The sequence below is a fragment of the Brachybacterium sp. EE-P12 genome (genome assembly GCF_003711805.1).
Taxonomy (GTDB): Bacteria; Actinomycetota; Actinomycetes; order Actinomycetales; family Dermabacteraceae; genus Brachybacterium.
The window spans coordinates 1-56,282 of the sequence record NZ_QXCP01000002.1; the positions used below are offsets into that span (position 1 = coordinate 1).

Sequence of the window (56,282 nt, forward strand, 5' to 3'; positions counted from 1 at the left end):
CACCTAGTCAAAACAGCCTGACCAAACCAACCGACTGACTCCAACCAGCTTGACAGTCAACGTTCTGAACCACTTCGGGCACGAAAGTGGTTCAGAACGGCGCATTCTTCGCTGCGGGCGGGTGCGCGCGAGGCCCTCGCCGCGGGCGGGTGCGAGTGCGATGCGGGGCGGAGGAGTGCGGGGCGGGCCATGACGAGGCCAGCGGGATGATTAATGTGCGGACTTGTGTTCCGCACAGATCGACATCGCTCAGAGACTCCGCGCGTCGCCCGACGGCGGGGCGCGATGCGGCCGCACCGGAGAACGCCCAGGCCACAAGGCAATCCGGGAGAATCGCCGCCCACCTCTACCACGTGCTAGTAGCACGTGATAGTTTGTACGGACATCGCGACCCAGAGATATGCACAGCGTGGTCAGGGTCGTCGATGCCATCACGGACGAAGGAGTCACGATGTCGCACGGACCGCTCACGCCGGCACCTGCCGGCCCTGCTCACCTCCCGCCCCTCACCCCGGGGCCCTACCGCAGCCGGCTCGGGAAGGTGGCGCTCGTCGCCACCCTCGGCGGGCTGCTGTTCGGCTACGACACGAGCGTCATCAACGGCGCCGGCGGCTTCATGTCGGAGGACCTCGGCCTGGACGCCCTGGGGCTCGGCATCGCCGTCAGCTCGCTGCTGTTCGCCGCGGCCGTCGGCGCCCTCACCGGCGGCCGCGTCTCCGACGCCATCGGCCGCAAGCGCACCATCCTCGTGATGGCGCTGATGTTCCTGGTCGGCGTCGTGATCGTGGTCAGCGCGCCGGGCCTCGGCGCGGTGGTCGCGGGCCGCATCGTGCTCGGGCTCGCCGTCGGCACCGCCTCCGTCGCGGTGCCCGTCTACCTCGCCGAGCTCGCCCCTTACGAGATCCGCGGTTCCCTCGCGGGGCGCAACGAGATGATGATCGTGACGGGTCAGCTGGCCGCCATCGTCGTCAACGCGATCATCGGCAACCTGTGGGGCGAGCAGTTCGTCGGCATCTGGCGCGTGATGTTCGTGTTCGCCGGCATCCCGGCGGTGCTGCTGCTCCTGGGCATGGCGCGTCTGCCGGAGTCGCCGCGCTGGCTGGTCGCCAAGGGCCGTGCGGACGAGGCGCTCACGATCCTGGAGACCCTGCGCCCCGAGGGTCGGGCCGTCCCCGAGCTCGCCGACATCTCCTGCAGCCAGGAGGCCGAGGCCCGCCGCAGCACCATGAGCCTGGCCGAGATCCTCTCGAACCGGAACCTCGTGAAGATCGTGCTGATCGGCTGCGGCCTCGCGTTCTTCCAGCAGACCACCGGCATCAACTCGATCCTCTACTACGGCGAGAAGGTGCTGCACGAGTCCGGCTTCACCCACGGCGGCGCCCTGATCGCCAACATCGCCCCGGCCGCGATCTCCGTGCTCGCAGCGATCATCGCCCTGCAGATGATGGACCGCGTCAGCCGGCGCAAGACCTTCCTGTGGGGCTACGGCCTGGTGGCCGTCTTCCACCTGCTCATCGGCCTCGCCGCGGTGACGATCCCCGAGAACCCCGACAGCCTGCTGAAGCCCTTCGTGCTGCTGGCCCTGATCACCCTCTTCGTCGGCGCGATGCAGCTGTGCCTGAACGTCGCCACCTGGGTGACCCTCTCGGAGATCTTCCCGCAGCGGATGCGGGCGTTCGGCATGGGCGTCTCCGTGTTCGTGCTGTGGATGACGAACTCGTTCCTGGGCCTGTTCTTCCCGAAGATCATCGAGGTCCTGGGGCTGTCCGGCTCCTTCTTCGCCTTCGCGGTCCTGAACGTCATCGCCTTCGGCTTCGTGATGAAGTGGGTGCCCGAGACGCGCGGACGCACCCTCGAGCAGCTCGAGGAGGACGTCACGACCGGCGAGATCTACCTGCCGCAGAGCACGTCCTGACAGGCGGGCAGCGGTCCACGAGCAGCGGCCGACGGTCCCGGTGCACGGGGCCGTCGGCCGCTCTCTCGCGCCGGCCCCGTGGGACAATGCCCGGGTGACGAGCACCAGCACCCCGGACGGACGTGACAGCCCTGAGGGTGCGTCGGCTCCGGTCCGTCCTGCGCGGCGCCCGACGATGCAGGATGTCGCCGACCGGGTGGGCATGTCCCGTCCGCTGGTCTCGATCGTGCTGCGCGGGGCGCCCGGCGCCTCGGAGGAGTCCCGCCGACGGGTCCTCGCCGCGGCCCGCGAGATCGGCTACCACCCCGACGACTCCGCCCGCATGCTGCGCCGACGCCGCAGCCGGATGATCGGGCTGATGTTCACGATGCGCCAGCCCTTCGAGATCGACCTGGTCGACGCCCTCTACGCCGCAGCAGCGGAGCGCGGCTACCGGCTCGCGCTGAGCCACATCGGCCCCGGCCGCACCCAGCGCACCGCGATGGACGAGCTGCTCGGGCAGCGGATCGAGGCGCTCATCGCCACCGCCGCCGACGGCGGGGCCGGCACCATCTCGGACCTCCCCGGCACCGTGCCGGTCGTGCTCCTGGCCGGTCCCGGCGCGGCCGAGGGCGAGGACGCCGCGGTGCTGGACGAGGTGCGGGTCGAGAACGCGGCCGGGGTCAGCACGGCCGTGCGGCACCTGGTCGAGCTCGGCCACGAGGACATCGTCTTCGTCGGCCCCACGGGCGGACCGAACCCCACCGAGCGCCGCGCAGGCTACGAGACCGCGATGACGGCCGCAGGGCTCGGTGACCGGATCCGTTCCCTCGAGAGCCCCCTCGACGAGATCGGCGGGCATGCGGCCGCGAGCGCGCTGCTGGCCGAGCCGCAGCGCCCCACCGCGGTGCTGTGCGCGAACGACCGCTGCGCCTTCGGGCTCGCCGAGACCCTGCTGCGCGCCGGTCTCGACATCCCCGGGGACGTCTCCGTGGTCGGCTTCGACGACAGCGCGGTCGCGCGCCTGCCCTTCCTCGACCTCACCACGCTGCGCCCCGACCCCCTGCAGATGGCCCGGCTCGCGATCGAGGCGGCGGACCGGCGCATCGCAGAGCCCCGCCGTCCCGCGGAGCATCCGCGAGTTCCCGTCGAGCTCGTGGTGCGCTCGAGCACCGGGCCGGCGGCGGCGCGGGGCTGAGCGGGCCGACGCGATCGGTCACGGGACGGGGACGGCGCTCCAGGAGACGGGTTCGAGGTCGAGCGGGGTCGAGCGCCCGGGCAGCTGCACTCGGCGCGGACGGGCCGAGAGGTTCGCGAGCAGGACGGCGTCGCCGTCCCCGATCGCCCACAGCAGGCCGTCCTCGGAGCACCCTGTGACCAGGGCGTCCTCATGCTCGCGGGTCGGAGTGCCGGAGGCGGCGCCGCCCAGCCCCGCGAGCGGCTCGGGCGCCTGCTCGTAGGTCAGCGAGGCGATCCCCGGGACCGCGAGCGCCGCCGCGCTCGCGACCGTCCACGCCTCGTGCAGCGCGGTGCCGGCACGGGGATCGGCAGGCGGGGCCGGTGCGGGCACCGGCTGCGGGCGGGTCGCGACGTTCGCGAAGCGCGGGCGCAGGGTGATCGGGCCGACGTGCACCGGCAGCCCCGGAACACGCGCTGTGAGCTGTTCGGCGAGCAGGCGCTGCATGGCGACCGCCTCGATCAGCTGCTCAGTCTCCAGGGTGTGGAACAGCGGTGTGGTCGCGAAGGCGAGCGCCTCCGGCTCGGCGGCGAGCACCGTCTCCCACTCGCGGTTCAGTTCCGTGAAGTGCGAGCGGGCGCCGGCGACGACGGGGATCTCTTCGGGCGCGATCTCCCGCAGCGCCGCGGCGAGCTCGGGGGTGGTGACGTGCCGGGCCGCATCGGCGATGCCGAGGAAGCGGATCGAGGTGCCGTCGCGCACCGCCGCGGCCAGACGGCGTCTGAGCTGGGCGAGCACGGCCGGATCGGCAGGGGAGGGGGAGACGACCCAGAGCGCGAGCTCATCGCGAGCGGTGAGCGCAGCGTCGAGGCGCTGCGGCCAGTCAGGATCGGCGAGCTCGAGGTCCAGGTGGCCGGTGCCGATCGCGGGCATCGCGCCGCCGCGTCGCCAGGTCAGCTCCTCGGCCTCGGGATCGGTGCGTGCTTCCGCCTCGACGGTCGCGCCTGTCGGCATCGCAGCGTCCGCGGTCAGCACGAGCGACTGCCGCACGTGCTCCCCGGCGGCCACCGTGTACGGGAACGGCAGGTCGAGCGGCCGGGAGTATGTCTTGTAGGAGGCGTCGGTCCAGTTGCGCTGGTCCTCCATCTCGAACACCTCGCCGGCGAGGTCGAGCCGCAGCGGCACGCCGTCCGTCTCCCAGGCGAGGCTCGCGATGTCCTTCGCGGGCTGGTGCGGGCTGACCTGCTCGGGGAAGGACAGCTCCTCGACGGCGCCCTCGGAGTGCGTGACCTGCAGCGTCGTGCCCGCGAGCTGGGGCGGGTGGAGCGCCACGAGTCCGATGCGATTGGTGGGCGAATCGGTGAGCGCCTCGAGATCGAGGTCGACCACGAGGCGGTCCCCGTCGGCCGTGGCGTGCACGGCGCCCGCGAGGTCGAGGCCGAGGCCGTCGATCCGCAGACGCAGGGTGAGCGCCCCGTCGCCGGTCTCGACGACGGTCCTGCGAGGCCAGGCCGTCGCCCAGTCCTCATCGCGCGCCACCGCCCGGATCGCGCGCAGCACCAGGCGGCCATCGCAGCGGACGTCCGCGAGCTCGTCCCCGCGCACCTCGAGCGACCAGCGACCGGAGGACCAGCGGCCCTCGGCGGCAGAGCCGTCGCCGGCCGACGGGGCGGCGTGAACAGGGGTGTCGGGCGACACGGGGCCGCCTGCCGGGGTGTCGGCGGCGGGGTTCACAGCGAGGTCATGCCGCCGTCGACGCGGAACAGCGCGCCGGTGGCGAAGGCGGCATCGTCGCTCGCGAGGAACACCATGATCCCCTCGACGTCTGCCGGGGAGCCCGGGCGGCCCATCGGGATCCGTCCGACGATCGCGGCGCGCTCGGCCGGATCGTCCGAGATGGTCGTGACCAGCGGGGTCTCGGTGTAGCCGGGGACGACGGCGTTCACGCGGATCCCGTCGGCCGCATAGGCGGCGGCGACGGTGCGGGTGAGCCCGTGGATCCCGGCCTTCGTGGTCGCATACGAGGTGAAGTCGTTGCCCTCGCCGGTCAGGCCCGTGGGGGAGCCGGTGAGGATGATCGAGCCGCCGCCGGTGGTGAGCATCGAGCGGACGGCGTGCTTCACAGTGAGCATCGTGCCGGTGAGGTTCACGTCCACCGTGCGCTGCCAGACGGCGAGGTCGAGGTCCGCGATCTTCGCGTCCTGCCCGAACAGCTGGACGCCGGCGTTGGCGACCACCACGTCCGGGCTCCAGTCGGCCTCCGCGAGCTCCGCGAAACCGGCCTCGACGGCCGGCTCGGAGGAGATGTCGACGGTCAGGGGGCGGGCCTCGGCGCCGAGCTCGGCGACGATCCCGTCGGCCGCGCGGGCGGCGGCCTCGGCGTCGCGGTCGGCGATCACCACACGGGCGCCCTCACGGGCGAAGCGAGTGGCCACGGCCAGGCCGATGCCGGAGGCGGCGCCGGTGACGAGGGCGGTGCGGGAGATGAGACGAGACATCGTTGGATCATCCGTTCATGAGGAGTTGCCCGCAGTCTGCCGAACCGGTTGACCAGATGGCAAGTGGTGGGCGGGCGCTGGGGGTCGAGGGTGTCTCCCGCTCCGCAGCGGCCGTACGCTTCCCTCGAGTCCCCGCACCGACGCGGGACCGCCGTCGAGAGGAATCGTCATGACCGAGAACGCCGCACAGGACAGCACCGCGGGCGGGACCGACGGCGGCGACTCCGCCCAGCCCCAGGACTGGTCCACGGGCCGCCCCGTCCACTTCGAGATCCAGGCCGCCGACCCGCAGCGCGCCGTCGAGTTCTACACGGGCGTGTTCGGCTGGGGGACCGAGGACTGGTCCGAGTACGTCGGCGCGACCTACATCGGGCTCTCCACCGGCACCGGCCCCGGCATCGACGGCGCGATCCTCGGCCGCCCGGGCGGGGAGAACGCCGAGGTCGGAGGGCCCGTGATGGGTGCCGTGATCACGATGGGCGTGGCCGACTTCGACGCGGTCGCCGAGAGGATCCTCGCCGCAGGCGGCACGGTCGCGCTGCCGAAGTACGCGCTGCCGGGGATGGCCTGGCAGGGCTACTTCCACGACACCGAGAACAACGTCTTCGGCCTCCACCAGCCCGATCCCGAGGCGAAGTGAGCGCCGCGGCCCGGTGTCCGCGAGGGGTGCCGGGGCGCTGAGGGTGGCCGCTGCCGAGCACCCGGAGCGCTCAGCGCCCGAACAGGTCGCCCAGGCCGAGATCGGAGATCTGATCGCCGAAGCCGGTGAGCTGCTCGCCGAGGTCGGAGACGCCGCCGCCGAGCCCGTCGGCCGCGCCGTCGAGGCCCTCGACGCCGGCGAACTCGCCCATGCCCTCGAGCCCTTCCACGCCCTCGAAATCCTCGGTGAAGCCTGCGAGCTGCTCGGAGAGATCGGGGGCGAGGGCGTCGACGTCGATCCCGTCGCCGATCGCCGCCTCGAGCAGAGAGCCGCCGAGGGAGCTCAGCACCGCGCCGCTCGCGACCGCCGCGAGCAGGCCCGCCGCGCCGGCACCGGCCGCCCCGAGTCCGACGGCCCCGGTGCCGAGAGCGGCCTTCCCGATCCCACCGGAGCGGCCGCTCCCGGCGCTGCCGCCGACGCGGCCCAGCAGACGCGTGAGCCGCCGCGGATCCAGCACGCCGAGTCGGGTCGCGGAGCGGGCCAGGTCCTGCGGGTCCTCGGAGCGCGGCCGCTCGCCCTCGGGCAGCTCGCTGCGCATCGTCGTGCCCAGCTGCTCCCGCTGCGCCGGTGTGAGGCGCTCGAACGCCTCGCGGTGCACGCTCTCGAGCTGGTCCGGCTCCGCGGTGCGCACCAGGTAGTCGTAGCGGGCGATCGCCCGACGGTCCTCCGCGGTGAGCTCCGCCGCTCCGGCCGCGCTGGCGGCTCCGGCTGCGCCGGCGGGCCCGGTGGCACCCGTGTGCCCGCCGCCGGCGCCGCGGGCGGGCCGGTCACCGGCGAGCGACGGCATGGACGTCGTCGGGATGCCCACGCCCGCCCCGCGCGAGGAGTCCGCAGCCCGGGGGCTCCGGCGCGGGCCGTCGTCCCGGTGGGACGAGGGGCCGTGCGCCGTGCGCTGCGAGTCGCCGTCCCCGGTGAGGGCGTCGGCGGCACCGTGCACGAGGGAGCGCCAGTCCGAGCCCCCTCCCGTGCGGGAGCGGCCCGAGCTCTGCTGGCCCAGGACCTTCTGGGCGGTGCCGATCAGGCGGCGGAACGTGCTCATGAGGGTCCTTCCGGTAGGGCGCGCCCGGGGCTCCGGGCAGGGGACGAGGGTGACGGCACCGCCTCCGTGCCCGCGGGGATGTCCCTGGACCGCGCCTGGGAACTCAGCGTTCCCGCGCACCCCCGCCTGTCCGCACGTCCGCCGCGCTGGGCGCCGGGATCTCCGGGTCGAAGGGGATCATCGGCCGGTCGATCCGGGAGTGGCCGAGCCGCTGCAGGTCCTGGTCCACGCCGCCCGGGGTCAGCGCCAGCAGCCAGTCCGCCGCCGCCTCGTACTGCTCGGGCTCGAGATAGCCCATCTTCACGGTGACCACGTCGACGCCGGTCATCGACAGCCCCAGGCGCGCGAACATCGCGCGGGTCGCGAACTGGGAGCGCCGTGCGGTGACCACGACGGTGAGGCCGGTGGGCGCGGCGTGGACGAGCCCGGCCGACGGGGCCGTCCCGTCGCCGTCCTCCGGGGGAACGTCCAGCACCCGCAGCGCGGCCGCGCGACCCGTCGGCCCGGACTCGTCCAGCGCCGCGACCTCGACCGCGAGCGGCACGGGCCCCGGCTCCCGGGCGTCGATCCGCCCGCCCACCTGCACGGACAGACGCCCGCCGACACCCGCCTTCCAGGCCGCATCCGTCGTCACCGGGTCCACGAGCGAGACCATCAGCGCGCTCACCTCGCCCGCACGGATCTCGGGCCGCGCTGCGAGAGCGGCGAGGCAGTGCGTGGTGTCGTCGGCGCCGCCCGCGCCGGGGTTGTCGCCCGAGTCGGAGATCCAGAACGGCCGCGCCGAGGAGGCGATCGCCCGGTCCAGGCACGCCTCGAAGCTGCCGGTCGGGGCGACGAACTCGAAGTCGTGCCGCGCCTGCCAGACGGCGCCGGCCAGCTCGAGCGCCGCCTGCTGGACGGCCCCTGCCCCGTCCCCGAAGGCGACGATCGCGGCCTTGCAGCGAGGCTGGTCCGCCCAGGCGAAGCCGATCCAGTACGAGACGTCCGTGACGCCCTCGCGCTGCGTCAGCTCCGGGATCCGCGCGTACAGCGACTTCGCCGGCTCGATACGGGTGGAGGTCTTCTCCCCGGGCAGCAGGATCGGCACGTGCACGAGCGCCTTGTGGGGCCGCGCCCCGCCGTCCCGCACCCGCGCCGCGATCCGGGCCAGGTCCCGCAGCCCTCGTTCGCGGGTCTCCCAGGCGTCGATGTGCGGGGCGTGGCGGTAGCAGGTCATGAGGTCGCAGGCCTCGAACAGGGCCTCGGAGACGTTGCCGTGCAGATCCATCGCGGTGCCCACCACCACCTCGGGACCGATCGCGGCGCGGATCGCGGTGACCAGATCGCCCTCGGCGTCGTCCAGGCCCACCACGCTCATCGCCCCGTGGATGTCGAAGAAGAACCCGTCCAGCGGCGCTGCGGCATGGGCGGCGGCGAGGCCGCCGGTGATCTCCGCCTTCCAGCCCTCGTAGACCTCGCGCTCGAGCTGCCCGCCGGGCAGGGCGCGGGCGTGCAGCACGCCGACGTACTCCGCCTCCGGCACCTCGAAGGGGTAGCGGGCCAGGATCTCCTCCGTCCCGCGCCGCACCTCGAAGTCCGCCTCGCCGGAGCGGTAGGGGGTGAAGGTCGAGGACTCGATCGCGATGCCGGCGATCGCGAGGCGGGGCGGGGGAGTGGACTGCGTCGTCGCAGGCATGGGGGCTCCGAACGGCTTAAGCGGTTGATAGCGTGGTGGTCATCCTCGCACCCTGCGGTCCCGGTGACCAGCGAGGACCGCGACGAGGACGAGGACGCCCATGATCAGCTTCGAGCACCGCCACGGCCCCGACGGCGCCGCGCCCGCCTCCGCCTACCCGGACCTCGTCGTCCCCGACTGGTACCGCGACGCGAAGCTCGGGGTCTTCGTGCACTGGGGCCTGTACTCGGTCCCCGCCTGGGCCGACGTGCTCGACCGCGAGGGCGTCACCCCCGAGACCGCCTACGCCCGCCACCAGTACGCCGAGTGGTACGCGAACACCGTGCGCATCGAGGGCAGCCCCACCCGGGAGCGGCACGAGCGGCTGTACGGCCTCGGCCGCTCCTACGAGGACTTCGCCGAGGACTGGCACCCCGACGAGGACGCCATCGCCGGGATCATCGACCTCGCCGCCCGCGCCGGCGCCGGCTATGTCGTCCCCACCGCCAAGCACCACGACGGCTTCTGCCTCTGGGACAGCGCCACCACCCCCTTCACCGCCGCCCGCCGCGGCCCGGGCCGGGACCTCATCGCCGAGTTCGCGAGCTCGACCCGCGCGGCCGGGATGCGGCTGGGCCTCTACTACTCCGGCGCCCTGGACTGGCACGTCAGCGACTTCCCGCCGCTGACCTCGCACGACGACCTCTTCGCGCTGCGCCGCAACGATGCCGCCTTCGCCGGCCACGCCGCCGCGCAGCTGCGGGAGCTCATCGACCGCTTCGCCCCCGACATCCTGTGGAACGACATCGACTGGCCCGACGCCGGCAAGCACGAGGGCCCCGACTCGCTCGCCCAGCTCTTCCGTGAGCACCTCGCCGCGGTCCCCGACGGCCTGGTCGACGACCGCTGGGGCGTTCCCACGCACGGCGTGCTCACCCGCGAGTACCAGGACATCGACGCAGTCCAGGACGAGGTGTTCGAGGCGACGCGGGGGCTCGGCCTCTCCTTCGGGTACAACGCCGAGGAGTCCGCCGAGCACGCCCTCGACGGGCCCGCGCTGATCCGACTGCTCGTGGACGTGGTCTCCAAGAACGGGAACCTGCTGATCAACGTCGGCCCCCGCGCCGACGGGTCGATCCCCGAGCTGCAGGCCACCGCGCTCGAGGAGCTGGGGGAGTGGCTCGCCGTGCACGGGAGCGCGCTGCGCGGCACCCGGCCCTGGTTCCACCAGGCGGTGCGCGTCCCGCCCCCTGGAGTGAGGTTCACGCGCGGTCGCACGGCCGACGGGAGCGAGGTGCTGAACGTGCTGCTGCTGGACCCCGCCGCGGGCGAGGTGGTGCTGGATGCACAGGTCAGCCGGGCCGTTCGGGAGCTGGTCGCGGAGACGGTCGATGACGGATGGGGAGCGGACGACGATCCGGTCCGGCTCCGTCCAAGACCTTCCGACGAGGTGGTGTCGGTGGTGACCCTGCCGCTGCGCAGCGTCTCGGATCCGGTCTGACCTGCCCGACGGCGAGCCCGTCGGCCCTTCACCCCGTCAGCAGCCGCACCCCGGTCCCCAGCGACAGCAGCGCGCCGAGGAACCCCAGCACGATCACGAGCCGGTGGATCCCCAGTTCGCCGAGGCGACGCTGCAGCAGCTCGCCGAGCCCCACGGCGAGGACGAGCGAGGCGAGCATCGCCGCCCAGACCCAGACGGGCATGTCCGGCAGCTGCCCGTCGTCCCAGGCCAGCTTCGTGCCGAAGGAGACCAGCGAGACCAGGATCCACAGCGGCTGCAGCGTCGCCACCATCGGCAGCGCCGGCCACCTCGACAGGACCGCGTACACGGTCGCGGCAGGTCCGCCGACGCCGCCCAGCACGGTGCCCAGGCCGATCCCGATCCCGGTCCCGATCTGCACGGGGACACCGTCGACGGTGGTGGCCACGCGGGCCAGCAGCACGGAGATCACCAGGCTCAGCAGCACCAGCGTCGCGACCACCAGGTACAGCGGGGCAGGCGGGGAGATCGAGGAGAGCCAGGCCGCGAACGGCATCACCGCCACCGCCGGCAGGCCCAGGCGCAGCACCTTGCCCCATTCGATCTGCGACCAGATCCGCGGCAGCATCACCACCGGCACCAGCCCGCCCAGCAGGTTCGCGAGCATGATGCCCTCGTGCGCGCCGATCAGCACCACCGCGTAGGGGGCGAAGACGATCCCGAGCCCCATCCCGGCCACCCGCTGGATGATCGCGCAGACCAGCACCAGGGCGATCAGGGTGAGGGAGAGGGCGAGGGTCACCCGGTGACCGTATCGAGGCTCGGCTGTGCGAGCGCGGCGGGGAAGGGGGCGAGCGACAGAAAGGGGCGCGGAGCGGCACGCTGCGGAGCTCAGCTCCAGCGCGTGCCGCTCCGCGCCCTATTGTGCAGACGAGTCCCCGCGCAGGCCCGGCTCAGCCTCGTGCGAGCAGCTGCGCGATCTGCGGATGGCCCGCCTCGTAGCCCTCGAGCAGCGCCCGGCCCAGCGCCGGGGAGCTGACCAGGGGGTGCGTCGAGAAGCCGCGCCACGCGGCCTCGCGCGAGCCGGTCGTCGCGGCCTCGAGGATCGCCCGCTCGGAGGACCGCAGCGCGCTCATCATCCCCAGCCGGCCCAGCTCGATGGGCGCGATGGGCAGGGGGCGGACCCCGTCGCCGTCGACCTCGCACAGCACCTCGAGCACGCAGTCGGCAGGCAGCTCGGGCACGATCCGCTCGCTCGCCGGTGCGTCCTCGCGGCCGGCGGCGATGTTGCCGACGTCCAGGATCATCCGCTCCCGCCGGCCGGTCGCGATCGCGGTCATCAGCCGCATCGCGACCTCCTGGTAGCCGCCGCCGGCGACGTCCTCCTCGCGCCGCTCCTCGTCGCGGGACTCGGCCATGTAGGTCGCCTCCCGCTCGTGGAGCGTCGCGCGCCAGAGGTCCAGGGGCGAGGTGCAGCACGCCTCGCCGGGCCCGCGCCCGTCGGCCTCCGCGGCCGCGAGGTAGAAGTCGCCCTGCTGCTTGGCCAGGAACTCCCCGCGCGTGGTCGCGGCGGCGGTGATCCGCCGGATCGCCTCGTCGGTGTGCAGGTAGTAGAAGAGGTACTCGTTGGGCAGCGCCCCGTCGGACCGCACCCAGTCCTTGCCGATCAGGCGCGCCTCCTCGATCTCCTCGAGCGCCGCGTCGTCGGCGAGCAGTCCCGGGAGGCGGTCGGTCCCCTCGAGCCGCACCGAGCGCAGCCAGCCGAGGTGGTTCAGGCCCACGTAGTCGACCTCCGCGCCGCGCTCGCCAGCCACGAGATCCGCGCCGAGCAGGCGGCCGACGCGCCGCACCAGCCCGATCGGGGTGTCGCAGATGCCCACCACGCGGTCCCCGAGCACGGAGCGCATCGCCTCGGTGACGATCCCGGCGGGGTTGGTGAAGTTGATGGTCCAGGCCTGCGGGGCGACCTCGGCGATGGTCCGGGCGATCTCGAGCGCGACCGGGAGGGTGCGCAGCGCGTAGGCGAGTCCGCCCGGCCCGATCGTCTCCTGGCCCAGCAGGCCGAGACCGAGCGCGACCCGCTCGTCGACCGTGCGGGCCTCGGCGCCGCCCACCCGCACGGCGCTGAACACGAAGTCCGCGCCGGTCAGGGCCTCGCGCAGGTCCGTCGTCGCGAGCAGTCGCGGCAGGGCGACCGCCCGCCCCTCGGCCGTGAGGTGCTCGCCCTGCCCCTCGATGACCGCGCTGATGGTCGCCAGGCGCGAGGGGTTGACGTCGTGCAGCGCGATCTCGTCGACGGTGAGGCCGGTGGCGGCGGTCGCGACCGCCTCGTGGACCAGCGGGACGCGGAACCCGCCGCCTCCCAGGATGGTGAGCTTCATGGCAGCAGGACCTCCACGTCCTCCCCCTCGGGGAGGTCGATGTCGTCGGGCAGGGGGGAGCGGTCGGTGACCAGGGCGGTGAAGCGCGGCAGGCGGGCGACCTCGAGGAATCCGGTGCCGGGGAACTTCTCGTGGTCGGCGAGCAGGTAGGTGCAGGTGGCGACGTCGAGCAGGCCGCGCTTGACCGGGACCTCGCTGGGGGTCGAGTCGAGCACCGCGCCGTCGGGCCGGATCCCGGCGGTGCCGAGGAAGGCGCGGTCCACGCGCAGCTGGCGCAGCGCCGACTCGGTGAGGACGCCGACGAGGGAGTCGTAGTTCGGGCGCAGCAGCCCGCCGAGCACCACGATGTCGATCGCAGGCGCGCTGGCCAGCGCCCGCACCACGGCGAGGGAGGCGGTGACCACGGTGAGGGAGCGCTCCGCGAGCAGCGGGCACATCGCGGCGACCGTGGTGCCGATGTCCAGCGCGATCACCTCGCCGTCCTCGATCACGGCGCATGCCCGCTCGGCGATCGCGCGCTTCGCGGCCGGGGCCGAGGCGGCGACGTCGGCGAAGGAGCGTGGATCCGCCTCGGGCCGCACGGAGCCGCGCAGGTCGGTGGCGCCGCCGCGCACCCGGCGCAGCGCCCCGCGCTCGGCGAGCACGTCGAGGTCCCGACGGATCGTCGCCTCGGAGACGTGCAGGTCAGCGCTGAGCCGGCCGACGGTCGCCGCACCGCTGCGGCGGATCGCCGACACGATCGCCCGGTGGCGCTCCTCGCTCAGCATGGCGTCACCGTAGCACCGTGCACGCAAATTCACGCAGCTTCGAACAGCTCCGTGCATCTACGCGCATGTCATGGCATCATGGTGCCCTGCACCACACGGGTGCCGAGGCGGGCGGACGCGATGGAGCGGCCCCGCCGAACCCCTCAGGAGGACACCATGCGACGACGTCATTTCCTCGGGACCACCGCCGCGCTCGGCGGACTGGGGCTTCTGGCCGCCTGCGCCCCCGGCTCGGACAGCGACGGCGGCGATGCCTCCGCCCCCGCCGCCGAGGAGGTCGAGACCGACATCGCCTCCCTCGGCGAGGTCACCCTCACGGTCTGGGACCAGGAGGTCCGCGGCGCGCAGAACGACGCGATCGAGGCGCTCATCGAGGCCTTCGAGAAGGAGTACCCGAACGTCACCGTCGACCGCGTCAGCCAGTCCTTCGACGACCTCCAGCAGCAGACGGGCCTGGCCCTGTCCGGCAACGACGTACCCGACGTCCTCCAGGTCAACAACGCCCGCGGCGACATGGGCACCTACGTCGCCGACTCCCTGCTCACCGATCTCACCGGCTACGCCGAGGCCTACGGCTGGACGGACCGCTTCGCCCCCAGCGTGCTGAGCAAGATGATGTACTCCGCCGACGGCGTCACCTTCGGCGAGGGCTCGCTCTACGGCCTGCCCCAGACCGGCGAGATCTGCGGCATCTACTACTCCCAGAAGAAGCTCGACGACCTCGGCCTCGAGGCCCCCACCACCTGGGACGAGCTCTTCTCCCTGGTCGAGGCCGCGCAGGAGGCCGGCGAGCAGCCGATCATGCTCGGCAACCTCGACCAGTGGCCGGCCCTGCACGTCTTCGGCCCGCTGCAGGCGCACTTCGTCCCCGCCGAGGAGATCGTCACCCTCGGCATGGGCAACGCCGGCGCGGACTGGACCAGCCAGGAGAACGTCGACGCCCTCGCCCAGCTCGCCGAATGGGGCACCTCCGGCGCGATGGGCGACTCCCCCAACGGCCTCGCCTACGACGACGCCTGGCCGCTGTACGCCGAGGGCACCGGCGTGCTCCTGATCGGCGGGTCCTGGCTCGCCCCCGACATGGAGGCCGTGATGGGGGAGGACCTGCGGTTCATGGCCCCGCCGCCCGGGGCCGACGGGACGGTCGCCACCACCGGCGGCACCGGCATCCCCTTCTCGATCCCGGCCGCCGCCGAGAACAAGGACGTCGCCGCCGCCTACATCGACTTCCTCACCAGCGACGAGGCGATGCAGCTCATCGCCGACAACGGCGGCATGCCCGTGAACCGCACCGCCGAGCTCGCCCCGGACTCCGGCGTGAACAAGGACGTCTACGAGGCCTTCGACGCGGTCTCCACCGACGGCACGCTGCTGCCCTATCTCGACTACGCCACCCCGTCCTTCGCCGACACCGCCGGGGCGACCCTGCAGGAGGTGATCGGCGGCCAGACCGAGCCCGAGGCCGCCGCCGAGGCCCTCCAGGAGGACTACGGCGAATTCACCGAGGGGACCTGACCCGGTGACCGCGACCACCGCCTCCGGGCACCCGGCCCAGGGCTCCGCGGCCGACGGGCGCTCGTCCCGTGGGCGCGGGGCCGACGGGCACCCTCGTCGGCCCCGCCGCGCGGGCAGGCCCTCCGCCGTCGCCCGCTCGCGCGCCGCGCCGCTGCTGTTCCTGCTGCCGGCCTTCGCGGTCTACGCCGCGTTCGCGCTCTATCCGCTGGGCCGCGCCGCGCAGTTCTCCCTGTTCGAGTGGCGGGGCTTCGGGTCCTCGACCTTCGTGGGCCTCGACAACTACGCCGACCTCGCCGGGGACGCCGCCTTCCGCGCCGCGATCGGGAACGCGCTGGTGCTCATCCTGTTCTACGCGGTGATCCCGCTCGTCGTCGGCCTCGTGCTCGCCGCCGTGCTGCGCCGCGGGCAGGTGCGGGGGATGGGCGTCTTCCGCACCGTCATCTTCCTGCCCCAGGTGATCGCGCTGGTCGTCGTCGCGGTCGCGTGGCGGCAGATCTACTCGCCCGTCGGCCCGCTGAACCAGCTGCTGGACGCGGTGGGACTCGGAGCGCTCGCCCGCGGCTGGCTCGGCGACCCGAGCACCGCACTGATCGCCGTCGGCGTCATCGGCACGTGGATCGAGATGGGGCTGGTGATGCTGCTGATGCTCTCCGGGATGAGCCGCATCCCGCAGGAGCTGTTCGAGGCGGCGCGGCTGGACGGCGCCGGGCCCGTCAAGGAGTTCTTCGCGATCATCCTCCCGGCCGTGCGCGGCGAGATCACCGTCGCGCTGGTGCTGACGATCATCGCGGCGCTGAAGACCTTCGACCTCGTCTACATGACCACCTCCGGCGGGCCCGGCAACTCCACCACCGTGCCCAGCTACGAGGTGTACTTCCGCGCCTTCGACCTGCGCGAGGTGGGCTCCGCGAGCGCCGTCGCGATCGTGCTGACCGTGCTGATCTTCGCGATCAACGTGGGCGTCACCCGCATCGGGGAGCGTGAGTCATGAGGGTCTCCCGCGCCGAGACGACGCTGAACTACGTGATCCTGCTGGCCTTCGCCGCCTTCGCCCTCGCGCCGGTGCTGACGATCCTGGCCACCTCGGTCTCCGCCCCGCTGGGGGAGAGCGGCGGGCTGCACCTGGAGAACTTCGCCCGCGCCTGGACGGTGGGCGGCTTCGGCCGCTCGCTGGGGAACTCCGCGGTGGTCGCCGCGATCGTGGTGAGCCTGGCGACCGTGCTCTCGATCGGCTCCGGCTACGCGCTGGGCACGATGCGATTCCGCGGCGCGACGGTGCTGTTCTACCTGTTCCTGCTCGGGATGATGATCCCGGCCGAGGCGACCGTCATCCCGCTGTTCTTCGACCTGCGCACCCTGGGCCTGACCGACACCTATGCCGCGATCGCCCTGCCGCAGGTCGCGCAGTCCATCGCCTTCGGCACCTTCTGGCTGCGCGCCCAGTTCCGGGCCATGCCCTCCAGCCTGCTCGAGGCCGCCGCGCTCGACGGCGCCGGGCCCGTGCGGGCGCTGACGCGGATCCTCGTGCCCGCCTCCCGGCCCGCGATCGTGACGATGCTGGTGCTGGTGTTCATGTGGACGTGGAACGAGTTCCTCATCGCCCTGGTCATGACCCCGGGCGGCAGCCTGCGCACCGCCCCGCTGGGCCTGGCGACCTTCCAGGGCCAGTACACCTCCGAGACGGCGCTGCTCGCCGCCGGCGCCGTCATCATCGCCCTGCCCACCGTGATCCTGTTCCTGTTCCTCCAGCGCCACTTCATCCGCGGGATGCTCGAAGGAGTCGCCAAGTGATGACCGACCGCCCCCACCCGACCGACGCCGACACCGTCGACCGCCGCACGCCCGGCAGCGCCACCCCCGCGCCGCCCGAGGCCGCCGAATGCCAGGACTGGGACCCGCTGGCCGCGCTGCGCACCCCGTCGGACCCGCCGCTGGACGTGCTGCTGTCCGGCACGGTGTTCTTCGACATCGTCTTCACCGGCATGGACCGCCTACCGCAGCCCGGCGAGGAGCTGTGGTCCAAGGGCATGGGCTCGAGCCCCGGCGGGATCGCGAACCTCGCCACCGCCACCGCCCGGCTCGGGCTGCGCACGGGCCTCGTCGCCGGCTTCGGGGACGACGCCTACGGCGACTGGATGTGGCAGACGCTCTCCGAGGAGGAGGGCATCGACCTCAGCGCCTCGCGGCAGTTCGACGACTTCCACTCGGCGCTGACCACCTCGATCGCCGCGCACGGGGACCGCGCGATGGTCACCCACGGCCACGACCTGCCCGAGCCGCTCTCCTCCCTCATCGCGCGCGCCCCCGCGGCCCGTGCCGCCGTCGTGGACCTCGCCGGGGAGACCTCCTGGTGGGCCGAGCTCGCCCGGGGCGGCGCGCTGATCTTCGCCGACATCGGCTTCGACGCGACCGGGAGGTGGGACCCCGCCGACCTCGCTCCGCTCGCGCACTGCCACGCCTTCACCCCCAACGCCGTCGAGGCCACCGCCTACACCCGCACCGACAGCCCCGGGAAGGCGGTGCGGGCGCTGGCCGAGAAGGTGCCGCTCGCGGTGGTGACCGACGGGGTCGACGGCGCCTACGCGATCGACTCCTCCACCGGCGAGGAGGCGTTCTGCCCCGCCGTGCCGGTCCACGCCATCGACACCACCGGTGCCGGGGACGTGTTCGCCGCCGGGCTCGTGCTCGGCACCCTCGCGCAGTGGCCGCTCGAGCAGCGCCTCCGCTTCGCCTCCCTGTGCTCGGCGCTGGCCGTGCAGCAGTTCGGCGGGTCGCTCGCCGCCCCCGGCTGGGGCGACATCACCGACTGGTGGCGCCAGCTCAGCGACGCCTCCGCCGACGGGGACCTCCGCGCCGCCTACACCCGCGGCGGCTACGAGTTCCTCGACGCCGTGGTCCCCGACCACCCCGTGCTCGGCCGGCGCCGCGCCCAGGGCACCTTCGCGCTGCGCAGCGACGCCGGTCGGCACTGACCCCGTCCTCGCCCCTCCACGACCTGCATGCCCCGACCCATCCACCGGTGCATCGATGCGCCGCCGCACGAGAGAAGTCAGGAACCATGTCGCACCAGCCCGACACCGGCACCGGCGGCCGCGCCGGCTCCGCGCCGCGCGGGATCTCCCGTCGGCGCCTCCTGCAGGGCTCGGCCGTTCTGGGCCTCGCCGCCGGCGCCACGGCCCTCGACCTCAGCGGCCTCCCGCCGATGGAGCGCGCCCTCGCCGACGGCTCCGTCGACCTGGACATCCTGTACATCGGCGCGCACCCGGACGACGAGGCCTGGACCCTCGCCGCCTTCGGCCAGTGGAACGAGTTCGAGGACCAGACCGCCGGGGTCATCACCATCACCCGCGGCGAGGGCGGCGGGAACGCCGTCGGCCTCGAGGAGGGGCCTGAGCTGGGACTGATCCGCGAGGGGGAGGAGCGCACCGCCGTCGGCTACGCCGGGATCGAGCACGTGTTCAACCTCGACGCCGTCGACTTCTTCTACACCCTCTCCGCCCCGCTCAGCTACGACGTGTGGGGCGGGGCGGAGGTGCTCAGCCGCGTGATCCGGGTGGTCCGCGCGACCCGTCCCGACGTGATCGTGACGATGAACCCGTCGGCCGTGCAGGGCAATCACGGCAACCATCAGCAGGCCGCGATGTTCGCGGTCGAGGCGTATCTGCTCGCCGGCCGGGAGGACGTCTTCCCCGAGCACTTCGACGAGGGGCTGAAGCCCTTTGCCCCGAAGCGCCTGCTGCGCTCCGGCTCCGACGGCGAGGCGCCGACGGGCCCCGACGCTGTCGCGACCGGGTTCACCCCGCTGGTCGCGAGCGATGTGGTGTTCGGGGCGTGGAACGGCACCGAGTCGGAGCGGCACGGCAAGCGCTGGTCGGCTGTACGGGACGACTCCGTCCACGCCTACCGCACCCAGGGCTGGCACGTGAACCCGCCCACCACCAGCGATCCGGAGGAGATCCCCGCCGCCTGGTTCACCCTCATCGACTCCCGCACCCCGATCCCCGACCCGACCAGCGGCGACACCGCCGCGCTCGCCGGGGCGACCCTCCCGATCGACGGCGGCCTGCCGCTGGGCACCACCCTCGAGCTGCGCTGCGAGCAGTTCGCCGTGCAGACCGGTGGGAAGGTCGAGGTCGAGGTCGTGATCGGTGCCGCAGGCAGCGCACTGCCCGGCGTGCAGGTGGAGCTCGAGGCGCCGGAGGGCTGGGACGCCGGGCGCCGGCAGGTCCTCGGCACGATCCCCGCGAAGCAGTCCCGCAGCGTGACCTTCGCCGTCGAGGTGCCGGAGAGCGCGACCCCGGGTGAGCACGTGCTGCTGCGCGCCCGCGTCACCTCCCGCAAGGGCAGCGGCGAGAACGTGCTCCCGCTGCGCACCGCCGGCGTGGTCGAGGCCGGCATCGCCGACCGCGCCGAGATCGCCGCCTTCCTGGAATGGACCGAGGAGCTGGGGATGCAGCGTCTCGACGCGCTCGTGCCCACCCGTCGGTCGCTGGGCCAGGGGCGCGCCGAGGAGTTCGAGATCGTGGTGCGCAACCGCTCCGAGCAGGTCCAGGACGCGGAGGTCACCCTCGCCCTGCCCGACGGCTTCACCGCCGAGCCCGCCGAGCTGCTGGTCGAGGCCGTCCCCGCTCTCGGCGAGGCGACGGCCGCGGTGCGGATCGAGAACACCGATGCCTCGCTGCCGACGGCGAACCGCGCCTCCGACGGTGGGGTCTACGCCGTGACCGTCACCGCCGCAGCCGACGGGGTCGCCGCCGAGACCGCGCAGGGCCTCCACCTGGTGCCGCGCCTGGTCGCCTCCCGCAGCGAAGGGGTCGAGGTCGACGCGGTGCGCGGCAGCGAGGAGTACCCCGGCGAGCCGATCGACATCGGCACCCTCTGGGAGGGTGCGGAGGTCACGCCGGAGGATGCCTCGGGCGCCACCTGGGTGACCTACGACGACGAGGCGCTGCACGTGTTCGTGCAGGTCGTCGACGACACCCTCGGCGCCCTGCTGCCGCCGGAGGACAACAAGCAGCGCTTCCGCACCGACTCGATCGAGATCATGATCGACCCGCGCGGCACCTCCGACAACACCTCCACCACCTTCATCCTCGGGGTGCTGCCCGGCACCGACGACGGCGCCGGCCGGGTGGGCGACCCGGTCGGCGGTCGCGACCACGACAACCGCCAGGGGCCGATCGAGGAGGTCGCACCGACGGTGCGGATCGCCGCGAAGGTCTCCCAGCCCTACCAGGGCTACGTCATCGAGACGACGATCCCCTTCGCGGAACTGCCCGACGGCATCGACCCCACCCGGATGGGCTTCAACGTGGTCGTCTACGACTCCGACACCCAGGACCGCACCGGCCAGTCCCGCATCGGCTGGTCCACCTTCCCCGGCGTGCAGGCCGATCCGTTCCGCTGGGGCGTGCTCGAGCTGCCGGGGCTCGAGGCCGGGCCCGAGGCGCCGGTCGAGCCGCGGATCCCGGACACCTCCGCCCGCTCCGTCGCCTCACCGCAGTCGATCCTGCAGTCCGCGGCCGACGGGGTGGGGCTCGGCGGCTTCCCCGCGCTCGGCGCGGAGGCGGTGCGGGTCGACAAGGCGACCCGCCGACGCCGCGAGATCAGCGCCGTGGTGCGCACCGCGGCGCCCGGCACCCGGCGGGTGTTCGTCTGGGACGGGGAGCGGACCGTCGGCGAGCTCGAGGCCACCGACGTCCGCTCCGCCCGCGAGGTCGTGACGATCCCGCTGGTCGGGGACGTGCCGGCCGACGCGACGCTGACCGTGGCCGTGTCGCTGGAGAACGAGGACGGCGCCGGCGCGGGCGCCGCGACGGTGCGCTGAGCGACGGTCCTCCACCGCTCCGGCGCCCGGGTTACTGCAAAGTCATGTGCCGCTGCGTTCCCACCGTGGAACACAGCGGCACATGACATGAAGCTGCGTGCCGCGCGGGTGCATGCCGCGTGGACATGCGGCGCGGGGCCCGTGGCTCCGGGCGGTCGCCCCGTGCGGGGCCCGGATCAGCCGTCGGCGCTGCCCGTCACGGCGCGCTCGAGCGCGGCGAGGGACTCCTCGAGGAAGCTCGGCGGGAACGGCGGCAGGCCGAACTCCTTCTGCAGCGGGTCGGGCACGGCGCTCCAGTCGTAGGTCAGCGTGACCTCTGTGGCCGGCCCGCCGTCCGCGCCGCCTGCGGGGGCGAGGTCGTAGCGCCAGGTCCAGCCGCCGGTGCCGAGCTCGCCGTCCGGGCCGTACTGCCCCGGCTCCCACGCGATCGTCCGGTCCTGCTCGAAGGCGATCACGCGGTTGTGCATGTCGTAGCGGCCCTGGGCGTTCTCGTGGAACATCTCGATGCCGAACACCTGCCCCACCCCGGTCAGCGGCGTCGGATCCTCCTCGAGGGAGCCGCGGACCCAGTCCGTCGGCTCGGTCTCGTGATGCCGGGCCGGGTCGGCGAGCAGGGCGAACACCTGCTGCGAGGCGGCGGGGATCGTGCGGGAGACGACGTAGCGTCCCTCGTCGGGCGCGGTGCGTCCGCCGTCGGTGCCCTGCTCGCCGGCGCTCTGCGTCTCGGTGCTCATGCCTGCTCCTTCGTGTCCTGGGTGTTCGTGTCCTGGTCGGCGCAGCACTCCGCGCGGTGCTCCGACGAGTCGTGCGAGTCTCCGCCGCCCGGCCCGTAGAGGGCCGCGACGTCGGGGGAGTCGAGCCACTTGTCGTAGGTCTGCGACTGCGGCCAGCCCTCGGGGGAGTCCTGCCAGGCCTCCTGCCTGCCGTAGGGCAGCACGTCCACGAGGGAGAAGGTGTGGCCGAGCTGCTCGGTGCCGCGCCCGTCGGTGTGCCAGGTGCGGTACACCCGCTCGCCGTCGCGCAGGAGGACGTTCACGGCGAAGCCGCCGCCGGGCGGGGCGCCGACGTCGGCCCCGAAATCGCTGTGCGCGGTGGAGTACCAGTCCATGCGGTTGCCGACCTTCTCGCGATAGGCGAGGGCCTCGCCGATCTCGCCCTGGGTGACGATCACGAAGCGCGCATCGTACGGACGCAGGAAGTCGGTGCGGGTGAACTGCGAGGTGAAACCGGTGCAACCGCCGCACTGCCAGTCGGCGCCCGGGGTCCACATGTGGTGGTAGGTGATCAGCTGCGTCGCGCCGTCGAAGACGTCGACCAGGCGGATCGGCCCGCCCGGCCCCTCGAGCGTGTAGTCGGGCAGCTCGACCATCGGCAGGCGACGACGCTGCGCGGCGATCGCGTCGAGCTCCCTGGTCGCGGCCTTCTCGCGCACCCGGAGCGCATCCAGCTCGCGTCGCCAGGTCTCGGCATCGACGACGGGTGGCCGGGCAGGGGCGTGGTGCGAGGCGGTCATGAGCGGTCCTTCCGGGAGGTCCAACGGGTGTAGGTGACGCCGGAGGCGAAGGAGAGGTGCTCGACGAGCTCGAGCCGTTCGGTGTGCCCGTCGGGGAAGAGCCGGCGGCCGCGCCCCTGCACGTACGGGTACGTCCACAGGCAGTAGGCGTCCACGAGACCGGCGGCGATCAGCGCATGGCAGAGGGTGATCGAACCGGTCAGGGAGATCTCCGCCCCGTCGGCCTGTTTCAGGGCGCGCACCTGCTCCAGCGGGTCGCCGGTGAGGATCGTGGAGTTCTGCCATTCGGGATCCGTCAGCGTGGAGGTGACCACGTACTTCTGCAGGGTGTTCAACTCGTCGGAGACCCCGGTGGTGTCCTCGGTCTGCTGCGGCCAGAAGCCGCGGAAGTCCTCGAAGGTCTGCCGGCCCAGCAGGATCGCGTCGCAGGAGGCGCTGTCGCGGGCGAGGACCCGGGCCTGATCGGTGTCCTGGGCCATCGGGTCGAACCAGTCGTCGAGCATCTCGACGCTGCCATCGGCGGTGATGTTCTGGGTGAGGATCAGGGGTCGCACGGGGACCTCCTCCGGTCGGTGCCTCGGTGGAACCACGCTAGGGCCCGCAGTGCGGCGAGGGTTGTCCGATCCTGCGCAGACGGGGCGGGCGGGTGCTCCCCGCCGCCCTCGCTGGAGCGCTCCACTGCTACTGTCGGCCGGGTGAGCAGGACTTCCGACGGGGACAAGGGCCGAGCCCGCCGCATCACCATGGAGGACATCGCCCGCGAGGCCGGGGTCTCGCGCGCCCTCGTCTCGATCGCGATGCGCGACGCCCACGGCGTCAGCGCCACCACGCGCGAGCACATCCTCGAGGTCGCCCGCCGGCTCGGCTACCGCCACAACCGCGTCGCCGCCGACCTCGCCGGTCGGGGCGCCGGCGCGATCGGCGTGTTCGTCGCCGACCTGCACAACGACCTCTACGCCGACGTCTTCGACGGGATCCGCGAGGTGCTCGATGCGGCCGGTCGGCGGATCGTGCTCACCGTCGGGGCGGCCGACGGGTCCCGCGACACCGCGGGGCTGGACGGGCTCCTCGAGGCCCGGGTCGGGGCCTCGATCGGTCTCGGCGTGCGGCTGTCCGACGCGGAGCTGCACGACCGCGCCCCGCTCGGTCCCCTCGTACTGACCACCCGCGAGGTGCCCGGACTGCTCTCGGCCGCCTCCGACGACGTGGCCGGGGCGCGCCTGGCGACCGAGCACCTGCTGGCCCTCGGCCACTGCCGCGTCACCTTCCTCGCGAACCCGCCCGGGGACGGCTATCTCGGTCGGCGCCGCGGCTACGAGGCCGCGATGACGGAAGCCGGGCTGGACCCGCACGTGCAGGTGACCAGCTACGACACGGCCGAGGTGCGCCGCTGCGCACGGGACCTCCTGGCGGGCGAGCGCCGGCCCACGGCCGTCCTCGCGCACAACGACCGCGCCGCCGTGGCCGTGCTCGGTGCGCTCGCGGACCTCGGCCTGCGCTGCCCGGAGGACGTCTCCGTGGTCGGCTACGACGGGGCCGAGGCCGCGGCGCTGCCCGGCATCGAGCTCACCACGGTGGACAGCCGCGCCGCGGAGGTGGGCCGCCAGGCCGCCCGGATCGCGCTGGCCCAGGTCGATCACGAGGCCGAGGCCCCGGAGCCCGCGCCGATCACCCCGCGGCTGATCACCCGACGCACCACGGCCGCACCGACCGGCGCCTGAGCCAGCGCGCGTCGTCGGCCGAGCACCGGCGCGGGTCATTGCCCGTGAGCCGGGGCACGTCGTCGCTCGAGCGCCGCGCGGGTGTCAGGTTCTGAACCACTTCTGCGGTGAGAGTGGCTCAGAACCTGACACGCGCGGGTTCGCGGCCCGCCCGGGCCCCGTTCGCGGCCCGCGCACGCCCGGCCCGCGCACGCCCGGCCCGCGCACGCCCGGCCCGCGCACGCCCGGCCCGCGCCCACGTCACGCTGTCTGCGCGGCCCTGCCCAGCTCGTGCTCGAGGGCCTCGAGCTCGGCGCCGCCGGCCATCTCCTGGGCGAGGCCCCGCAGGGTGGTCTCCTCCCGGGTCATGTCCGAGACGGTCTGGCCGCGCTTCAGCAGCACAAAGTGGTCTCCGACCAGGTAGGCGTGGTTGGGGTTGTGGGTGATGAAGATGACGCCGAGGCCGCGCTCGCGGGCCCGCATCACGTACTTCAGCACCACGCCGGACTGGCGCACGCCGAGCGCCGCCGTCGGCTCGTCGAGGATCAGCACGCGCGCCCCGAAGTAGACCGCGCGGGCGATCGCGACGCACTGCCGCTCGCCGCCGGACATGGTGCCGATGGGCTGGTCGGGGTCCCGCACGGAGATGCCCATCTTCGCCATCTCCTCGACCACGATCCGCTTCGCCTCGCGGGTGCGGATCATGCCCAGGCGCGTCGGCTCCGAGCCGAGGAAGAAGTTCCTCCACACCGGCATCAGCGGCGCGATCGCGAGGTCCTGGTAGACGGTCGCGATGCCGCGGTCCAGGGCGTCGCGCGGGCTCGAGAAGCGCACGGGCTCCCCGTCGATCAGCATCTCGCCGGAGTCGGGGGCGTGGTAGCCCGAGAGGGTCTTGATGAACGTGGACTTGCCGGCGCCGTTGTCGCCGAGCACGCACGTCACCTCTCCCTCGCGCACCGCGCAGGTCACGTCCCGCAGGGCGGTGACGCGTCCGAAGCTCTTGGTGATCGCGCGGACCTCGAGCACCGGGGTGGTGGTCGCATGGTCCGGCGGGGCCGTGAGGGCGGGGTTCTCGCTCATGAGGTCACCTTCATCGCTCGCTTCTTGATCCACAGGTTCACCAGCACCGCCGCCAGCAGCACGAGACCGAGGATGGTGCGGAAGAACTCGCTGGGCAGACCCACCAGCGGCATGCCCTGCTGGACCATGCCGAAGATGAGCGCCCCGATCGACGCGCCGATCACGGAGCCCGCACCGCCGGTGAGGAGGCACCCGCCGATCACCGCGGCGATGATGAAGTAGAACTCCAGGCCGATGCCGGAGGTCACCGTCGCGTTGCCGTAGCGGATCACCGTCAGGGTCCCCACCAGCCAGGCCGCGGCCGCGGTGGTCATGAACAGTCCCACCCGCACCCGCATCACGGGCACACCCACGGCGCGGGCGGCGTCGGAGTTGCCGCCGAGGGCGAAGATCCAGTTGCCCCAGCGGGACTTCAGCAGCACGATCGCGCCGACGGCGGTCAGCAGCAGCCACCACACCAGCGAGACCTGGAAGGGGCCGACGGCGCTGCCGAACAAGGCGCGGGCGCTGTCGTAGCCGCTGTACTGCCGCACCCCGGAGACGGTGACCTGGCCGGTCAGCCGCTGGGTGACGGCGTAGTTCAGGCCCCACAGCACGAACATCATGCCGAGGGTGACGATGAAGCTGGGCAGCTTCGTCAGGTGCACCATCACGCCGTTGACCGCCCCGACCGCCAGGGCGAAGCCGAGCGAGAGCAGGATCCCCAGCCACACGTTCATGTTCAGCTCGGTGACGGCGAGCGCGGTGACCAGGGCGGTGGAGCCGGTGAGCACGCCGGTGGAGAGGTCGAACTCCCCGCCGATCATCAGCAGCGCCACCGCGATCGCCATGATGCCCATGGTCGCGGCGGGGTCGAGGAAGTTCGCCAGGCCCGCCTGGGAGGCGAAGACCGGCGAGACCAGGGTGAAGCCGACGAACACCAGCACCGCGGCGCTGCCGGCGCCGACCTCGGGGGTCATCAGCAGCCGACGCACCCGGCCGACGGAGACCAGGCGGTCGTCCTTGTCGCCGTCGGACGGCGGTGGCGCGGGCGGCGCTCCGGGGGCGGAGGCCGGGGCCGCGGCGCTCATCGGGTGCCGGCCTGCACGAACTCGGCGACCTGGTCCACGTTCTCGCTGTCCACGAAGGCAGGACCGGTCAGGACGGGGTGCCCGCCGCCGAGGGTGTTGCCGTTGTCGTGGTAGAGCACCAGCATCGCGATCGGCAGGTATCCCTGCAGGTACTGCTGCTGATCGACGGTGAACAGGATCGTGCCGTCCTGGATGCCGGCGAGCACGTCGGCGTCGATGTCGAAGCTCGCGACCTTGATCTCCTCGCCGGTCTCCTCCACGCCCGCGAGGGCGGCGGTGGTGACCGAGGGGTTCAGGCCCACGACGGTGTCGATCGAGTCGTCGCCCATGAGGGTGGACTTGACGGTGGCCTGGATTCCCTGGGGGTTGTTGAGGTCGACCTGGAGGTTCTGGACCTCGCCGCCGAAGCCGTCGGCGACGCCCTGGCAGCGCTGCTCGAGGCCCACGTTGCCGGCCTCGTGGATGAGGCAGACGACCTTCTCCGCGCCCTCCTCCTTGAGCCGTTCGCCGACGCCCTCGCCGGCCACGCCCTCGGACTGGCCGAAGTGCGCCAGCGCCCCGAACTCGGCCGAGCGGTCCTCGCCGGAGTTGATGGTGATCACGGGGATGCCGGCGTCGCGGGCGGCCTCGATCGAGCCCTGCAGGGCGTCGGGGTTCGCCATCGACACGACGATGCCGTCGGGCTGGTTGGCGACCGCGGAGTCGATCAGCTGCGCCTGCCGCGACCCCTCAGGATCACCTGTGACCTCGACGTCCACGCCGTACTGGGCGCCGCCGTCCTCCGCGCCCTTCTTCACCACGTTCCAGAACGAGCCGTCGGGGACGCCGTGGATGATCACGGCGTAGTCCAGGTCGCGGCTCGCGCCGGCGGCTGCGTCGCCGTTCCCGGCGGCCTCCTCGGGGGCCTGCCCGCCGGTGCCGCAGGCGGTGAGCACCAGTGCGAGCGCCGCGGCGCCCACGGCCATCTTCTTCAGGGATCTCAACATGGGGATCACACCCTCTGTGGAAGAGAGCCGGGTGGCACCCTCGCCGCCCGGCGGGTCGGCTCCATCGCCGACTCGATCACAGAGTGACACCGCTCACACCGGGCGTCAAGGGAATGTCTGGACAAGATTTGGTCACGACGGGGTACTGCGCGGTAGGCATTCGAACGGGAGAGTCCCGAGGTATCGGTTGCGAGGCGCGTCCTCCCCGGAGACTTGCCGCCATGGAGCGGGATATTGCCCTGGACAAAGGGTCTCGAGCTGCCGGACAAATGACGGTAGCGTGTGCCCGGGCGCGCTCGTGAGATCGCGAGCCGAGAGACTCGAGGGGGAGCCATGCGGCTGGGACTGGTGGGCTACGGCAACGGCGGGCGGCACTTCCACGCCCCGTTCCTCGAGACCGCGCGCGGGATCGAGATCGCCGGGGTGGTGGCCCGGGCCGAGGCCACCCGCGCCGCGGCCCGGGAGGATCTGCCGGGAGTGCCGATCCACGCCTCGCTCACCGAGATGCTCGAGGCCGGGGTCGACGCCGTCACCATCACCACCCCGCCGCAGACCCGCCGCGACCTGGTGCTCGAGGCGATCGCGGCCGGGGTGCACGTCGTGGCCGACAAGCCCTTCGCCCCGTCGGCCGAGGTCGCCCGCGAGCTCGCCGACGCCGCCCGCGAGGCGGGCGTGGTGCTCTCCGTCTTCCACAACCGCCGCTTCGACGCCGACGTGCGCACCCTCGCCGAAGTGCTCGAGGGCGGGAGGCTGGGGGAGCTGTGGCGCGTCCACTCCCGCTTCGACCTCGACCAGCCCGATCAGCTCGAGGCCGGCCCCCACGGCGGGCTGCTGCGCGACATCGGCACCCACCTGGTGGACCAGCTGATGTGGCTGCTCGGGCCGGTCACGTCGGTCAGCGCGCGCCTGGATCACGTGGAGCTGCCCGAGGGCCGCACCGATGCGGCATTCCTCGTGACCCTGCAGCACGCCTCGGGCGTCACCTCGACGGCGACCTCCACCAAGCTCAACCATCTCCACCGCCGCACCCTGCTGGCCTACGGCAGCGAGGGCTCCTACGAGGTGGCCAGCACCGACGTGCAGGCCGAGGCGATCTTCGCCGGGAAGCGGCCGGCCGACGACCCCGTGGCCTGGGGCTACGACGCCCCCGAGCACTGGGGCACCCTCCACACCGCGGACGGCGACGAGCAGGTCCCCTCCGCCCAGGGCAGCTACGTCGCGTTCTACGAGCAGTTCGCCGCGGCCTGCGCCAGGCAGGGCCCCGGCCCGTCGCCCGCCGAGGAGGGCGTCGCGGTGCTCGAGGTGCTCGACGCCGCTCGCCGCGCCGCCGAGGGAGGGGAGACGGTGCGGCTGGGGTGAGCGGGCGGGAGGTGGCGCCTGCAGAAAGGGGCGCTGAGCGGCACGCCGCGGCGCTCAGCTCCTCAGCGTGCCGCTCAGAGCCCCTTTGTGCAGATCGTCCTCAGCGGTCCTCGATCTCCAGCAGGCTCGCCGCGCTCTCGATCTCTTCGTGCTCGGGGCGCTCCTTCTGCATCCGCTCCATGTAGGGGCGGGCGCGCTCGACCTGGTGTTCCAGGTTCGTCACCGTGGTGAGGAAGTTCTGGTTGGCCTGCGTGCGGAAGGTGTCGATGCCGTCCATGGTGGTGAACAGGTTGTCGAAGGCCTTCTGCAGCGTCTCGGCGGAGACGCCCGAGCTCGCGGCCTGCTGCTGCACCTTCACCGAGTTGTCGGCGAGCATCTTCGAGGTCGAGGAGATGAGGTTGTCGGTGGTGGCGTTGACCGCGTCGATCTGATCGAGCACGAGCTTCTGGTTCTCGAGCGCCTGGGCGGTGATCACTGCGGTGCGCAGCGCGGTCACGGTGGTGGTGCGGGCCCGCTCCACGCCCTGCTGGAGCTTGGTGTTGTTGTCCTCGATGACGCCCATCGACAGGTAGGCCTGCACGGTCACGGCGATCTGCGTGGCCACGTCCTGGCGGCGCTGGCGCACGGCGAAGAGCACGTCCCGCTCGAGCGCGTCGGCGTCGGCGGACTTCCCCGCCCCGCGCAGCTCCTCGGCCTTGCGCACGGCCCGCTCGTCGAGCAGACCCAGCAGGTGGGAGGCCTTCTGCAGCGCGCCGAGATCCTCCCAGAGGGCGCGGCGCTCGACGGCGAGCTCGGCGTTGTCGCGCTGGAGCCCCTCCTGGCCGCGGGAGAGCGCGCCGAGGACCTGGTCGAGCTGGTCCTGGTTCGACTCGAAGCTGCGGAAGTAGCGCTTGGCGCGGTTGCGGCCGGGCAGGAAGCCCAGCGCCTTGTCCGCGAAGGTCTCCTCCTTGGGGGCGAGCTCCTCCATGGTGGTGCGCAGCTCGGTGAGGGACTTCGCGACGTTCTCCTGGGCGCTGCCCTTCTTGTCCTTCGCGTCCCGCAGCGACTGCTCCATGAAGCGGGAGGAGGTCTGCGAGGTGCGCTCGAAGGTGCGCCGGGCGACCGCGCCGAGGGCGTTGACCTGGGCGGTGAACTCCTGGGAGTGGGGGTTCAGGGAGGAGACCTGGTCGACCCAGGCGTCGGCCCGCTGCTCGAGCTCCTGCTGCTGCTCGGCGGGGAGGTCGGGGAGCACGGAGACCGCGTCGTCGTCGCTGATCTCCTCGACCGGGTCAGCGGGGGTGATCTCCTGGGCGGGGGTGGGCGGCTGGAGCTTGTCCATCGGTGCCTCCTGGGCGGGTCTCGGGTTCTGGTTGGTCGTGGGGGCTGGTCGCCTCGTGCGGCGCGGCGGCCGACGGGGCGGGTCAGACGTCGATGATGGGGTCGAGATGCTGGTCGGCGAAGCGGGCTCGCAGGAACTCGGAGTGCACCTCGAGGGAGTGCGAGACGCCGCCGACGAGATCGCTCTCGATCCGCTCGACGCCCTCGCCGAGCACGTCGAGCTGCCGGTCGATCGAGGCGAGGTTCGCCAGCGCCTCCTCGCGGGCGGAGCCGGCGAAGGTGCGCAGGAAGGAGATGATGTCCGCGGCGGCGTCGACGAGGTCGGGGACGTACCGGGTGGCGATGCCCTCCAGCATCGTCACCTCTCCCGCGGACGGTCGCATCTGCTGCAGCTGCTCCGCGCCGACGAGTGCATCGATCCTGGTCAGCAGCGAGTCGACGTCGTCGAGCACCTGCATCGCAGGAGCCGCGGCGGCCTGCGGGCGCAGCTCCCGCACCCGGGCGCGGGTGGTCTCGTCGGCGGCGAGGATCCGCTCGAGCACCTCGCGGGTGCCGCCGGTGACGCTCGCATCGATCACGGGACGCTCGGCCGATCCTGTCCGAGGACGGTTCACGGCCACGCCGACCCCGCCGAGGGCGACGGCGCCGACGCCGACCGCGGCGCCGAGGGCCAGCACGGGCCCGCCGAGCCCGGTGCCGAGCACGACCACCAGCGTCGCGAGGCCGGCCAGCCCGCCGAGGACGACGGGAGCGCCGAGCCGCACCAGCCAGGAGGGACGCGGCGCGGACACCTCGCGGGAGGCGGGGCCGCGGACCGTGCCCTCGAGCGCAGTCTGCTTCGGTCCCCACAGGTCGCGTCGCTCCGCGGTCGCCTTCCATGGCAGGTCCTGAGCGCCGGGGGCGGCGGATGGCCCGTCGGCCGACGGGGTGGGCCGCTTGGCCGGAGGCTCGGGCTGGTGGGCCTGCGGGGGCGGCGAGTCGGGCGCGAAGGGGTCCGGGAACCGGCTGCTCCCGCTGCTCGGCTGCTCGGCCGAGGGTGTCTCTCCTGCGCTCACTGCGATTCGCTGTCCTCCCCGGGACGGTGACGAGGTCCGAGCGTCGGCCCGTGCAGACGGGGGACCGCCTCGAGGGCCGTGCGCACGCCTCGTCCTGGGCGTGCTGGAAGGCTACCGCGAGCAGCTGGACCGCAGGTGGGCGCGGGCTGGATTCGGGGGATGGCCGGGGGAGGGCATGGGGAGTTCTCCCCAGGCAGTTCGCCCCATCGCGCATTCCGGGCGCCCGTCATAGATTTCAGGCACTGGGTGCGGGACTCTCGGGGGAGAGGGATGGTGGCCCTCCGCGGGGGCGGAGGCCGGCGCAGGGCCCGTGGCCCAGCGGAGGCGGGAGACGGATCGGGGGATCCGCTCCCGCCTTCATGCCGTGCGGGGCGGTGCAGGTCCTCGCACAGCGGCGCTGCCACTCGGCGGCATCGTCGAGGGCGCAGTGCGGGAAGGGCGCAGGACAGGGCGACGAGCAGTGCGCCCGAGGCGGTGTGATCCCGCTGACGGGTGCTGGACAACTCTTTCGCGCGCGCCCGCGAGGACCCTACTCTTGACCGGTGCGACGAGGCGCACGATTTCCCCGACTGACCTGGCAGGACGCGTCTTGCACCAGGCGCGTCCCACACACCGCTGAAGGAGGCCTCCGGCATGGATCCTCGCCCTGACATCCACCTCGGTCACGAGATGACCCCGACGACCCATACCGGGCCCATCCCGACCGTGTCCGCGAGCGGCGACGCGGGGCAGCGTGACTCCTCCGCGCGCACCACCGCCGCCGTGATCGCGGCGCTCGTGCTCGCCTTCATCGGCATCGTGCTGATGGGGCTCTGAGAGGCAGGTCCCTCGCCGGGAACGGCCCGGGAAGGATCCGCGAGCCCGCGGCGTTGCTCCCTCGCAGCCCGGCGTGTGAGGCCCGCGAGGCACGAGGAGAGGACCATCCCATGATCGACCTGGACCTGACCGGCAGGACAGCCTTCGTCAGCGGCTCCACGCAGGGCATCGGCCTCGCGATCGCCCAGCGGCTCGCGCTCGCCGGAGCGCGCGTGGCGGTCAACGGCCGCAGTGCACAGCGGGTGCAGGAGGCGCTCGATGCCCTGGTCGGCGCCGGGGCCGACCCGTCGCGGCTGATCGCGGCGCCTGGCGACGTCACCGCCGAGGAGGGCCTGGCCGACGCCCTCGAGGCCGCGGGCGAGGTGGACGTGCTGGTGAACAACCTCGGCATCTTCGGCGCCGCACCGGCGCTCGAGATCACCGACGAGCAGTGGCAGCGCTACTGGGACGTGAACGTGATGGCCGCGGTGCGGCTGATCCGCGCGACCCTGCCGGGCATGAAGGAGCGCGGCTGGGGAAGGGTGCTGAACATCGCCAGCGACTCCGCGATCGTCACCCCGGCCGAGATGATCCACTACGGCGTCTCCAAAACGGCGCTGCTGGCCGTCTCCCGCGGCTTCGCGAAGGACGCCGCCGGCACCGGCGTCACCGTGAACTCCGTGATCGCCGGGCCCACGTACACCGAGGGCGTGCAGGACTTCGTCTACGAGCTGGTGGATCCGTCTCTGCCCAGGGAGGAGGCGGAGGCCGAGTTCATGCGCCTGCACCGCCCGCAGTCGCTGCTGCAGCGCCTGATCCGTCCCGAGGAGATCGCGAACATGGTCGTCTACCTCGCCTCGCCGCTCGCGTCGGCGACCACCGGCGGGGCGCTGCGCGTGGACGGTGGGTACACGGACGCGATCCTGCCGTGAGGCCGGCGCCCCGGCGCGCGTGTACGGTGCCCCGCAGGACCGACGACGACGTGACGACCGAGGAGACGACATGGCAGACGACCCGCTGACGCTCGACGCGCTGCTCGCCCTGGAGCAGCGCGGCTGGGAGTCCCTCACCCGGCACGAGGGCGGTCGCTTCTACGGCGCGCTGATGACGGCTGATGCCGTGATGATCCTCGTCAACGGCATGGTCCTGGATCGCGAGACCATCGCCGCGACGCTAGACGACTCGCCCGCCTGGAGCACCTTCACCCTCGAGGACGCACGGCTGGTGCCGACGGGGCAGGCCAGTGCGGCGCTGGTCTATCGGGCGACCGCTGCGCGTGACGGCGAGGACGAGCCCTTCGTGGCCTTGATGTCGAGCCACTACACGCTGGTGGACGGCGAGCCGGCGCTGACGCTGTACCAGCAGACGACGGTGACGCACTGATCGGTCCCGTCGTCGACGAGTGGACGGACGATTCCTGCGGCCGCGCGGGCCAAAAAGGGCAGGAGCGCGCCTCGCAGTTTTTCCGGACATCCGTGTGATGTCGGCGGCATCGGACGAAAGTCCTGCTCATTCGTAGTCGTTGAATCGTAATCTTCAAGGGTCTCTGCTGTGGAGACACAGGGGACGGGCGACTGCCGCCGACGCCCCGGTCCGTGCCGTGCACGGACATCGGTGACGACCACGAAGGATCGGCATGAACGCTCAGAACCCGACTCCGCCGCGCCCGGACGGGAGCCAGAACTGGCCCTCGGCGCCCACGTACGGCCAGAACCCGCAGGGCGGACTGCCCTTTGAGCCGGCCGCTCCGCCGCGGCAGCCGCAGCGCCCCGTCGCAGCACGCGCGAAGAGCTTCCCGATCGCCTGGGCGCTCTCGCTGTTCCTCGGGGCACTTGGTGCGGACCGCTTCTACCTCGGCAAGTGGAAGACCGGCCTGCTGAAGCTCGTCACCACGGGAGGCTTCTTCGTCTGGTGGCTGATCGACCTGGTGCTGCTGACCACGGGCCAGGTGAAGGATGCCAAGGGCCGCCCGCTGCGCGAGTTCGAGACCATGAAGTGGCCCTCGCGGGCGATCTCGGCGGTGGTCGCGCTCGGGTTCGTCGGCATGATGGTCCTCGGCGCCACCGCCCCGACGCCTCCGCCCGCCGAGGTGACCGCCGCCGAGTCCGCAGCCCTCGAGGAGGCCTCGGTCCCGTCGGAAGAGCCCACCACGGCGGAGCCGACGACGGAGGCGCCGACGACCGAGGCGCCGACCAGCGCGGCCCCCACGACCACGGCCGCTCCGACGCCCTCACCGACGCCGGAGCCCGTCGCGGCCGAGGGCACGGCGCTCGCAGTCCTCGCCGGACTTGACGAGAAGGGCCGCGCCCCGAAGACCGACTACGACCGCGACCTGTTCGGCTGGCGCGACGACATGGACCGCAACGGCTGCGACACCCGCAACGACATCCTGCGCCGCGACCTCACCGCGATCACCCTCAAGGGCGGCACGAACGGCTGCGTCGTCCAGCGCGGCACCCTCGACTCCCCGTACAGCGGTGACACCGTCGACTTCGACCGGGAGAACAGCACGATCGACATCGACCACGTCGTCGCGCTCTCCGACGCCTGGCAGACCGGCGCTGCGAGCTGGGACGAGCAGACCCGCCGCGAGTTCGCCAACGACCCGCTGAACCTGCTCGCCGTCGAGTCCAGCCTGAACCGGCAGAAGGGCGACGGCGACGCCGCCACCTGGCTCCCACCGCTCAAGGACTACCGCTGCGAGTACGTGGCCCGGCAGATCGCCGTGAAGGACAAGTACGACCTGAGGGTCAAGCCCGCCGAGGCCGACGCCATGGAGCGCGTGCTCAGCGACTGCGAGGGCTTCCTCGCGATCGAGGACGACGACCAGTGGCCCGCGACCGGCGAGGGCGACGTCGTCGCGACCGAGGAGGAGCCCGCGCCGGAGCCTGAGCCTGAGCCGGCCCCCGAGCCCGAGCCGGCCCCTGAGCCCGAGCCTGCTCCGGAACCCGAGCCCGAGCCCGCTCCCGCGTACGAGCCTGCCCCGAAGGAGGAGTCGAACGACAGCGGCTCCGGTGGCGGCAGCGCCTATTACAAGAACTGCGACGCCGCGCGCGCGGCCGGTGCGGCCCCCGTGCACGCCGGCGACCCCGGCTACAGCAGGAAGCTGGACCGCGACGGCGACGGGGTCGGCTGCGAGTGAGGCCGACGGCGCGGGCATGACCTGACTGTTCATGCCCGCGCTCCACGAGGGCGTCCCGCTCCTGCCCGCTGTACCCGCTGAGGGCGAGCGGTCGTCAGCAACGCTGCAGCACCAGCACCGCGTCGAGGTGCTCGCCCGCCGAGCCGTCGGGGGCGGTCGCGGCGCGCGGCCGCTCCTCGGCGAGCTCGACCTCCCACTCCTCAGCCGAGCCGCCGAGCTGCGCAGCCTCGTCCTGCACGGAGACCATCGTCGCCGGGTGGTCCTTCGCCCAGGACGGAGGCGCGGCGTGGGAGACGATCACGAGATGACCGCCGGACCGGATCGCGGCGGCGGCACGGCGCAGGATCGCGATGCGGTCCAGCGCCACGTTCGACTGGAAGAAGCTCGCGGTGACCAGGTCGACCGATGCAGGCTCCGGCTCCCAGGCGTCGAGGTCGACGGCCTCGAAGCTCGCCCCGTCGAGGCCTCGCGCGGCGGCCTCGTCACGGGCCCGGCCGACGGCGGTGGCGGAGATGTCGAGTCCGAGTGCGGTCCAGCCCTGCTCGGCGAGCCAGAGCACGTCCCCGCCCTCCCCGCAGCCGAGGTCGATCGCCGTGCCCGGCGCGAGCTCGGCGACGACCGAGGCCATGGTCGCGTTGACCTTCCCCGACCAGATGCGCTCGCTGCCGGAGTAGCGCTGCTCCCAGTACTCGGAGGGAGTGACCTTCGAATCGATGGATGCGGATGAGCCCCCGCCGACGGACCCGCAGCTGAGTGGGTGGTACCTGTGGTGGCCCGCAAACAGTAAAGGCGCGGGCTCGTTGTCTCCGGTCATGGCTCAAGCCTGGCAGATGGCCCGAGCGAGCGGTAGCGGCTATGCGCGTGGAGCTGATCCGTTGGCTCCCACCTTGCGCCTCGCGCCAGCGAAAGATCACTTTTCGTGCATACCAGGGCTAGATCGAAGTCTGCAACAGCTTGACGCACTAACAACCGGAACATCGATCTCCGTTGCTGAACCATCCGCGGTCACTTCGTCAACGTGGCCCACCGACTACCTTGCGCGTGAACGCCCGCACCGCACCCTCCCTCCTCTGATCTCAACCCCGGAGGGAGCCGCGCCGCAGCATGGCGGAACGTAAAGAATCGCCTCAGTGACTCCCGCAAGCATGGCACTCATGGATAGGCTAGGCATGCGAGAGAGTCATGTTCTGGACAAGTACTGACAGCACAGAAACGGGCAACAAATGGTCAAAAAAGCGTTCGAGGTCCCAGTCGAAATTGACCTTCTAGGGTTATCGATAGTCGGATGGGAGGGAGAAGCTCGCCTAAGGGTAACCGCCGATGACTGGGAGACCGAGTCAAGTAGTAGCCCGAAGATTGCGTACAGTTACGCCCTCTCAGGTGCGTTTCATTTTAATGAAGAGGACTGGAATGTAAGATACCGACGTTCGCGCGAAGATAGCTACGTCCCTTCACTCCTCCTTGAAATCCACTGCCCCAGCCTGGGCGAGAGCTTCTATGAAGAGATCGCGACGGACGAGTTAAAGAAGGTCAGGAAACGCCCCCTTAGGGTATCCAAGCAAGGCCGCCTTGGTTACACTCTGCCCTCCGTGGATCCTAGCGAGTTCTCTGCAAGGATAACCGCCTTTGACGGTCTCGATGCGGAGACTCGAGAGTTCTGCGTGGCGAGAAAAGAGATACCCGTGGAGACCGTGAGTGAGCTTGACGGCGATGCATTTGCCCCAGTGGTCGATGTACGAGCGTATCTTGTCGATGAATATGCTTGCTTTGTGGCTTCCGGGTCTATTCGCATAGGCTCAAGGGAGGCCTTGGCAGAGAAAGCTGCGGAAGATGATTGGTTTGACCCCAGTGACGACGAAGAAGCGGAACTTCCCTTGCCGGACATCGAGGTGGAATGGGTCGACTCAACTGGATTTGTCCTTGAAGAGGGGGGTGCCTACTTGGGATGGCAGTACCCATACCGGCGTTCGACCCCCATAGCTCAGCGTCCTCCACGCTTCTTCGTCAAGCTAGAAACCAGGCTCGATGACCTTTCTGGCATCCCTACCAGGGCGGTGGCACGCTTCGTGGAGGGAGAAGATTGAATCTCGCAAAAAGGACTTCATCGCTCGCAGACGCGCTTGTCCGTGAGTATTTCCAAGCTCCCAACCTGTTTGGTGAGATTGCGCGTATAGAGACAATGCTCGCAGATACTTATCGTAACAGGGTCCAGTACGAGTTGCTACAGAACTCTGATGATGCTGGCTCGACAACTGTTCACATTTCTCGCCCGAGACTCGGAATGCTCCGATGGGAAAATAATGGGAGGGATATGACTGAGCAGGATGTGGAAGCGTTGTGCAGGTCTGCAACTTCGGCCAAATCCCGGGGGGAAGATATTGGTTACCGTGGCATTGGATTCAAGTCGATTGCGGCGATTGCATCAAAGATTGACGTGGAGAGTGGAGGAGTTAAGTTCACTTTCGACCGTCGATCGACAGTGAAGCTCCTCGGTGTCGACACGCAAGCCTCTGTCCCACTAGTGAGAATTCCCACAGATGTAGCCACGTCCAACTTTAGAGGCGCAAGGTTCTCGATTGAGCTTTCGGTGGCCGAGCCAGATCTTCGGATCGACCCGACAGCACTTCTATTCCTGCGAAGCGTCGAGCGCGTTGAATCGAGCCTTGAGGAGACTAGCTCGATAGTCATGACTCGCACCTCGGGCAGGGTCAAGCTCAGCGACGACGGAGCTTCGGGTGAATTTGCCCTGCTCGAGGCAACCGGGGCGCAGTTGGCCATTCCGTTAGATCCGTGGGCCCGAAAAATTGCAGGACCAGCTGGGCGGCTGGCGTGTTTTCTCCCGCTCGATGAATCCATGGGGTTGCCGATCGTGTTGTCTGGAGACATAGCCACTGACCCGTCGCGCACCAATGCCATCCTTGATGATGCGTCGACCAAGAAAGTAATTGCGGCGGGTGCTGAATTGTTCGCGGAAGTCATACGCAATCCGTACCACCCTATTTTTGACGTCGCGTGGCAACTGCTACTGGAAGCGCCTGATCCGCGTGCTGCTCTTTTGGGTTCAATGGAGAGTGTGGCTTCAATCTTTTTCCGCTACCTGCGAGAGAATCTATCCAATGTGCCCATTCCATTCGCAATCGCGCCGGTCAGCTTAGTGGATGCTGAAACAGAAGTGCTGTTTCCTGGTGGCGCGCCGAATGTGTTATATGCGTCTCAGAATCGAGTCGCCGTCCGAGCACTGAAGGCCGCTCTTAATCTCCCCGAGCTGAGCCTGGAGGATGTGGCTGGCCGCCTGAATCCGGAGGCGATGCCGCTCGACAGGAGATCATATTTTGCGAAGCTCCTCGCTGAGAATGCTCGCTTGCGCGGCCGCCAAATGACCTCAATTGAACTTGCCTTCGGTGCTCACGGGGAAAGTCTGGACGTGGAGAACAATGTGCATATGTCTGTCAAGTCGGCAACTGTGAATGCCAGAACGTCGGCTGACGTAGATGCGACTGGAGGTCTGCCCTATTTTGTCGAACGCTGGCGAGCTATCGAAGTTGCTGTCGTCGAGTGGTTGAACTCCCGCGGATGGAGTTTAACGGATGTCTCGAAGCAAAACTTGGGATATGACGCAGAGGGTCTAGATGGGGCTGGTCGAGCAGTATGCCTTGAAATTAAGAAAACGGACGGGCTGGATTCGTCGTTCGCTCTAACGACAAACGAATGGGCGTTGGCTCAGTCTGGGACTAAGTCGTTCCTTTTGGCGGTCGTGATTGGAGATGGCAGGCGGTCGCGCATGGCATTGCTTGATCCGATTGGTGCGAAAATGGAGCCTATTCGAGTGGCGCGCCAGTGGGAGTGGCGATTCGAAAACTGGTCAGAGCATGCTCTCTGGGTTCAGTGAGTCCTGATGTCGAACATGCCCCGAGGCCGCGCTGAGAATGTCAATGCCTCGACCCCCGCCTCCCGGAACCGGGTCGTCGACTTCCTGCGCGCCGCCGCGATCACGGTGGTGGTTCTCGGTCACTGGACGATCATCGCCGTCGACCCCGACGGCGGGATCCTCCCGCACGGCGTCCTCGATGGCGCGAGGTGGACCCATCCGCTGACCTGGCTGTTCCAGGTCATGCCGATCTTCTTCCTCGTCGGCGGGTACTCCAACGGCCTTTCCTGGCGCTCCGCGAGGCGCAAGGAGACCGGCTACGCCGAGTGGCTGCGCACCAGGCTCCGACGCCTCGGCATCCCGCTGATCCCGCTGCTGCTCGCCTGGCTCGTGATCGGGGTTGTGGCGGTTGCACTCGGCGCCCCGCATGCGACGGTCCAGCTCGCCTCGCAGATGGCGCTGATCCCCACCTGGTTCCTCGCCGCGTACCTGATGGTGATCCTCGTGGGGCCACCCTGCCTGTGGCTGTGGGAGCGCTTCGGGTGGTGGTCGATCGTGGGCGGCATCGCGCTCGCCGGGATCGTCGACGCGATCAGCATCGCCGCCGACCAGCCGCTGCTGGGCTACCCGAACTATCTGCTCGTCTGGGCGGCGTTCCATCAGGTCGGCTACGCCTGGCTCGATGGCCGGCTCTCGGGCATCGGCCGACGGATGCTGTTGGCAGCGATCGGCCTGGTCGGCCTGCTGCTGCTCGTGCTGGCGGGCCCGTATCCGGTCTCGATGATCACCGCCGGGGGAGACGCGATCTCCAACTCGAGCCCCACCCGCGTGACGATGGCGTTCCTCGGCATGCTCCAGGCCGGGCTCGTGCTCTCCCTCGAGAAGCCGCTCGAGGCGCTGCTCCGCCGGCCGAGGCTGTGGTTCGTGACCGTGCTCGTGAACCAGCGGATCATGACCTGGTTCCTGTGGCACCTCACCGTCATGGTGGGGCTCGCGCACCTGCTGCTCGCGCTTGATGCGTGGGTGCTGCTGCCCGAGCCGCTGACGGGGCTGTGGTGGGCGACGCGGCCGTTGTGGGCGCTCGTACTGCTGGCGCTGACGGGCCTCCTGGTGCTGGTGATGGGCCGCTTCGAGGAACCGCGGGCCGACGACCGCCCGGCCCCGCCCGTGTGGAAGCCGATCGCCGCGGCGGTGTGCGTCATAGCGGGACTCGCCGTGATGGCGTCCGTTGGCGTCGTGGGGGAGAGCGGCGTGACCTGGTGGTGGCCGCTCGTGCCGGTCGTGGGGTTGTGGGGCTTCGGGGTGTTGGGCCTGCGGCGTACGCCGAACCGCGCCTGAGACGAAGCGAACTCGCCGCGGCTGGCTTCAGCTTGCGTCGTGCTCGATCCCCGGAAACACGCGCTTGAGGATCCGAATCAGCTCGGCAGCACGCTCGCGATCGAGATGGATGGCTTGGCTCGGCTTCGGGCCGGACTTCCTCTCGGCGGAGCCGTACGTCCCGATGTATAGGAGGTTCTCCTCGCCGTAGGGCACGTTCGCCCATCCGGCGTCAGTCTCGGATCGATGGATCGAGCCCTGGCCATGGAGCTCGATGAAGCGCCGGATAAGTGCCACTGCTTTCCTCCTGATGAGAGAGCGTCGGAATGTTCAGCTCGGGAAATCCCCCGCAGAGCGGAAGATTCTTGCTGTCGCGTGCTCGAGCGCGGAGTCGTCGAGAGACGAGAGATCGGTGACCCGCAGCTCGTACTGGATCGCCTTGAGCCCGTTCCGGACGAGCTCCCGTCGGCTCTGGTGACCGGCAAGACCGCGAACCTGCTCGGCGATGGCCTGGGCGACGCGATGATCCGCGGAGAGATTGCGATCGACGAGGCCGACGAGGTCATCCTCGTAGAGGGGCAGCTCCGGATCGTCGAGGAGGTCGCCGAGGATCCACGAGCGCAAGTACGCGCGATAGAACACGTTCCTGCGGCCGGACAGGTATCTGTCGCGGGGAAGCTTGCCGGAGCGGTCTGGGCCGAATCGACGCACTGCGAGATCGGGGAGCACGAGGATCGTGAGGTAGGGCCAGATCTCCGGGTCGGACGCCTGTCCTCTCCCGTCCACCTCGAACCAGTCGACGAGGAACCTTCCCGTGATCGCGTCGAACTTCCGATCGGCATCGCGGCCACGTTCGGGGACGGAGGAGAGCGCCTTCGTCAGCGAGCTGTGAAGCTCTCGCAGGCGTGACACGCCGACGGGTGCGCCTCCGAAGCTGGTGAACCTGGTCCTCGGGTCGAGAGTCCCATCGGGGAGAGAGCGGGGAGGCTCGCCCTGCTTCAGCCTCTCCTCGAGCTCGCTCAGCGCCGTGGCGGCGTCCTCGCGCGTCAGCTGGGGATAGATGCGGCTCATGCCTCTTCTCCTTCCGCGCCGAAACGGAGCGCTTCGCGAGAACGAGCGATGAGGTTCGCAGGCTCCTCCCGAGCCATCCTCATGGCCTCGCTGAGGGGCAGTCCGATGCTCTGCGCCAGCAGCAGGCCCAATGCCGCCAGGGTCTCGTGGTCATGCTCCGCGAGGTCCTCCATCTGCCGGGGTGTCATCGTGTCTCTCCAGTTCGCGAGCTTGTGGAACACGACGAGGTGGATGTCGCTCTGGATGAGCGAGTAGATGTCCTCAGCCGCGGTGCCTTCCAGGATCTCCGCCGCGAGATGGGAGTCCACGTTCACATACAGGCGGATCGCGGTGCTCACCCTCCACGCAGGCTCGGCCTCTGGGGTGGCCTCGACGAGCCACGGCACATCACGGCGACTGGTCCGTGCGAAGGAGAGCGCCGTCGTCGGGAACGCCGCATCGTCGCTCTCGAGCCCGAGTCGCAGCGGCCTGGGCAGCTGCCAGAGCTTCGCGCCGAGATGCACGGCGTTCCTCGGGTCGGTGCTGCCGGTCCGCCCGGGACCGACTATCCAGATATCCGCGAAGACCTCGACGGCGATGACCCCGCCGTCGATCTCCACGAGGGCCTCGGCGCTCCAGACGCCGTCCTGCTCGGTGAATCGAGCCGTCTTGCGCCAGGTAGCGCGCGCCGGGAGGCACGTGGCGATCCCGACCATCGTGATCGGCTCGTCGGAGGGGATTCCGGTCTGCGCCCAGAAGTCCGGGGCGAGCTCGGCACGGCAGCGGAGGACGATGCGCTGTCCCGGCTCCCAGACATCGGCGAGCTCCTCCACAGCGGTCGCTGGTTCTAGCACGTCGATCGACGTGCTGACCGAAGCGCTGAACGGGGCGAGGAAGGGCTTCGACTCAAGGACGGCCATCGGGCGCTCCTGCCGTGATCTCGACCCTCAGGGCGCGCCGAGGTGCGCCGAGGAAGCGGACGCCGGCCTCCTCGCCGGTCCGTACGACTGCCATGTCCTTCCCCTCCGGGGCGGCGTGCTGCCATCTGATCGCCAGGTCCTGCGGGGGGACCGGTTCGTGCAGGCCCTCGTCTCCCAGCAGGCTGACGCTCAGGCGGACTCGTCCGACAGGTCCATCGCCGGCGACGATGAATCGGACCTCCTGCTCCTGTGTCCCATCTGCCGCAGTGCGTACAAGCCGAGGAGCCCCGGCTTCGACCGTCCAGCGAGCTCGCCGTTCGGTGCGTCGCCGTCCTGTTCCGGACCGACCGGAGTCGTCGTAAACCTGCGGTGCCGGACCGGGGAGGATGGCGCCGAGCCGGCGAGACAGAGCTCCCGTGGAACGGAAGAACTTCGGGGAAGTCGGGACCTGCTCCTCGACCGCGGGATGGATCGCCTCGATGATCCTGTCCCGGACCCGGGTCTTGGTGTGGCGGATGATCTTGGAGGACTCGCTGCTCGAGCCCTCCGTCACCCAGTTGTCGTGCGCAGGGGGCTCTGCTTCGGCGTAGTACTCGTCGAAGTCATCAGCCGACTTGAAGACGGCGAGCCAGTCCGTGCCCGCAGGAGCTTCGCGCCGGACCCAGTCCACCGTCGTTACGACGAGCTCGGCCTGCCCGCGCATCAGCGCGATGCGCAGCATGCGCGATTCTTCCTCCCTGGCGGGATCGAGATCGTCGGAGTCCAGATACGGCTCGGCGGCGGGGATCCGGCGGACGAGGGCGAGGTGGCCGATGACTTTCCGGTACCTCAGGATCTCGATCACCTCGACAGCTACACCCTGAGGAGTCCTGATCTCCGAAGAGTCCGAACGGGCGGCACGGATCGCGTTCAGACCGGAGCCCCAGAGGAGCAGCGAGCCGCCCTCGTCGATGCCGAGGTCGACGGGTCGGGAGTTCACCGTGAGCTCGAGAGCCATGGGTGACTCCACGTCCCCGGGCGCGGTGATCATCTTCGGCCAGAGGTTCGCGCGGATCGCGTGTCGTGCGCGGCGTTCGAAGTCCTGCTCCATCTCCTCCGCATCGCTGCGCAGCCTGTGGAGCGGCTCGACGGAGGCGTCCTCGGAGTCCTCCTCGTCTGCGATGAGCGGATCGAGGATGAGGAGGGACGTCCCCGTCTCTCCCGGTTCGAATCCTCTCTCGAAGAGCCTCGCCCCGAGCGCCGCCGCATCGTCTCCCACGACGGGGAGCACTGACTCCCCGTCCTCGGAGCGCTGGCCCCACCAGTGGCGCCCTGTGAACTGGACGCCCTTCTCCTGGTAGGACTCGCCGAACGCCGAGACGATGAAACGATCCTCGATCTCGCCCTCAGGATTGCGGCAGCGCGTCCAGTAGATGACTGTGCCGATGCCGCTGTACGCGAACGCCGCGGTCTTGCCGAATCCGTATGTCCCTCCCGTGGTCCCGTTGTTGTGGGAGACGCCGAACTTGAGGATGAGGTCCTGGAAGCGAGCTGAGCGGCCCTTGCCGGCCGGCGACAGGTCGGACGGGCCGTCGAGCCCGCGGGTGCCTCTGTCGTAGATCTCCAGCATGCGGAAGTTCGCGTGGCGACGCATGGAGGCGAGGTCGCCGTGACGTCCTTCGGACAGGAGATCCGCGAGGTCATCGCGCAGGCGGTAGTCGGTGCGACGGAGGCTGATCCCGAAGAGAGGGCGGCCGCGGTCGTTCCGAGCGTCCCAGCTGTTCTGCGCTGTCTCGCGGATGAGCACGGCCAGACGGGAGAGCTCGGTCTTCCCCAGGAGCCGATCTCCGCCGGAGGCGTCCATGTCGCCGGGGGAGAAGCGCTTGGGGAACCACTGGAGGGTCTTGATCATGAGGTCCTGTTCAGAGGTTCTCGAGGACGGCCTCGAGCTGGTCCGGATCGAGCTGGCCGGGGCAGGCGTCGAGGGAAAGCTGGTAGGAGATGTTCGAGACGCCGCGCAGGGTCTCCGGGCTGAGCCTCGACGAGCGGAGGCCGGGGAAGTCGTCGGTCACCTCATGGAGCCGGATCTCCTCGATGGCGAAGCGTCGCTGACGGTCCTCGATGCCGGGGACATCGTCTCCCAGAGTTCTCAGGACGTCCTCATAGGGGACTCCGTGCTCGGCGATCCGTGCGGTGAGCTCCTCCAGCGACTCGCCCTCGGCGCTGTCGGCGATGCGGAAGGCCACGAGATGGAGGGCGCCGCCGGAGGGAGGATCGAGCTGATGCTCGCCGTGGATCGTCACTGCAGGGCTGCCGTCGCCGACGAGGGTCTTCACCTCGAGGGCGTTGGTGCGTGAGAAGTCGTGGATCGCTCCCTGTCGGCCTTTCCATGACGAGAGCGCAGCCTGGGGGTCGCGCGCGGCGAGACGCTCGAGCACTGTCAGCTCTCCGAAGAGCCCGACGAGTCGGTTCCTGTCCATCGCGGTGCGCTCTCGTGCGAGCGCGGCGCGCCACGACTCGAGGACCTCCGCCAGCTCGTCGATGCTGGGCCGGCCGCTTTCATCCGAGCGGTCGAGCATCTCGCCGATCAGGGAGAGGAACGTCCGCAGCAGTCGGGCATCGGTGCAGACGACGTCGAGCCAGTCGCGTCGCCCTCCGTCCTCGTTCGTCGCGATCCAGGCGGCGCGGAGAAGGCGCCCGAGCGGCACGTCGAACCTCTCGCGGTCCTCCGGAAGCCGTGTCATGAGATGGATGAGACCGACGTGATCCTTCACGAGCAGAGCGTCCTGGAGCCGCCAGGGGCTTCCGAGGACCGTGGACACCGACTCGCCCTCCAGCACTCGCTCGGCACGGAGCTGCTCGTAGGCCTTCTGGACGCGGGTATGGCCCCTGCTCATCATGACTCCTCGTTCCTGACGTAGTCGCCCTCCTCGTCGCGTGCGACGGCGGCCTCCGCCTCTGCGTCCTGCTCCTCCAGTTCGACGGACCAGTACTCCTCGGGGTCCTCGTCCTCGGCGTGGGGGAAGACGACGCCGAGACCGATGATCGTCCCGTCGGCATCCATGCTGGTCCTCGTCTGCGAGTCCTTCGCGGGCTCCGACTGGCCGTCGACGGCGTAGAGGAGGATCGCTCCCTGGTCGGGGCGGATCAGGCTGCGAGCCGCCTTCACGGCGCTGACCTTCCGCTTGTCGACGCCGTCGAGGATCTTGAGATCCTCTTCATCGAGCTCGCCGTTGTCGGCGAGGATCCGAAGGTCGAGCGTGTAGTCGTCGCCGGCCATCAGCGCTCGGATGTTGACGATCTCGGCGTCATCCGGGAGGGCGACGCCGAGCGTGCTCGCCGACCAGTTCTTCGACTTGAGCGGGGCTCGGCGCGACGCCTGCACGGTCACGCCGGGTGCGTACTCATGGTCGCTCTTCGACGAGCCGGAGACGAGCACGAGGTTCCACTCCGCGTCGGCGCCGTGACGCCGGAGCCAGCTGGCCATGCCCTCGGGCTGCAGCCAGCGGTCGGTCGGGGACACCCAGTACTGCTCGAGGAAGGCGAGCAGATCCGTGTTCTTGAGGCCCTGGTACATCTGGGTGGAGCTGCGCCGGGCGGAGTGGGCCCCGCGTGCAAGGACGGGACGACCGATCTCGATCGCGCGGCGGACGAGCCCCGACGAGGCCTCGAGCGCGCGCTCCCGTCCCGCAGCGGACTTGTCGAGATAGATGGTCTGACGCCTCGTCCCTCCGAGCCCGGCGCGGGCGAGCCTCGCCGCTTCCATCTTCCCCTTGCTGGTGATCTCGAGCCGGCCAGGATGGCTCTTGACCTTTATCGCGAACTCCCGGGGTGTGCGCCCCTCCTTCTCCATCTCGGCGACCTCGTCGCGGAGCTGCTTCTCGACCGTCGCGAGGTGCGCGTATTCGTCGAGCAGTCCGGGGCCCATCCAGACGCGGACGAGATCGGCATAGCCGGGGCGGAAGCCGAACCAGCGGCCCATCTGCAGCAGCGTGTCGTAGGTGTTGCTCGATCGCAGGAAGTACGAGACGACGAGTCCTTCGAGCGTCAGGCCGCGGGAGAGGGTGCCGCCGCCGACGGCGATCACCGTCTGCGTGGTGTCCGGGTCGTAGACGAGGCGATCGTCGGACGCCCCGTTGTCGATCTTGACGACGACACCTTCGAGGACCTTCTTCGCGGCGGGCCACAGGGTCGCCCACCCGGGCATCTCCTCGGAGCCGCGCAGCGCCACCGCACGGTCCTTCTCCGCCTCGTAGACCGAGCGGAACTCCGCCTCCTGGTCGTCGATGTCCAGGGCGACGTCGGAGATGAAGCCGGAGATGACCTCCTTGGTCTGCTGGTGGACTCGGACGAGCTGGGAGGTGTGGACCAGCATCGAGGAGTCCCGGGACTTCGAGGTGCGGAGCTCCCGGATCGCGGTGGCGAGGATGAACCAGCGGATCGCGGCGGCGAGCGTCGGCGTCATCTCGGGGGAGAACTCGTCGATCTTCTTCGGCCGTGGTGTGAAGATCTGGGCTTCGTGCTCCGGCACCTCGTGGGCGAGCTGATGGATCACCTCGTCCTCTCCGCTGTCGACGGTCTGATCGACGTCGAAGAAGAGCTCGGAGCCCATGTAGCTGTCCGGCTTCGGCAGCACGGAGACGAAGTCCTCCGGATAGAGGTCGCCGTCATCAGAGGGATCGATGAAGACGTTCGCGAAGGGGGTCGCCGTGTACGCGACATAGGTGCCGGTGGGGACTGCGGCCCAGAGCGCTCGGATCCGCTTGTTGATGGTGGAGACGAGATCCTTCGCGCCCAGCGTGTTCGGAGTCGCCTGGTCGGACTCGTCGTCGATGATCATGACGGGGCGGCGGTTCAGGGTCGCTTCCGGGATCGACTTGAGGAACTTCGTGACATTCGCGAGCCTCATCTCGTGCTTCTTGACGACCATGAGGGCGACGTTGCTCGTCGAGGAGAGAACCCCGGGGCTGCTGTCCTTGCCCATGTCTGCGTTCCGGCTGGTGAAGCGCTGCCAGGCGAGGCCTGAGTGCTCCTCGACGATGTCGATACCCAGGTCCTTCTGGAGACGGAGCTGCGTCTGGACGCGGAGGTTCGTGTACATGCCGGCGAGGACGATGATGATCCGGTAGCCCTCGTCGACCGCCTTGGCGATGAGACCGGTGAAGTTCGCGGTCTTGCCCGACTGGACGTAGCCGATGACGAGACCCTTGCGGCGGTCGCCGACGGCCCTGGGGTTGGCGCACTGGCGCAGGATGCGGTCGGTGGAGCGGTGGATCGACTCCACAGCATCGGTGGGCAGACCGCCCTGCTCGAGGCGCCGGCGGTATGCGGGCCATTCACCGATCCGCGTCTTCGCCCCGCTGTACCACTCGGGTCGGCCGCCGTCCTTCCGGATCATGTCACCGTCCTTGATGCGCTTGACGGTGTTCTCCTGCTCGTCGACGTATGCCTCAAGCGCCTCTCTGAAGCCGGGGAAGATGCCTTCGACAATCGCCACGACCTCGCGGTGAGCCGCGCCCTGATCCGTCTGTCCGCTGCGCCCTGCGAGGATCCCCTCGTACGCGCCGAGCGCGTCCCGGAATCGATCATCGTCCAGCAGGTTCTCCGCCATTCCGTTCTCCCCCTGATGTCGTTCGTGGTGACGGGAACAGGCTATCTGCGGTGACTGACATCCGGCGGAAGAATCCGATTCCGTGGACGCACTGCGTCGATGATCCGGGTCGCGACGTCCTCGGGATCTTCGTGCTCCCAGAAGCGGAGCACCCGCCATCCCGCGTCGCTCAGCCGTGCGGTCGAGGTGCGGTCGCGCTCGATGTTCCGTGCGATCTTCGGCCCCCAGTAGTCGGCATTGCTCTTCGGGGCGATGAAGTGCTGAGGACAGCCGTGCCAGAAGCAGCCGTCGATGAAGACGACAACCTTCACGCGCGTGAAGACGATGTCCGCCCGTCGCCGTCGATCAGCAGCGTCGGCCGGGAAGTCCACCCGGTAGCGCAGCCCGGCGGCGTGGATCCTGCGCCGCACGGCGAGCTCGGGAGAAGTGTCCTTCCGTCTGTTGGCGAGCATCGTCCGGCGCGCGTTCTCGCTGCTCGGACGTGGTGGGCGACTTTCCATCAGGTCTGTCTCCGGGGTCCTGAGGTCAGTGCGCAGGTCAGCCGGAGACCCGGCGCGCTTCCGCCGTCTCATCCGTGCGCTCTTCGATCGTCGCTTCAGGCTCCTCCTCTTCCCCGCCGCCGCGGAGCACTTGAAGGAGGGGCCGGTCGGCGGTCTCGAGCTCGTCGCCCTGCTCCTGGCCGGAGAAGGCGTTCTCGAGATGCATCTGAGCCTTCTCGGCGTGCTCGGAGAGCTCGAAGGCGCGGATCAGCTCCTCGGCATCGATGCTGGGCCTGACGCTCTCGTACTGCGTCCCGTCCAAGGTCTTCAGCATCGCCTCGAGCACGACCTGCGCACCTTCGGGGGGCACAGCCATTCCGACCTGGCGACGGACGCTCGGAGTCCCCCCGAAGAACTGGAACCAGTCGGGGAACGTCTGCAGGCGTGCTCGCTCTCGATTGGTGAGAGCCCGCGGCTCTTCCCAGTGGTACATGTGCGTACCGCCGCCGCCGGAGCCGGTCACCGTGTAGGAGGGCTCGTCTCGAGCGAGCCGCCGATAGATGTTGCTCAGCGTGACGCCCTTGACGTTGAGACGCAGGGACTCGTCCTTGAAGTTCGTGTTGAAAGCGTTCTTGCCGGCAGGAATGGCGTCGAGGCGGTCCACCACCGACTGGCGGTGCTTGATCCGGGTGTTGTTATACGCCTCGGGATGGATCGGGTCCTTCTCGATCGCTTCCCACGCGGTCTTCTGCTGCGCCTTGTAGGGCGTCGTCGGCTCCGGGACTCGGAACCCTCGATCCAGCTTCTCGGACACATCCCGACGGATCCCGGTGATGATGAAGCGGTGCCGCCGCTGCGGGAGCCCGTACTCCTCGAACTTGTAGAGGTGGGCGACGAGCTCGTACTCGAGGTCCTCATCGCCCGCCTCCGCCTCAGCGCCGTAGAACTCGGTGAAGTGCGAGTCCGTGCGGGCTGCGGCGCCGGGACGTCGGAGGGCCGAGAGGATCTTCCCGAACGCCATACCGCCGTTGGCCTTCGACAGTCCGGAGACGTTCTCCGCGATGAACCAGTCCGGCTCGTGGAGAGCCAGGGCGTGGACTCCGAACGTGTAGAGGGCGCCGTAGTCGCCGTCCAGCCCCTTGTGCTCGCCGACGGTGCTGAAGTCGTTGCACGGGAAGCCGAAGGCGAACGCATTGAACTTCGGGACCTTCCGCAGGTCGAAGTCTCTGACGTCAGCGGTGAAGACGGTGCCCTCGCCGGCGCCCTCGATGTTCTCGCGATAGGTGCGGGCAGTGTCAGGGTGGTACTCCACGGCCCAGCCGTGGCGGATCGAGGAGCCTCCGGCGCCCGAGATCCTCTTGCTCGCATCCTCCGCGCCGAGTGCGATCCCGCCTGGGCCGCTGAACATCTCGCCCAGCACGTAGTCCGGCACGAAGCCACCTCCGAAGTTCTTCTCTCGTATCGAGCAGCCTATACCTGACGAAGCCCCGATAGGGGGACGCCGTGATCCTGTGGACAGTCCTCGTCAATGGGCGGCGTGCTGCTTCCCTGCCTGTGAGCAGCATACTGTCCCGCAGCCCCGACATTCGAGTCGGTACGTGATGCGTCACTCGAGGTCAGAGGAGCTTTGCGTGCTGGCGGTCCGTCGTTGAGCAGAATCGTCGGGCCCCTGCCATGATCACGCCATGAACAAGGCGGACCTGCTGAAGCTGTCCAACCACGAGATCGAATTCCGGGCCATCGAGGCCGTCGAGCGCGCCGCAGGACGGACACCCGTCGACTTGCGCAGCAGGAAGGACGCCCTGGTCGGCGTCGCGTCCGTCGACTACGTCACGGGCGAGAAGCGCCTGATCGAGATCAAGGCCTTCGGCGGCGCCGGCCGCGGCGATTTTCTATGGCTGGAGCCCAGCCAGGTCAAGGGCTTCGAAGAGGAACTCGACGCACACCTCTACATCGTCACGAACGTCCGCTCGGCGGATCCGTCGACGATCCGGATCCTCGACGCAGCTGCGCGAGAGGCTCAGGAAGAAGCGCGAGAAGCATTACTTCGAGGCGCCGATGTCCGTCGCCGTCTACGACGACCTCGTCGCGAATGCCTCAGCACTGCCCGCCCTGGACGGCACCGGCTTCCTCCTGCAGATCCTGGACGGCGTCCTCGCCCTGCACGAGCGCGGCTTTCCCCGCACCCGCTTCGCGGCGACATGGGCGCCCGACGGGCTCCACGTCCGCCTGCACGTCGGCCGCGAGGGCGTGTTGATCAAGAGGTTCCGCTCCTCGGTGGGTGAGTCTTGAACGGTGACGCGACAGGAGATCTCTGACGAGGTGTGGGCCGTGATGGAGCCGTTGATGCCGACGGTGACCGGTCGGTCGCGGCCGTGGACGGATCACCGGCTCGCTATCGAGGGGATGGCGTGGAAGTACCGGACCGGTGCGCCGTGGCGTGACGTTCCGGAACGGTTCGGGAAGTGGAACTCGATCTACAAGCGGTTCAACCGGTGGGCCGGGGACGGCACCTGGCAGAAGCTGCTCACCGAGGTGCAGAAGCAGGCCGACGCCGCTGGGGAAATCGACTGGGTCGTCTCGATCGACTCCACGATCGCGCGCGTGCATCAGCACGGCGCGACCCTCGCCCGGGACACAGGGGGCTGTGCCGAATCACAAGAATCCGTGGTCCGAGCCGCCTGATCACGGGATCGGACGCTCCCGCGGCGGGCTGACGACCAAACTGCACCTGGTCTGCGACGGCCGCGGCCGGCCGCTGAGCATGATGATCACCGCCGGGAACATCAACGACACCACGATGATGAGCGCGGTGCTGGAGAACATCCGCGTTCCCCGCGACGGGAAGGGCCGCCCCCGCACCCACCCCGACCGGGTGCTCGCCGACAAGGGGTACCCCTCAAGGGCGAACCGCGCCTGGCTCCGCGACCGGAGGATCGCGGCGACCATCCCCGAGCGGGACGACCAGATCGCGCACCGCCGCAAGAAGCCGGGCCGGCCGATCGCTTTCGGCGACAAGCAGAAGGAACGCTACAAGGGACGCAACGTCGTAGAACGCTGCTTCAACCGTCTCAAGCAGTGGCGCGGCATCGCGATGCGCTCGGACAAACTCGCCCGCAACTACCGAGCCGCCGTCAGCCTCGCCGCGGCGCTGATCTGGATCAAGACCGATCTCCGCTGAGCGCTTCGCGCTCCTGCAGCGTGCGCTCAAGCTGTCCCACCGTCGGCGCACCCGCAAAGCCGCGCTCGGTCAGATAGACCCTGCACGCCAAGTCGGCAGTGTTCCCCTGGGACGGGAACAAGTCCTGACCGTCCAGAAGAATCGTGGGCGAGCCCGCGAAACCAGAGCTCACCGCCTCAGCCTCGGTGCGGATCAACACGAACTCCACCGGAACATCGCCCCGTCCGATCGAGTCGAGCACCAGCCGTACTCGATCGCCCGCCTCCTGCCAATTCGGGCAATCCTCGATATGCAGCACCTGGATCTTCACACGCCCATTCTCCCGCGCAACTCACGGCGGCTGGCCACCCCGCACCTTCTTGATCAACACGCCCGAGTCGGAGATGCCTGGCGACGCTCCCCAAGCGACGACCTCGGATCTGATCCTCTCCACCTTGCTCGACGACGAGCAGCGCGGGGCCCGCGAGTTCGCAGGCATCATGATCCCCGCCTGGTGGACGCGGGACCAGGTCGCCGCTCAGCTCCTCGCCGCGCTCCCGTCGATGGAGCCGGCCGGCGACGACCCCGAATGCCGGGACCACCTGCGCGAGCTCTACGAGCGCCACCGTGCGGCGGGCACGCTTCCGCTCACCGATGACGAGGGCGGCGCCTGGGGCTGAGCCCGGAAGGCCGCCCGTCGGCCGTGCGCGTCGGTGTCACCGCCCGGCCCGCACCCCGAGCACCCACGCCCCCACCAGCGCCACGACGATCCCGTTCAGCGGCGCGATCCCGATGCCGTACTCGTTCGACACCCACGCCACCACGCACCCGGCCGCGTACGGCACGAGCGCCTGCCAGCGCACCTTCTCGGTCAGCGTCGACAGCGGCGGCTGCCCGCTCCGCCAGCGGGCGATCCAGTCGCCGATGAGCACGCCGCCGACCGGCGGGATGAGGATGCCGATCAGGCTGATGCTCCGCGCACGACGCTGAAGTATTATCCTGTAACCCTTGCTATTCGACGTGCCAGTCCCACCGTCCCGCTGTCGACTTTGTGGATTTTTTGTCAGCTCGCCGACCTTTATCGCGATATGGAAATAGGCTTCTCGCGACCACCCATAGTATTCCAATTATCTCGACAACCGAGGCGCTCATCCAGGCGATCATTAGAGTGGGGTCAAGGGTCTTTGGCTGCCATATCAGATAGATGCCGAAGTAGACATTCGAGATGACAAGTTGGAGAGCAACGAGCGCAATGGCCCAATAGGCGACTATTTTGCGTAGCCTCTGGTCCTGCTTGCGGCCATCGTTCTTGAGCTTCTCTTTGCGTGCCTTATTGACGGCCTGAGCATCGATTGTTTCGGCTTCGTCGCTGCGAGGGGGTGATCCCGCCTCCCGATGGATCTTGCTCCCGCTTTTGCCGCCGGACTTGAGCTGGTCCTCTAGGTTCTGTGCAAGTTGGAGATCGCGCTCAACCGCTGAGCCGAGGTCGGCTTCTTCCCGGTCGGCGTTGGGGGATAGGCCGCTTTCGACGAAGCTCTCGTATTCCTCTGTTCGTAAGCGCTTTGCCATGTCACTTGAGCCCGAGATTGGCGAGGCGGAACTCAAGAGATTGTTTGGATACGTTGTACTTAGTTGCCATATCGCTCAAAGACTTTCCCATCCCCCAATCCTTTGCCACAATGTGGGCAGGCATCAGGAGGTCGGCTGCAAAGCGATTGGCGAAACGCTCTTCGGGGTCGGTTCCTTGGCTTGCTAAGGCTGCGCGCTCCTCGACATATCCCATCGGTCCGTCATCCCTATGCCGCATGAAGTGGCCGATTTCATGGGCGAGAGTAAATCGTTGACGCCGGGGGTGGTCTGCCGAGTTCAGGTATGCGCGCACTGTCGACTCCCCTTCTTCCTTCAAAAGAAAGCCCGCCGTGTCCGATGGTAGCGGAGTGATTATGACTTCAATATTTAGCCGCTGGGCAATGACGAATGGGTCGATTGGGAAGCGCACCCTTCCGTTGATATTCCAGTGCTCATTGCGAACGTCGCGGGCGAGCTGTGATGTGGTCATTACTCCACCTCCTTTGAATTAAGAGGGAACGGGACCGACCATGGTGGCGATCTAGGCGAATTGCCAGCACTCTCAGTCTCCGATTAGAGGCTGGCAGTTCTGTGTAGAAAGTTCGCCTGGGTTGACATCGTAGCAGTGCTTGACAGACTGTGCGGGATGCTGTATACGGGCAGGTCCGGGCGGTCGGTGGGTTGCATCTTGCCGGATACGCTCCCTAGAGATCGGCTGGCCAGGTCAGCGTGCGTCAGTCGAAGCTTTGGAATGGCGCTTGCCTCTTTCTGCTACGACTCTGAGTGTTGACCAGAGTTAACGTTTGAGCGGAGCGCCGCAAGCAGCTTGCGGAGTCAGACTCGTCGCCCGGCCCGCACCCCCAGCACCCACGCCCCCACCAGCGCCACCACGATCCCGTTCAGCGGCGCGATCCCGATGCCGTACTCGTTCGACACCCACGCCACCACGCACCCGGCCGCGTACGGCACGAGCGCCTGCCAGCGCACCTTCTCGGTCAGCGTCGACAGCGGCGGCTGCCCGCTCCGCCACCGCGCGATCCAGTCGCCGATGAGCACCCCGCCGACCGGCGGGATGAGGATGCCGATGAGGCTGAGGTAGCCCACGATGTGCCCCTCGACGCCGAGCAGCGCCAGCACGGTGCCGATGGCGACGCCGCCGATGATGAAGGGGCCCTTGCGCCTCGCGTTCGCGAGCTCGGCCCCGGCGACGCCGAAGGCGTAGGCGGCATCCGCGTTGGACTTCCACAGGTTGCCGAACAGGAAGAACAGGCCCCAGCCGATCATGCCCATGCCCAGCAGCAGCGTGGTGAAGTCGCCCTCGCCGAACGCGAGCGCGGAGACGGCGCCGAAGAACACCATCAGCCCGTTGCCGATCACGAAGCCGAGCCCGCAGGCGATGACGGCGTCGCGGCCGCGCCTCGCGAACCGGGTCCAGTTCGCGGCCTGCGTGCCGGCGGAGGCGAAGGTGCCCACCACGGTCGTCACGGCCGCGGCCCAGGTCATGGAGGTGGTGGGAGCGATGTCGAACAGGCCCCGCCAGCCGCCCACCTCGGTGAGCGCGAGCGCGGTGATCCAGAAGGCGAGCACCAGGATCAGCGGCGTCGAGATCAGCGAGACCCAGTACATGCCCTCGTAGCCGTACAGCGCCGTGAGCATCATCAGGGCGGAGACGCCGATCATCACCAGCGCCGGGGCCCAGGCGCTCTCCCATCCGAAGGCGAGCGCGGTCATCTGCCCGATCGAGCCGACCGCCACCCCGTACCAGCCGATCTGCGTGCCGCCCAGCAGTACGGAGACGAGCTTCGAGCCAGCGGTGCCGAAGGTGTACCTCGACATGACCACGGTGGTCAGCCCGGTGCGGGCGCCGAGGAAGCCGATCGCGGCGACGTACGCGCCGAGCACCAGCGAGCCCACCAGCAGCACGGCCAGGAATTCGGAGAAGCGGAAGGCCGCGCCGATGGAGGCGCCGGCCATGAGCGTCGGCGCGAAGACGGTGAAGCCGATCAGCACCACCGAGATCGAGACCACGCCCCGCCGTGCGGAGGCGGGGACGGGCGTGACGGGGTAGTCAGGATCGACTGCGTCGACGGGCCGCCCCTCCGCCTCCTCGCGCAGCTCCGCCGCGGTCACCGGTCCTGGCCCTCGGTGCCCGCGGCTGCGGAGCGGTCGGCCGACGCACCCAGCTCGCCCGTCTCCACCCCGATGTCCTCACTCCAGATCTCGGGCCGCTCGGCGATCATCCGCTCCATCAGCGCGATGCACTCGGGATCGTCGAGCACGTCCACCACCACGCCGCGCTCGCGCAGCAGGCCCTCGGCCATCTCGAAGGTGCGGTTCTCGCCCACCACGATCCGCGGGATCTCGTACAGCAGCGCGGTGCCGGAGCACATGATGCACGGCGACAGGGTCGTGTACAGCACGGACTCGCGGTACACGCTCGCGCGCAGCCGTCCGGCCTTCTCGATCGTGTCGGTCTCGCCGTGCAGGATCGCGGAGTCCTTCTGCACACGCTGGTTGTGCCCGGCGGCGAGCACCTGCCCGTCGTGCACGAGCACCGCGCCGATCGGCACCCCGCCCTCGTCCCAGCTCTTCCTCGCCTGCTCGATCGCGAGGGAGAGGAAGCGGCGGTCGTCCTCTGGGGTGGGGGTCCAGGTCATGGGGAATGCTCCTGCTCTCGGGAAAGGTCGCACGGCATCGTACGAGGGCGGGGCCGCTTCCCGCACCACGTGCGCGTCGGCACGACCTGGTATGAGAGCGATCCGGCACCCGCCAGAGCGTTCCTGCGGGAATGCCCTGGCCCCTGCGGCGACACCCCGTCCGTCCCTGAGACCCCGCATCACGAGAAGGTCACGACGCCTCTGTGGCCTTCGGGCCGGATGCTCGAGCGGACACCATGGCCGCACCCCGCTGCAGGCGCACGGGACATGTCCCCTCTCCCCGAGCCACAGGAGCAGCCATGTCCTACGTCCAGCCCGCCGACCTGGTGGACCGGCTCACCGCCGCCGGTGCCTCGAAGGTCTCCTACCCTGCCGGGGTCACGGTGCTGCGCGCCTCGATGGCCGGCGCGATCCTCACCCTCGGCGCCGCCTTCTCCGTCACCGTCTCCACCCAGACGGGCGAACCCCTGCTGGGGGCTCTGCTGTTCCCCGTCGGCTTCATCCTGCTGTACCTGATGGGCTTCGACCTGCTCACCGGCGTGTTCACGCTGGTGCCGATCGCGTGGATCGCCCGGAAGCCGGGCGTCTCCCTCGGCCCGATGCTGCGCACCTGGGGCCTGATGTTCCTCGGCAACCTCCTGGGCGCCTTCACCGTCGCGGTGCTGATGGCCATCTACTTCACCTACGGCTTCTCCTCCCCGCCGAACGCTGTGGGGGAGGCGA

At 70.0% G+C, this 56,282-nt stretch carries 52 protein-coding genes (1 of these 52 running past the window's edge); 22 read left to right on the forward strand and 30 right to left on the reverse strand.

The genetic code is table 11. From position 1 onward, the window contains the following. Positions 1 to 451 precede the first annotated feature (451 nt). Together D1648_RS01125 and D1648_RS01130 are read left to right on the forward strand one after the other, a co-directional pair. Positions 452 to 1,915, forward strand: a complete 1,464-nt coding sequence (locus tag D1648_RS01125) for a sugar porter family MFS transporter (RefSeq protein WP_122938982.1) — start codon at positions 452 to 454, stop codon at positions 1,913 to 1,915. Positions 1,916 to 2,090: 175 nt separating this feature from the next. After that, positions 2,091 to 3,092, forward strand: coding sequence for a LacI family DNA-binding transcriptional regulator (locus tag D1648_RS01130; RefSeq protein ID WP_122938983.1), 1,002 nt, complete (start codon positions 2,091 to 2,093; stop codon positions 3,090 to 3,092). Between the two features lie 18 nt (positions 3,093 to 3,110). Here D1648_RS01130 and D1648_RS01135 read toward each other — a convergent pair whose 3' ends face one another. Continuing rightward, positions 3,111 to 4,769, reverse strand: a complete 1,659-nt coding sequence (locus D1648_RS01135; protein WP_126281955.1) for a hypothetical protein — start codon at positions 4,767 to 4,769, stop codon at positions 3,111 to 3,113. Positions 4,770 to 4,801: 32 nt separating this feature from the next. After that, positions 4,802 to 5,569 (reverse strand): SDR family NAD(P)-dependent oxidoreductase, encoded by a 768-nt coding sequence (locus D1648_RS01140; protein WP_122938985.1) that lies wholly within the window; start codon positions 5,567 to 5,569, stop codon positions 4,802 to 4,804. 169 nt (positions 5,570 to 5,738) lie between these two features. Here D1648_RS01140 and D1648_RS01145 point away from each other — a divergent pair, with 169 nt between their 5' ends. Beyond that, on the forward strand, positions 5,739 to 6,209 hold the full coding sequence (locus tag D1648_RS01145; RefSeq protein WP_122938986.1) for a VOC family protein: 471 nt from the start codon (positions 5,739 to 5,741) through the stop codon (positions 6,207 to 6,209). Positions 6,210 to 6,279: 70 nt separating this feature from the next. On the opposite strand, the gene D1648_RS01150 is transcribed toward D1648_RS01145, so the two are convergent. After that, positions 6,280 to 7,308, reverse strand: a complete 1,029-nt coding sequence (locus D1648_RS01150; RefSeq protein ID WP_122938987.1) for a hypothetical protein — start codon at positions 7,306 to 7,308, stop codon at positions 6,280 to 6,282. A 103-nt stretch (positions 7,309 to 7,411) separates the two neighbouring features. Continuing rightward, the gene (locus D1648_RS01155; RefSeq protein WP_122938988.1) at positions 7,412 to 8,983 is read right to left on the reverse strand and encodes a M81 family metallopeptidase; all 1,572 of its coding nucleotides are present in this window, start codon (positions 8,981 to 8,983) and stop codon (positions 7,412 to 7,414) included. A gap of 100 nt (positions 8,984 to 9,083) precedes the next feature. Between D1648_RS01155 and D1648_RS01160 the strand changes: the two genes are divergently transcribed. After that, a complete protein-coding gene (locus D1648_RS01160; protein ID WP_122938989.1) occupies positions 9,084 to 10,463 on the forward strand; it encodes an alpha-L-fucosidase in 1,380 nt (459 codons plus the stop codon). 28 nt (positions 10,464 to 10,491) lie between these two features. Here the strand turns inward: D1648_RS01160 and D1648_RS01165 are convergent, their stop codons facing one another. The 3 genes from D1648_RS01165 to D1648_RS01175 all read right to left on the reverse strand — a co-directional run bounded on the left by D1648_RS01165 (position 10,492) and on the right by D1648_RS01175 (position 13,590). Further along, the gene (locus D1648_RS01165; RefSeq protein WP_122938990.1) at positions 10,492 to 11,244 is read right to left on the reverse strand and encodes a TSUP family transporter; all 753 of its coding nucleotides are present in this window, start codon (positions 11,242 to 11,244) and stop codon (positions 10,492 to 10,494) included. A gap of 151 nt (positions 11,245 to 11,395) precedes the next feature. Beyond that, positions 11,396 to 12,823: a 6-phospho-beta-glucosidase gene (locus D1648_RS01170; protein ID WP_122938991.1), complete on the reverse strand. Its 1,428-nt coding sequence runs from the start codon at positions 12,821 to 12,823 to the stop codon at positions 11,396 to 11,398. Then, positions 12,820 to 13,590, reverse strand: a complete 771-nt coding sequence (locus D1648_RS01175) for a DeoR/GlpR family DNA-binding transcription regulator (RefSeq protein ID WP_122938992.1) — start codon at positions 13,588 to 13,590, stop codon at positions 12,820 to 12,822. The genes D1648_RS01170 and D1648_RS01175 overlap by 4 nt, the downstream gene beginning before the upstream one ends. Positions 13,591 to 13,746: 156 nt before the next feature. Between D1648_RS01175 and D1648_RS01180 the strand changes: the two genes are divergently transcribed. The 5 genes from D1648_RS01180 (at position 13,747) to D1648_RS01200 (ending at position 20,932) form a co-directional block, all read left to right on the forward strand. Further along, the gene (locus tag D1648_RS01180; protein WP_122938993.1) at positions 13,747 to 15,105 is read left to right on the forward strand and encodes an ABC transporter substrate-binding protein; all 1,359 of its coding nucleotides are present in this window, start codon (positions 13,747 to 13,749) and stop codon (positions 15,103 to 15,105) included. 151 nt (positions 15,106 to 15,256) lie between these two features. Beyond that, complete coding sequence (locus tag D1648_RS01185; RefSeq protein ID WP_164518536.1) at positions 15,257 to 16,096, forward strand: carbohydrate ABC transporter permease; 840 nt, start codon at positions 15,257 to 15,259, stop codon at positions 16,094 to 16,096. After that, positions 16,093 to 16,896 (forward strand): carbohydrate ABC transporter permease, encoded by an 804-nt coding sequence (locus D1648_RS01190; RefSeq protein WP_122938995.1) that lies wholly within the window; start codon positions 16,093 to 16,095, stop codon positions 16,894 to 16,896. The genes D1648_RS01185 and D1648_RS01190 overlap by 4 nt, the downstream gene beginning before the upstream one ends. Beyond that, positions 16,896 to 18,077: a carbohydrate kinase family protein gene (locus tag D1648_RS01195; RefSeq protein ID WP_241155310.1), complete on the forward strand. Its 1,182-nt coding sequence runs from the start codon at positions 16,896 to 16,898 to the stop codon at positions 18,075 to 18,077. The genes D1648_RS01190 and D1648_RS01195 overlap by 1 nt, the downstream gene beginning before the upstream one ends. A gap of 86 nt (positions 18,078 to 18,163) precedes the next feature. Then, entirely contained in the window at positions 18,164 to 20,932 is a 2,769-nt protein-coding gene (locus D1648_RS01200; protein ID WP_122938996.1) for a sugar-binding protein, read from the forward strand. A 176-nt stretch (positions 20,933 to 21,108) separates the two neighbouring features. Here D1648_RS01200 and D1648_RS01205 read toward each other — a convergent pair whose 3' ends face one another. From D1648_RS01205 to D1648_RS01215, 3 genes are read right to left on the reverse strand one after another with little or no spacing between them, the layout of a single operon-like run. Beyond that, a complete protein-coding gene (locus D1648_RS01205) occupies positions 21,109 to 21,666 on the reverse strand; it encodes an SRPBCC family protein (RefSeq protein WP_122938997.1) in 558 nt (185 codons plus the stop codon). Continuing rightward, positions 21,663 to 22,445, reverse strand: coding sequence for a DUF899 family protein (locus D1648_RS01210; protein ID WP_122938998.1), 783 nt, complete (start codon positions 22,443 to 22,445; stop codon positions 21,663 to 21,665). The genes D1648_RS01205 and D1648_RS01210 overlap by 4 nt, the downstream gene beginning before the upstream one ends. Continuing rightward, on the reverse strand, positions 22,442 to 22,999 hold the full coding sequence (locus tag D1648_RS01215) for a dihydrofolate reductase family protein (protein WP_122938999.1): 558 nt from the start codon (positions 22,997 to 22,999) through the stop codon (positions 22,442 to 22,444). Before D1648_RS01215 ends, D1648_RS01210 begins: the two co-directional genes overlap by 4 nt. 141 nt (positions 23,000 to 23,140) lie before the next feature. Here D1648_RS01215 and D1648_RS01220 point away from each other — a divergent pair, with 141 nt between their 5' ends. After that, positions 23,141 to 24,166: a LacI family DNA-binding transcriptional regulator gene (locus D1648_RS01220; RefSeq protein ID WP_126281956.1), complete on the forward strand. Its 1,026-nt coding sequence runs from the start codon at positions 23,141 to 23,143 to the stop codon at positions 24,164 to 24,166. Between the two features lie 240 nt (positions 24,167 to 24,406). Here the strand turns inward: D1648_RS01220 and D1648_RS01230 are convergent, their stop codons facing one another. From D1648_RS01230 to D1648_RS01240, 3 genes are read right to left on the reverse strand one after another with little or no spacing between them, the layout of a single operon-like run. Continuing rightward, entirely contained in the window at positions 24,407 to 25,225 is an 819-nt protein-coding gene (locus D1648_RS01230) for an ATP-binding cassette domain-containing protein (RefSeq protein ID WP_122939002.1), read from the reverse strand. Beyond that, positions 25,222 to 26,295: an ABC transporter permease gene (locus D1648_RS01235; protein WP_122939003.1), complete on the reverse strand. Its 1,074-nt coding sequence runs from the start codon at positions 26,293 to 26,295 to the stop codon at positions 25,222 to 25,224. Before D1648_RS01235 ends, D1648_RS01230 begins: the two co-directional genes overlap by 4 nt. Beyond that, positions 26,292 to 27,281: a sugar ABC transporter substrate-binding protein gene (locus tag D1648_RS01240; protein ID WP_206424753.1), complete on the reverse strand. Its 990-nt coding sequence runs from the start codon at positions 27,279 to 27,281 to the stop codon at positions 26,292 to 26,294. Before D1648_RS01240 ends, D1648_RS01235 begins: the two co-directional genes overlap by 4 nt. Positions 27,282 to 27,614: 333 nt before the next feature. On the opposite strand from D1648_RS01240, the gene D1648_RS01245 reads away from it, so the two are divergent. Continuing rightward, entirely contained in the window at positions 27,615 to 28,640 is a 1,026-nt protein-coding gene (locus tag D1648_RS01245; protein ID WP_122939004.1) for a Gfo/Idh/MocA family protein, read from the forward strand. A gap of 100 nt (positions 28,641 to 28,740) precedes the next feature. Here the strand turns inward: D1648_RS01245 and D1648_RS01250 are convergent, their stop codons facing one another. Both D1648_RS01250 and D1648_RS18410 read right to left on the reverse strand, forming a co-directional pair. After that, positions 28,741 to 29,958: a toxic anion resistance protein gene (locus D1648_RS01250; RefSeq protein WP_122939005.1), complete on the reverse strand. Its 1,218-nt coding sequence runs from the start codon at positions 29,956 to 29,958 to the stop codon at positions 28,741 to 28,743. Between the two features lie 82 nt (positions 29,959 to 30,040). After that, positions 30,041 to 31,012, reverse strand: coding sequence for a hypothetical protein (locus D1648_RS18410; RefSeq protein ID WP_122939006.1), 972 nt, complete (start codon positions 31,010 to 31,012; stop codon positions 30,041 to 30,043). Between the two features lie 633 nt (positions 31,013 to 31,645). Here D1648_RS18410 and D1648_RS01260 point away from each other — a divergent pair. The 4 genes from D1648_RS01260 to D1648_RS01275 all read left to right on the forward strand — a co-directional run bounded on the left by D1648_RS01260 (position 31,646) and on the right by D1648_RS01275 (position 34,949). Continuing rightward, on the forward strand, positions 31,646 to 31,828 hold the full coding sequence (locus tag D1648_RS01260; RefSeq protein WP_122939007.1) for a hypothetical protein: 183 nt from the start codon (positions 31,646 to 31,648) through the stop codon (positions 31,826 to 31,828). Positions 31,829 to 31,938: 110 nt separating this feature from the next. Next, positions 31,939 to 32,739: an SDR family NAD(P)-dependent oxidoreductase gene (locus tag D1648_RS01265; protein ID WP_370239735.1), complete on the forward strand. Its 801-nt coding sequence runs from the start codon at positions 31,939 to 31,941 to the stop codon at positions 32,737 to 32,739. 70 nt (positions 32,740 to 32,809) lie between these two features. After that, complete coding sequence (locus D1648_RS01270) at positions 32,810 to 33,190, forward strand: nuclear transport factor 2 family protein (RefSeq protein WP_122939008.1); 381 nt, start codon at positions 32,810 to 32,812, stop codon at positions 33,188 to 33,190. A 253-nt stretch (positions 33,191 to 33,443) separates the two neighbouring features. Further along, positions 33,444 to 34,949: a DUF1524 domain-containing protein gene (locus D1648_RS01275; protein WP_122939009.1), complete on the forward strand. Its 1,506-nt coding sequence runs from the start codon at positions 33,444 to 33,446 to the stop codon at positions 34,947 to 34,949. 94 nt (positions 34,950 to 35,043) lie between these two features. Here the strand turns inward: D1648_RS01275 and D1648_RS01280 are convergent, their stop codons facing one another. Beyond that, a complete protein-coding gene (locus tag D1648_RS01280; protein ID WP_122939010.1) occupies positions 35,044 to 35,763 on the reverse strand; it encodes a bifunctional 2-polyprenyl-6-hydroxyphenol methylase/3-demethylubiquinol 3-O-methyltransferase UbiG in 720 nt (239 codons plus the stop codon). Positions 35,764 to 36,172: 409 nt separating this feature from the next. Between D1648_RS01280 and D1648_RS17760 the strand changes: the two genes are divergently transcribed. From D1648_RS17760 to D1648_RS01290, 3 genes are all read left to right on the forward strand, one after another. Next, on the forward strand, positions 36,173 to 37,033 hold the full coding sequence (locus D1648_RS17760) for a hypothetical protein (protein WP_126281957.1): 861 nt from the start codon (positions 36,173 to 36,175) through the stop codon (positions 37,031 to 37,033). A gap of 95 nt (positions 37,034 to 37,128) precedes the next feature. Further along, a complete protein-coding gene (locus tag D1648_RS01285) occupies positions 37,129 to 38,838 on the forward strand; it encodes a sacsin N-terminal ATP-binding-like domain-containing protein (RefSeq protein ID WP_122939011.1) in 1,710 nt (569 codons plus the stop codon). A 6-nt stretch (positions 38,839 to 38,844) separates the two neighbouring features. Further along, positions 38,845 to 40,155 carry an acyltransferase gene (locus D1648_RS01290; protein ID WP_122939012.1) on the forward strand — a complete coding sequence of 437 codons (1,311 nt, stop codon included), beginning with the start codon at positions 38,845 to 38,847 and terminating at the stop codon, positions 40,153 to 40,155. Positions 40,156 to 40,182: 27 nt separating this feature from the next. Here the strand turns inward: D1648_RS01290 and D1648_RS01295 are convergent, their stop codons facing one another. The 8 genes from D1648_RS01295 to D1648_RS01330 are packed head-to-tail and all read right to left on the reverse strand — an operon-like array spanning position 40,183 to position 49,605. Next, the gene (locus D1648_RS01295; protein ID WP_122939013.1) at positions 40,183 to 40,431 is read right to left on the reverse strand and encodes a hypothetical protein; all 249 of its coding nucleotides are present in this window, start codon (positions 40,429 to 40,431) and stop codon (positions 40,183 to 40,185) included. Positions 40,432 to 40,464: 33 nt separating this feature from the next. Next, entirely contained in the window at positions 40,465 to 41,205 is a 741-nt protein-coding gene (locus D1648_RS01300) for a hypothetical protein (RefSeq protein ID WP_122939014.1), read from the reverse strand. Further along, positions 41,202 to 42,104, reverse strand: coding sequence for a hypothetical protein (locus D1648_RS01305; RefSeq protein ID WP_122939015.1), 903 nt, complete (start codon positions 42,102 to 42,104; stop codon positions 41,202 to 41,204). Before D1648_RS01305 ends, D1648_RS01300 begins: the two co-directional genes overlap by 4 nt. Beyond that, entirely contained in the window at positions 42,091 to 43,995 is a 1,905-nt protein-coding gene (locus tag D1648_RS01310; RefSeq protein WP_122939016.1) for a hypothetical protein, read from the reverse strand. The genes D1648_RS01305 and D1648_RS01310 overlap by 14 nt, the downstream gene beginning before the upstream one ends. A 10-nt stretch (positions 43,996 to 44,005) precedes the next feature. Then, positions 44,006 to 44,980, reverse strand: a complete 975-nt coding sequence (locus tag D1648_RS01315) for a PD-(D/E)XK motif protein (RefSeq protein ID WP_164518531.1) — start codon at positions 44,978 to 44,980, stop codon at positions 44,006 to 44,008. Further along, positions 44,980 to 47,694: a Z1 domain-containing protein gene (locus D1648_RS01320; protein ID WP_164518532.1), complete on the reverse strand. Its 2,715-nt coding sequence runs from the start codon at positions 47,692 to 47,694 to the stop codon at positions 44,980 to 44,982. The genes D1648_RS01315 and D1648_RS01320 overlap by 1 nt, the downstream gene beginning before the upstream one ends. Positions 47,695 to 47,735: 41 nt before the next feature. Continuing rightward, a complete protein-coding gene (locus D1648_RS01325) occupies positions 47,736 to 48,194 on the reverse strand; it encodes a very short patch repair endonuclease (RefSeq protein ID WP_122939052.1) in 459 nt (152 codons plus the stop codon). A 37-nt stretch (positions 48,195 to 48,231) separates the two neighbouring features. Further along, on the reverse strand, positions 48,232 to 49,605 hold the full coding sequence (locus D1648_RS01330) for a DNA cytosine methyltransferase (protein ID WP_206424754.1): 1,374 nt from the start codon (positions 49,603 to 49,605) through the stop codon (positions 48,232 to 48,234). Positions 49,606 to 49,858: 253 nt separating this feature from the next. On the opposite strand from D1648_RS01330, the gene D1648_RS17765 reads away from it, so the two are divergent. Further along, positions 49,859 to 50,458, forward strand: coding sequence for a hypothetical protein (locus tag D1648_RS17765; RefSeq protein ID WP_126281959.1), 600 nt, complete (start codon positions 49,859 to 49,861; stop codon positions 50,456 to 50,458). Between the two features lie 49 nt (positions 50,459 to 50,507). Next, positions 50,508 to 51,354 (forward strand): IS5 family transposase gene (locus D1648_RS01340; RefSeq protein ID WP_370239738.1). Its coding sequence is split into 2 segments (ribosomal slippage): positions 50,508 to 50,813 and positions 50,815 to 51,354, totalling 846 coding nucleotides; the frame shifts between segments, so codons are not numbered across the junction. Here the strand turns inward: D1648_RS01340 and D1648_RS01345 are convergent. Further along, positions 51,335 to 51,664 (reverse strand): hypothetical protein, encoded by a 330-nt coding sequence (locus D1648_RS01345; protein WP_026095586.1) that lies wholly within the window; start codon positions 51,662 to 51,664, stop codon positions 51,335 to 51,337. The genes D1648_RS01340 and D1648_RS01345 overlap by 20 nt on opposite strands. 124 nt (positions 51,665 to 51,788) lie before the next feature. Between D1648_RS01345 and D1648_RS01350 the strand changes: the two genes are divergently transcribed. Then, positions 51,789 to 52,013, forward strand: a complete 225-nt coding sequence (locus D1648_RS01350; protein WP_126281960.1) for a hypothetical protein — start codon at positions 51,789 to 51,791, stop codon at positions 52,011 to 52,013. 36 nt (positions 52,014 to 52,049) lie between these two features. On the opposite strand, the gene D1648_RS01355 is transcribed toward D1648_RS01350, so the two are convergent. The 5 genes from D1648_RS01355 to D1648_RS01370 all read right to left on the reverse strand — a co-directional run bounded on the left by D1648_RS01355 (position 52,050) and on the right by D1648_RS01370 (position 55,559). Continuing rightward, entirely contained in the window at positions 52,050 to 52,265 is a 216-nt protein-coding gene (locus tag D1648_RS01355; protein ID WP_241155312.1) for a hypothetical protein, read from the reverse strand. Between the two features lie 79 nt (positions 52,266 to 52,344). Continuing rightward, a complete protein-coding gene (locus D1648_RS17815) occupies positions 52,345 to 52,902 on the reverse strand; it encodes a hypothetical protein (protein ID WP_164518530.1) in 558 nt (185 codons plus the stop codon). A 1-nt stretch (position 52,903) separates the two neighbouring features. Beyond that, complete coding sequence (locus D1648_RS01360; RefSeq protein WP_122939021.1) at positions 52,904 to 53,392, reverse strand: ImmA/IrrE family metallo-endopeptidase; 489 nt, start codon at positions 53,390 to 53,392, stop codon at positions 52,904 to 52,906. A gap of 344 nt (positions 53,393 to 53,736) precedes the next feature. After that, the gene (codB, locus tag D1648_RS01365) at positions 53,737 to 55,032 is read right to left on the reverse strand and encodes a cytosine permease (RefSeq protein WP_122939022.1); all 1,296 of its coding nucleotides are present in this window, start codon (positions 55,030 to 55,032) and stop codon (positions 53,737 to 53,739) included. Beyond that, positions 55,029 to 55,559 carry a nucleoside deaminase gene (locus D1648_RS01370; protein WP_122939023.1) on the reverse strand — a complete coding sequence of 177 codons (531 nt, stop codon included), beginning with the start codon at positions 55,557 to 55,559 and terminating at the stop codon, positions 55,029 to 55,031. The genes codB and D1648_RS01370 overlap by 4 nt, the downstream gene beginning before the upstream one ends. A 299-nt stretch (positions 55,560 to 55,858) precedes the next feature. Between D1648_RS01370 and D1648_RS01375 the strand changes: the two genes are divergently transcribed. Next, positions 55,859 to 56,282, forward strand: the beginning of a protein-coding gene (locus D1648_RS01375) for a formate/nitrite transporter family protein (protein ID WP_122939024.1). It continues 491 nt past the right edge of the window; only the first 424 of its 915 coding nucleotides appear in the window; the start codon lies at positions 55,859 to 55,861; its stop codon lies beyond the right edge, outside the window.

Coding starts and splice junctions, on each gene's coding strand:
- D1648_RS17760 (WP_126281957.1), top strand. CDS start 36,173: ATGGTCAAAAAAGCGTTCGAGGTCCCAGTCGAAATTGACCTTCTAGGG.
- D1648_RS01265 (WP_370239735.1), top strand. CDS start 31,939: ATGATCGACCTGGACCTGACCGGCAGGACAGCCTTCGTCAGCGGCTCC.
- D1648_RS01275 (WP_122939009.1), top strand. CDS start 33,444: ATGAACGCTCAGAACCCGACTCCGCCGCGCCCGGACGGGAGCCAGAAC.
- D1648_RS01370 (WP_122939023.1), bottom strand. CDS start 55,559: ATGACCTGGACCCCCACCCCAGAGGACGACCGCCGCTTCCTCTCCCTC.
- D1648_RS01290 (WP_122939012.1), top strand. CDS start 38,845: ATGTCGAACATGCCCCGAGGCCGCGCTGAGAATGTCAATGCCTCGACC.
- D1648_RS17815 (WP_164518530.1), bottom strand. CDS start 52,902: ATGGCAAAGCGCTTACGAACAGAGGAATACGAGAGCTTCGTCGAAAGC.
- D1648_RS01210 (WP_122938998.1), bottom strand. CDS start 22,445: ATGACCGCCTCGCACCACGCCCCTGCCCGGCCACCCGTCGTCGATGCC.
- D1648_RS01325 (WP_122939052.1), bottom strand. CDS start 48,194: ATGGAAAGTCGCCCACCACGTCCGAGCAGCGAGAACGCGCGCCGGACG.
- D1648_RS01320 (WP_164518532.1), bottom strand. CDS start 47,694: ATGGCGGAGAACCTGCTGGACGATGATCGATTCCGGGACGCGCTCGGC.
- D1648_RS01300 (WP_122939014.1), bottom strand. CDS start 41,205: ATGAGCCGCATCTATCCCCAGCTGACGCGCGAGGACGCCGCCACGGCG.
- D1648_RS01150 (WP_122938987.1), bottom strand. CDS start 7,308: ATGAGCACGTTCCGCCGCCTGATCGGCACCGCCCAGAAGGTCCTGGGC.
- D1648_RS01280 (WP_122939010.1), bottom strand. CDS start 35,763: ATGACCGGAGACAACGAGCCCGCGCCTTTACTGTTTGCGGGCCACCAC.
- D1648_RS01125 (WP_122938982.1), top strand. CDS start 452: ATGTCGCACGGACCGCTCACGCCGGCACCTGCCGGCCCTGCTCACCTC.
- D1648_RS01190 (WP_122938995.1), top strand. CDS start 16,093: ATGAGGGTCTCCCGCGCCGAGACGACGCTGAACTACGTGATCCTGCTG.
- D1648_RS01175 (WP_122938992.1), bottom strand. CDS start 13,590: ATGCTGAGCGAGGAGCGCCACCGGGCGATCGTGTCGGCGATCCGCCGC.
- D1648_RS01270 (WP_122939008.1), top strand. CDS start 32,810: ATGGCAGACGACCCGCTGACGCTCGACGCGCTGCTCGCCCTGGAGCAG.
- D1648_RS01315 (WP_164518531.1), bottom strand. CDS start 44,980: ATGAGCAGGGGCCATACCCGCGTCCAGAAGGCCTACGAGCAGCTCCGT.
- D1648_RS01285 (WP_122939011.1), top strand. CDS start 37,129: ATGCTCGCAGATACTTATCGTAACAGGGTCCAGTACGAGTTGCTACAG.
- D1648_RS01235 (WP_122939003.1), bottom strand. CDS start 26,295: ATGAGCGCCGCGGCCCCGGCCTCCGCCCCCGGAGCGCCGCCCGCGCCA.
- D1648_RS01170 (WP_122938991.1), bottom strand. CDS start 12,823: ATGAAGCTCACCATCCTGGGAGGCGGCGGGTTCCGCGTCCCGCTGGTC.
- D1648_RS01180 (WP_122938993.1), top strand. CDS start 13,747: ATGCGACGACGTCATTTCCTCGGGACCACCGCCGCGCTCGGCGGACTG.
- D1648_RS01140 (WP_122938985.1), bottom strand. CDS start 5,569: ATGTCTCGTCTCATCTCCCGCACCGCCCTCGTCACCGGCGCCGCCTCC.
- D1648_RS01360 (WP_122939021.1), bottom strand. CDS start 53,392: ATGACCACATCACAGCTCGCCCGCGACGTTCGCAATGAGCACTGGAAT.
- D1648_RS01310 (WP_122939016.1), bottom strand. CDS start 43,995: ATGATCAAGACCCTCCAGTGGTTCCCCAAGCGCTTCTCCCCCGGCGAC.
- D1648_RS01160 (WP_122938989.1), top strand. CDS start 9,084: ATGATCAGCTTCGAGCACCGCCACGGCCCCGACGGCGCCGCGCCCGCC.
- D1648_RS01305 (WP_122939015.1), bottom strand. CDS start 42,104: ATGGCCGTCCTTGAGTCGAAGCCCTTCCTCGCCCCGTTCAGCGCTTCG.
- D1648_RS01145 (WP_122938986.1), top strand. CDS start 5,739: ATGACCGAGAACGCCGCACAGGACAGCACCGCGGGCGGGACCGACGGC.
- D1648_RS01200 (WP_122938996.1), top strand. CDS start 18,164: ATGTCGCACCAGCCCGACACCGGCACCGGCGGCCGCGCCGGCTCCGCG.
- D1648_RS01155 (WP_122938988.1), bottom strand. CDS start 8,983: ATGCCTGCGACGACGCAGTCCACTCCCCCGCCCCGCCTCGCGATCGCC.
- D1648_RS01230 (WP_122939002.1), bottom strand. CDS start 25,225: ATGAGCGAGAACCCCGCCCTCACGGCCCCGCCGGACCATGCGACCACC.
- D1648_RS01205 (WP_122938997.1), bottom strand. CDS start 21,666: ATGAGCACCGAGACGCAGAGCGCCGGCGAGCAGGGCACCGACGGCGGA.
- D1648_RS01260 (WP_122939007.1), top strand. CDS start 31,646: ATGGATCCTCGCCCTGACATCCACCTCGGTCACGAGATGACCCCGACG.
- D1648_RS01240 (WP_206424753.1), bottom strand. CDS start 27,281: ATGTTGAGATCCCTGAAGAAGATGGCCGTGGGCGCCGCGGCGCTCGCA.
- D1648_RS01195 (WP_241155310.1), top strand. CDS start 16,896: ATGACCGACCGCCCCCACCCGACCGACGCCGACACCGTCGACCGCCGC.
- D1648_RS01245 (WP_122939004.1), top strand. CDS start 27,615: ATGCGGCTGGGACTGGTGGGCTACGGCAACGGCGGGCGGCACTTCCAC.
- D1648_RS01130 (WP_122938983.1), top strand. CDS start 2,091: ATGCAGGATGTCGCCGACCGGGTGGGCATGTCCCGTCCGCTGGTCTCG.
- D1648_RS01250 (WP_122939005.1), bottom strand. CDS start 29,958: ATGGACAAGCTCCAGCCGCCCACCCCCGCCCAGGAGATCACCCCCGCT.
- D1648_RS17765 (WP_126281959.1), top strand. CDS start 49,859: ATGAACAAGGCGGACCTGCTGAAGCTGTCCAACCACGAGATCGAATTC.